57 protein-coding genes and 1 tRNA gene (1 of these 58 only partly in view) are annotated in these 56,406 nt (G+C 66.9%); 25 read left to right on the forward strand and 33 right to left on the reverse strand.

What is annotated here, in order from left to right:
• A partial coding sequence (locus HZI36_RS22455; RefSeq protein ID WP_179404937.1) for a transposase occupies positions 1-379 on the reverse strand: 379 nt, incomplete at its 3' end.
• Between the two features lie 499 nt (positions 380-878).
• On the opposite strand from HZI36_RS22455, the gene HZI36_RS22460 reads away from it, so the two are divergent.
• A complete protein-coding gene (locus HZI36_RS22460) occupies positions 879-1,733 on the forward strand; it encodes a class I SAM-dependent methyltransferase (RefSeq protein WP_179404874.1) in 855 nt (284 codons plus the stop codon).
• A 52-nt stretch (positions 1,734-1,785) separates the two neighbouring features.
• Here HZI36_RS22460 and mtgA read toward each other — a convergent pair whose 3' ends face one another.
• The 5 genes from mtgA to mpl form a co-directional block, all read right to left on the reverse strand.
• The gene (gene mtgA / locus HZI36_RS22465) at positions 1,786-2,538 is read right to left on the reverse strand and encodes a monofunctional biosynthetic peptidoglycan transglycosylase (protein WP_425485286.1); all 753 of its coding nucleotides are present in this window, start codon (positions 2,536-2,538) and stop codon (positions 1,786-1,788) included.
• 2 nt (positions 2,539-2,540) lie between these two features.
• Positions 2,541-3,410, reverse strand: a complete 870-nt coding sequence (gene aroE, locus HZI36_RS22470) for a shikimate dehydrogenase (RefSeq protein ID WP_179404876.1) — start codon at positions 3,408-3,410, stop codon at positions 2,541-2,543.
• Positions 3,407-5,533 carry an RNB domain-containing ribonuclease gene (locus tag HZI36_RS22475; protein WP_179404877.1) on the reverse strand — a complete coding sequence of 709 codons (2,127 nt, stop codon included), beginning with the start codon at positions 5,531-5,533 and terminating at the stop codon, positions 3,407-3,409. Before HZI36_RS22475 ends, aroE begins: the two co-directional genes overlap by 4 nt.
• A gap of 82 nt (positions 5,534-5,615) precedes the next feature.
• Entirely contained in the window at positions 5,616-6,185 is a 570-nt protein-coding gene (locus tag HZI36_RS22480; protein ID WP_179404878.1) for a YqiA/YcfP family alpha/beta fold hydrolase, read from the reverse strand.
• A complete protein-coding gene (mpl, locus tag HZI36_RS22485) occupies positions 6,182-7,612 on the reverse strand; it encodes a UDP-N-acetylmuramate:L-alanyl-gamma-D-glutamyl-meso-diaminopimelate ligase (RefSeq protein WP_425485287.1) in 1,431 nt (476 codons plus the stop codon). Before mpl ends, HZI36_RS22480 begins: the two co-directional genes overlap by 4 nt.
• Positions 7,613-7,800: 188 nt before the next feature.
• Between mpl and HZI36_RS22490 the strand changes: the two genes are divergently transcribed.
• The 10 genes from HZI36_RS22490 to HZI36_RS22535 all read left to right on the forward strand — a co-directional run bounded on the left by HZI36_RS22490 (position 7,801) and on the right by HZI36_RS22535 (position 15,773).
• Positions 7,801-8,454, forward strand: a complete 654-nt coding sequence (locus HZI36_RS22490; protein WP_179404880.1) for a UDP-N-acetylmuramate--alanine ligase — start codon at positions 7,801-7,803, stop codon at positions 8,452-8,454.
• A gap of 7 nt (positions 8,455-8,461) precedes the next feature.
• Positions 8,462-9,019 carry a TlpA family protein disulfide reductase gene (locus HZI36_RS22495; protein ID WP_179404881.1) on the forward strand — a complete coding sequence of 186 codons (558 nt, stop codon included), beginning with the start codon at positions 8,462-8,464 and terminating at the stop codon, positions 9,017-9,019.
• A 194-nt stretch (positions 9,020-9,213) separates the two neighbouring features.
• Positions 9,214-9,666: a type II 3-dehydroquinate dehydratase gene (aroQ, locus tag HZI36_RS22500; RefSeq protein ID WP_179404882.1), complete on the forward strand. Its 453-nt coding sequence runs from the start codon at positions 9,214-9,216 to the stop codon at positions 9,664-9,666.
• Positions 9,667-9,720: 54 nt separating this feature from the next.
• Positions 9,721-10,200 carry an acetyl-CoA carboxylase biotin carboxyl carrier protein gene (gene accB, locus HZI36_RS22505; RefSeq protein WP_179404883.1) on the forward strand — a complete coding sequence of 160 codons (480 nt, stop codon included), beginning with the start codon at positions 9,721-9,723 and terminating at the stop codon, positions 10,198-10,200.
• Between the two features lie 82 nt (positions 10,201-10,282).
• Positions 10,283-11,650 carry an acetyl-CoA carboxylase biotin carboxylase subunit gene (accC, locus tag HZI36_RS22510; RefSeq protein WP_179404884.1) on the forward strand — a complete coding sequence of 456 codons (1,368 nt, stop codon included), beginning with the start codon at positions 10,283-10,285 and terminating at the stop codon, positions 11,648-11,650.
• Positions 11,651-11,653: 3 nt separating this feature from the next.
• Positions 11,654-12,556, forward strand: a complete 903-nt coding sequence (gene prmA / locus HZI36_RS22515; protein ID WP_179404885.1) for a 50S ribosomal protein L11 methyltransferase — start codon at positions 11,654-11,656, stop codon at positions 12,554-12,556.
• A 44-nt stretch (positions 12,557-12,600) separates the two neighbouring features.
• Positions 12,601-13,680, forward strand: coding sequence for a DUF3426 domain-containing protein (locus HZI36_RS22520; protein ID WP_179404886.1), 1,080 nt, complete (start codon positions 12,601-12,603; stop codon positions 13,678-13,680).
• Positions 13,681-13,744: 64 nt separating this feature from the next.
• Entirely contained in the window at positions 13,745-14,248 is a 504-nt protein-coding gene (tpx, locus tag HZI36_RS22525) for a thiol peroxidase (protein WP_179404887.1), read from the forward strand.
• 92 nt (positions 14,249-14,340) lie between these two features.
• Positions 14,341-15,279: a carbohydrate kinase family protein gene (locus HZI36_RS22530; protein ID WP_179404888.1), complete on the forward strand. Its 939-nt coding sequence runs from the start codon at positions 14,341-14,343 to the stop codon at positions 15,277-15,279.
• A 20-nt stretch (positions 15,280-15,299) separates the two neighbouring features.
• Positions 15,300-15,773, forward strand: coding sequence for an outer membrane lipoprotein (locus HZI36_RS22535; protein WP_179404889.1), 474 nt, complete (start codon positions 15,300-15,302; stop codon positions 15,771-15,773).
• Between the two features lie 193 nt (positions 15,774-15,966).
• Here HZI36_RS22535 and HZI36_RS22540 read toward each other — a convergent pair whose 3' ends face one another.
• The 7 genes from HZI36_RS22540 to HZI36_RS22565 all read right to left on the reverse strand — a co-directional run bounded on the left by HZI36_RS22540 (position 15,967) and on the right by HZI36_RS22565 (position 23,922).
• Positions 15,967-16,629: a histone H1-like DNA-binding protein gene (locus tag HZI36_RS22540; RefSeq protein WP_179404890.1), complete on the reverse strand. Its 663-nt coding sequence runs from the start codon at positions 16,627-16,629 to the stop codon at positions 15,967-15,969.
• Between the two features lie 33 nt (positions 16,630-16,662).
• Positions 16,663-16,983 carry a hypothetical protein gene (locus HZI36_RS27070; RefSeq protein WP_246327182.1) on the reverse strand — a complete coding sequence of 107 codons (321 nt, stop codon included), beginning with the start codon at positions 16,981-16,983 and terminating at the stop codon, positions 16,663-16,665.
• Between the two features lie 110 nt (positions 16,984-17,093).
• A complete protein-coding gene (locus tag HZI36_RS22545; RefSeq protein ID WP_179404891.1) occupies positions 17,094-18,302 on the reverse strand; it encodes a ribonucleotide-diphosphate reductase subunit beta in 1,209 nt (402 codons plus the stop codon).
• 365 nt (positions 18,303-18,667) lie between these two features.
• Complete coding sequence (locus HZI36_RS22550; RefSeq protein ID WP_179404892.1) at positions 18,668-21,640, reverse strand: ribonucleoside-diphosphate reductase subunit alpha; 2,973 nt, start codon at positions 21,638-21,640, stop codon at positions 18,668-18,670.
• A 452-nt stretch (positions 21,641-22,092) separates the two neighbouring features.
• Positions 22,093-22,680, reverse strand: coding sequence for a 1,6-anhydro-N-acetylmuramyl-L-alanine amidase AmpD (gene ampD, locus HZI36_RS22555; RefSeq protein WP_179404893.1), 588 nt, complete (start codon positions 22,678-22,680; stop codon positions 22,093-22,095).
• Positions 22,677-22,985 carry a PP0621 family protein gene (locus HZI36_RS22560; protein ID WP_179404894.1) on the reverse strand — a complete coding sequence of 103 codons (309 nt, stop codon included), beginning with the start codon at positions 22,983-22,985 and terminating at the stop codon, positions 22,677-22,679. The genes ampD and HZI36_RS22560 overlap by 4 nt, the downstream gene beginning before the upstream one ends.
• Before the next feature lie 13 nt (positions 22,986-22,998).
• Positions 22,999-23,922 carry a cytochrome C assembly family protein gene (locus HZI36_RS22565; protein ID WP_179404895.1) on the reverse strand — a complete coding sequence of 308 codons (924 nt, stop codon included), beginning with the start codon at positions 23,920-23,922 and terminating at the stop codon, positions 22,999-23,001.
• A gap of 87 nt (positions 23,923-24,009) precedes the next feature.
• On the opposite strand from HZI36_RS22565, the gene ffh reads away from it, so the two are divergent.
• Positions 24,010-25,377, forward strand: coding sequence for a signal recognition particle protein (gene ffh, locus HZI36_RS22570; protein WP_179404896.1), 1,368 nt, complete (start codon positions 24,010-24,012; stop codon positions 25,375-25,377).
• Positions 25,378-25,469: 92 nt separating this feature from the next.
• On the forward strand, positions 25,470-26,021 hold the full coding sequence (locus HZI36_RS22575; RefSeq protein ID WP_179404897.1) for a hypoxanthine-guanine phosphoribosyltransferase: 552 nt from the start codon (positions 25,470-25,472) through the stop codon (positions 26,019-26,021).
• 131 nt (positions 26,022-26,152) lie between these two features.
• Here HZI36_RS22575 and HZI36_RS22580 read toward each other — a convergent pair whose 3' ends face one another.
• Positions 26,153-26,755: a MarC family protein gene (locus tag HZI36_RS22580; RefSeq protein ID WP_179404898.1), complete on the reverse strand. Its 603-nt coding sequence runs from the start codon at positions 26,753-26,755 to the stop codon at positions 26,153-26,155.
• 13 nt (positions 26,756-26,768) lie between these two features.
• Positions 26,769-28,505, reverse strand: a complete 1,737-nt coding sequence (locus HZI36_RS22585) for a proline--tRNA ligase (RefSeq protein ID WP_179404899.1) — start codon at positions 28,503-28,505, stop codon at positions 26,769-26,771.
• A gap of 219 nt (positions 28,506-28,724) precedes the next feature.
• On the opposite strand from HZI36_RS22585, the gene HZI36_RS22590 reads away from it, so the two are divergent.
• A complete protein-coding gene (locus HZI36_RS22590; protein WP_179404900.1) occupies positions 28,725-29,375 on the forward strand; it encodes an RNA pyrophosphohydrolase in 651 nt (216 codons plus the stop codon).
• Positions 29,376-29,438: 63 nt separating this feature from the next.
• Positions 29,439-29,996, forward strand: coding sequence for a CNP1-like family protein (locus tag HZI36_RS22595; RefSeq protein WP_179404901.1), 558 nt, complete (start codon positions 29,439-29,441; stop codon positions 29,994-29,996).
• A 98-nt stretch (positions 29,997-30,094) separates the two neighbouring features.
• On the opposite strand, the gene proB is transcribed toward HZI36_RS22595, so the two are convergent.
• From proB to HZI36_RS22620, 5 genes are all read right to left on the reverse strand, one after another.
• Positions 30,095-31,213, reverse strand: a complete 1,119-nt coding sequence (gene proB / locus HZI36_RS22600; protein ID WP_179404902.1) for a glutamate 5-kinase — start codon at positions 31,211-31,213, stop codon at positions 30,095-30,097.
• A gap of 117 nt (positions 31,214-31,330) precedes the next feature.
• Complete coding sequence (obgE, locus tag HZI36_RS22605) at positions 31,331-32,434, reverse strand: GTPase ObgE (RefSeq protein WP_179404903.1); 1,104 nt, start codon at positions 32,432-32,434, stop codon at positions 31,331-31,333.
• Positions 32,435-32,588: 154 nt separating this feature from the next.
• The gene (gene rpmA / locus HZI36_RS22610) at positions 32,589-32,852 is read right to left on the reverse strand and encodes a 50S ribosomal protein L27 (RefSeq protein ID WP_059479568.1); all 264 of its coding nucleotides are present in this window, start codon (positions 32,850-32,852) and stop codon (positions 32,589-32,591) included.
• A 24-nt stretch (positions 32,853-32,876) separates the two neighbouring features.
• Positions 32,877-33,188, reverse strand: a complete 312-nt coding sequence (rplU, locus tag HZI36_RS22615) for a 50S ribosomal protein L21 (RefSeq protein ID WP_004194344.1) — start codon at positions 33,186-33,188, stop codon at positions 32,877-32,879.
• 8 nt (positions 33,189-33,196) lie between these two features.
• Positions 33,197-33,484 carry a hypothetical protein gene (locus tag HZI36_RS22620; protein ID WP_218884227.1) on the reverse strand — a complete coding sequence of 96 codons (288 nt, stop codon included), beginning with the start codon at positions 33,482-33,484 and terminating at the stop codon, positions 33,197-33,199.
• Here HZI36_RS22620 and HZI36_RS22625 point away from each other — a divergent pair.
• The 9 genes from HZI36_RS22625 (at position 33,399) to HZI36_RS22665 (ending at position 41,392) form a co-directional block, all read left to right on the forward strand.
• Positions 33,399-34,391, forward strand: a complete 993-nt coding sequence (locus HZI36_RS22625; protein ID WP_179404904.1) for a polyprenyl synthetase family protein — start codon at positions 33,399-33,401, stop codon at positions 34,389-34,391. The two genes, HZI36_RS22620 and HZI36_RS22625, sit on opposite strands and share 86 nt — an antisense overlap.
• Before the next feature lie 170 nt (positions 34,392-34,561).
• Positions 34,562-34,638, forward strand: a tRNA-Pro gene (locus HZI36_RS22630).
• 147 nt (positions 34,639-34,785) lie between these two features.
• Positions 34,786-36,069: a CNNM domain-containing protein gene (locus tag HZI36_RS22635; RefSeq protein WP_179404905.1), complete on the forward strand. Its 1,284-nt coding sequence runs from the start codon at positions 34,786-34,788 to the stop codon at positions 36,067-36,069.
• A gap of 82 nt (positions 36,070-36,151) precedes the next feature.
• Positions 36,152-37,396 carry a GspE/PulE family protein gene (locus HZI36_RS22640; protein ID WP_179404906.1) on the forward strand — a complete coding sequence of 415 codons (1,245 nt, stop codon included), beginning with the start codon at positions 36,152-36,154 and terminating at the stop codon, positions 37,394-37,396.
• A complete protein-coding gene (locus tag HZI36_RS22645; RefSeq protein WP_179404907.1) occupies positions 37,393-38,604 on the forward strand; it encodes a type II secretion system F family protein in 1,212 nt (403 codons plus the stop codon). Before HZI36_RS22640 ends, HZI36_RS22645 begins: the two co-directional genes overlap by 4 nt.
• A 52-nt stretch (positions 38,605-38,656) precedes the next feature.
• Entirely contained in the window at positions 38,657-39,565 is a 909-nt protein-coding gene (locus HZI36_RS22650) for a prepilin peptidase (protein WP_179404908.1), read from the forward strand.
• 122 nt (positions 39,566-39,687) lie between these two features.
• Positions 39,688-40,296 (forward strand): dephospho-CoA kinase, encoded by a 609-nt coding sequence (gene coaE, locus HZI36_RS22655; RefSeq protein ID WP_179404909.1) that lies wholly within the window; start codon positions 39,688-39,690, stop codon positions 40,294-40,296.
• A gap of 117 nt (positions 40,297-40,413) precedes the next feature.
• Positions 40,414-41,169, forward strand: a complete 756-nt coding sequence (gene zapD / locus HZI36_RS22660; protein WP_179404910.1) for a cell division protein ZapD — start codon at positions 40,414-40,416, stop codon at positions 41,167-41,169.
• A 25-nt stretch (positions 41,170-41,194) separates the two neighbouring features.
• Entirely contained in the window at positions 41,195-41,392 is a 198-nt protein-coding gene (locus HZI36_RS22665) for a DNA gyrase inhibitor YacG (protein WP_179404911.1), read from the forward strand.
• Between the two features lie 15 nt (positions 41,393-41,407).
• Here HZI36_RS22665 and HZI36_RS22670 read toward each other — a convergent pair whose 3' ends face one another.
• The 4 genes from HZI36_RS22670 to secA all read right to left on the reverse strand — a co-directional run bounded on the left by HZI36_RS22670 (position 41,408) and on the right by secA (position 46,925).
• Complete coding sequence (locus tag HZI36_RS22670; RefSeq protein WP_179404912.1) at positions 41,408-41,833, reverse strand: NUDIX domain-containing protein; 426 nt, start codon at positions 41,831-41,833, stop codon at positions 41,408-41,410.
• The gene (locus HZI36_RS22675) at positions 41,830-42,699 is read right to left on the reverse strand and encodes an ATP-binding protein (protein WP_179404913.1); all 870 of its coding nucleotides are present in this window, start codon (positions 42,697-42,699) and stop codon (positions 41,830-41,832) included. The genes HZI36_RS22670 and HZI36_RS22675 overlap by 4 nt, the downstream gene beginning before the upstream one ends.
• Before the next feature lie 23 nt (positions 42,700-42,722).
• The gene (argJ, locus tag HZI36_RS22680) at positions 42,723-43,964 is read right to left on the reverse strand and encodes a bifunctional glutamate N-acetyltransferase/amino-acid acetyltransferase ArgJ (protein ID WP_179404914.1); all 1,242 of its coding nucleotides are present in this window, start codon (positions 43,962-43,964) and stop codon (positions 42,723-42,725) included.
• A 156-nt stretch (positions 43,965-44,120) separates the two neighbouring features.
• Positions 44,121-46,925, reverse strand: a complete 2,805-nt coding sequence (gene secA / locus HZI36_RS22685) for a preprotein translocase subunit SecA (RefSeq protein WP_179404915.1) — start codon at positions 46,923-46,925, stop codon at positions 44,121-44,123.
• 236 nt (positions 46,926-47,161) lie between these two features.
• Here secA and HZI36_RS22690 point away from each other — a divergent pair, with 236 nt between their 5' ends.
• Entirely contained in the window at positions 47,162-47,632 is a 471-nt protein-coding gene (locus HZI36_RS22690) for a DciA family protein (RefSeq protein WP_179404916.1), read from the forward strand.
• A 74-nt stretch (positions 47,633-47,706) separates the two neighbouring features.
• Here the strand turns inward: HZI36_RS22690 and lpxC are convergent, their stop codons facing one another.
• The 9 genes from lpxC to ftsW form a co-directional block, all read right to left on the reverse strand.
• Entirely contained in the window at positions 47,707-48,624 is a 918-nt protein-coding gene (gene lpxC / locus HZI36_RS22695) for a UDP-3-O-acyl-N-acetylglucosamine deacetylase (protein ID WP_179404917.1), read from the reverse strand.
• A gap of 241 nt (positions 48,625-48,865) precedes the next feature.
• Complete coding sequence (locus HZI36_RS22700; RefSeq protein WP_179404918.1) at positions 48,866-49,372, reverse strand: peroxiredoxin; 507 nt, start codon at positions 49,370-49,372, stop codon at positions 48,866-48,868.
• A 200-nt stretch (positions 49,373-49,572) separates the two neighbouring features.
• Positions 49,573-50,769 carry a cell division protein FtsZ gene (gene ftsZ / locus HZI36_RS22705; RefSeq protein WP_179404919.1) on the reverse strand — a complete coding sequence of 399 codons (1,197 nt, stop codon included), beginning with the start codon at positions 50,767-50,769 and terminating at the stop codon, positions 49,573-49,575.
• 115 nt (positions 50,770-50,884) lie between these two features.
• Positions 50,885-52,117, reverse strand: a complete 1,233-nt coding sequence (gene ftsA / locus HZI36_RS22710; RefSeq protein WP_179404920.1) for a cell division protein FtsA — start codon at positions 52,115-52,117, stop codon at positions 50,885-50,887.
• Positions 52,118-52,143: 26 nt separating this feature from the next.
• Positions 52,144-52,896: a cell division protein FtsQ/DivIB gene (locus HZI36_RS22715; RefSeq protein WP_179404921.1), complete on the reverse strand. Its 753-nt coding sequence runs from the start codon at positions 52,894-52,896 to the stop codon at positions 52,144-52,146.
• A 19-nt stretch (positions 52,897-52,915) separates the two neighbouring features.
• A complete protein-coding gene (locus HZI36_RS22720) occupies positions 52,916-53,857 on the reverse strand; it encodes a D-alanine--D-alanine ligase (protein ID WP_179404922.1) in 942 nt (313 codons plus the stop codon).
• 1 nt (position 53,858) lies between these two features.
• Positions 53,859-55,256, reverse strand: a complete 1,398-nt coding sequence (murC, locus tag HZI36_RS22725) for a UDP-N-acetylmuramate--L-alanine ligase (RefSeq protein ID WP_179404923.1) — start codon at positions 55,254-55,256, stop codon at positions 53,859-53,861.
• Entirely contained in the window at positions 55,253-56,362 is a 1,110-nt protein-coding gene (gene murG / locus HZI36_RS22730; RefSeq protein ID WP_179404924.1) for an undecaprenyldiphospho-muramoylpentapeptide beta-N-acetylglucosaminyltransferase, read from the reverse strand. Before murG ends, murC begins: the two co-directional genes overlap by 4 nt.
• Positions 56,359-56,406: the end of a putative lipid II flippase FtsW gene (gene ftsW / locus HZI36_RS22735; RefSeq protein WP_179404925.1), read on the reverse strand. Its footprint extends 1,236 nt past the window's final position; 48 of the gene's 1,284 nt are visible here — the last part of the coding sequence; its start codon lies beyond the right edge, outside the window; the stop codon is at positions 56,359-56,361. Before ftsW ends, murG begins: the two co-directional genes overlap by 4 nt.

A 56,406-nucleotide genomic window follows, 5' to 3' on the forward strand; every position in this document is an offset into this window, starting at 1 on the left:
CCCGCACGCTCATGCCGCGCGCGTACATCGCGATGATCTTGTCGTCGAACCCGGTGAAGCGCCGCTCGCCTTTGGCAATCAGCACCGGATCGAACGTCCCTTCGCGGTCGCGGGGAATCTCGACGTCGAGCAGGTCGTCGCCGGTCGCAACGCGCTTGCGGCTCGTGCCGTTGCGGTGGTTTGTACTGCCAGCCGGCTTGGCTTCGCCCTTCTCGTAGCCCAGGTGGTGGGCCAACTCGCCGCCCAGTGCGCGCTCGAAGATCGCCTTCTTGAGCGCGGCAAGCTGCTCGTTGATCGTCGCCCGGTCCAGCGTCCCGGGCACCAGTTGCTTGATCAGCTCCGGGTCAAGGTTCAAGCCCTTGCCCGGTTCAATCGTCACTTCTTCCTTGCGTTTGCGTGGCATAAAGTGGCTCCTTGGCCATCAGTTTATGCCTCACACACAAGGTTCCGGATAGGCTCTGCGGATGTGAGCGTCCACCCGCCATCGCCGACCTCCAACTTGATGACTGTCCGGCTGCCGTCGACTCGAGGAACGGCGTCATGGGCGAAGTCGACCGCCCTTCAATTTTCAGACAAGTCTGATAGAAATTTGAAAGATTTCCCTCTACATTGGACTACGCCGTTCCTCAGTCAAATCGCACGCGCTATATCCACCGATTCTTGCAACGGAGAACTGGCATGACCGCGCCACTAAACAACATCATCTCCGCATCGAGTATCGAGAAATTCAACATTTCTTGCGATGCAAATATTCCTTGTCATCCTCGAGATCTTCCTTCCCGAGATCGCTTCGGCACTATCCGGCCCGCAATCATGACCATTAAGAATTCGGTTATGTCGCTAGTGACGTGCTACTCGCAAGCGCAATGCGTACGGCAATGAAAGAAACATCGCCCCCGCCCCATTCACATCAATATCTCGATGACAACCGGTACGGCTGGTGGCGCGCCGACTCCATTCGCCTGCTTCTGGAGCGTGCCGGCGCCACGCGGCCCAGCGCCATTGCGGACATCGGTACCGGGCAGGGTCATTGGTTGGACGCGATTGCCAGTCAACTGGATCACGCAGCGATGCTGTATGGCATCGACAGGGAAGCTTGTTGGCTCGAAGACGCCGAACAGCGCTTCCGACGACACCCCGGCGCAAAAACCTTCACCCCCATCCGCGCTGACGCCGCCTCCATTCCGCTGGAGAACGATTCGATCGACATAGTGACCTGCCAGACGTTGCTGATGCATTGCGAAGATCCGGCAGCGGTCGCCCGCGAAATGGTGCGTGTCGTTCGCCCCGGCGGCACGCTATTGATCGTCGAACCTGTCAATCTCCTCAATAGAACGCAGGTATTCGAAATGGCGCGGCTAGGTTTCGACAAATCGCATATCGATGTCATCCGCTTCTGGTCTCACTATCACGCTTACTTACGCCGGGAGAAATGCGTTGACCACGATATTGGCGCCCGTCTGCCCGATCTGTTCATTGGCACCGGCGCCCGCGACATCGCACTGTTTCAGAACGACACGATCATGATCGGCGCAGCCACCGACAGGCCGACATCCGACGATTACGAATATGCGAGCCCGGAGGTCCGGGCAGCATTCGCCGACAACGAGCATGAACAAGCGCTCTACGCCCGGGGCCGAGCCGCCTTCGACAAACTCGATCGAGCGATCGGCACCGTCGCGCAGACGTACCCGATGCGGCAAAACCTGGTCGTGATGCTGGCATCGAAGTAATGCAGGCTGTGCCGGATCAGGCTGTCATGAAAAACGCGCACTGGACGGCCAATCACTGCGACGCCGGCAACTCCGCCGCGCCCATCCGGTGCGCGATGATCGCCGCGCGCTGCGCCTGATACGCGGTGCCGCGATGCGCGTCGAAATAGCGGGGTTTCGGCAGCATCACCGCCAGACGCGCGGACTGCCACGCGCCGAGCCGGCTCGCCGGAATCCGGTAGTAGTAACGCGCGGCGGCCTCGGCACCGTACACGCCCCGCCCCCACTCGACCGAGTTCAGATAAATCTCGAAGATCCGTTCCTTGTCGAGCAGCGTCTCGAGCATCCACGTGATGATCAGTTCCTGCCCCTTGCGGATATAGCTCTTCTCGCGCGACAGGAACAGGTTGCGCGCGAGTTGCTGCGTGATCGTCGAGCCGCCCGCGACGATGCGCCCTTTCGCCTTGTTCTTCTCCCAGGCCTGCAGGATCGCGTCGACTTCGTAGCCGTTGTTCGTCACGAAGTTCGCGTCTTCCGACGCGATGATCGCGCGCTTCAGATTGCGCGAGATCTGGTCGTACGGCATCCATTGATGCTGAATCGGTGCGGTCGGCGTTTCGCGCGCGAGGCGCCAGGCGTCGGCGCGCATGAACGCGGTCGAGCCGGGATTCACGACCGACCAGATGCCGATCTGCACGAAATAGAAGAGCTGCGTCGCGAGCCACGCGCCCGCGAACACGAGCGACGCATAGACGATCCACCGCACAGCGCCAACCTCGCGCGCGCGGCGCTCGCCGCCCGCGACCGTCTGCTGGCGCGTCGACACGCTCAATGCGACGCCAGCGCCTGTCGCAGCGCGGCCAGCACCGGCGCGCCGTCGGGCCGCACGCCGCGCCATACGAAGAACGACTCGGCCGCCTGCTCGACGAGCATCCCGAGCCCGTCCGCGGCGCGCGCGCCGAGCGATGCCGCGTGCTGCATGAAGACGGTCGGCTGCGCGCCGTACATCATGTCGTACGCGAGCGTGCTCGCGCCGAACGCGGCCGGATCGCAGTCGGGCAGCGCGGCATCGAGGCTGCCGGCGGTCGCGTTGACGATCACGTCGTACGGCTCGGCGCGCACCACTTCCGCGCCGCCACCCGCCAGCGCACAGCCCGCGTCGTGCGCGGCCTGCATGAACTGGCCGACGAGTTCCTCGGCCTTGCTCGCGGTGCGGTTCGCGATCGTGATCGACAGCGGCGCGCGATCGAGAATCGGCAGCACGACACCGCGCGCGGCACCGCCCGCGCCGAGCAGCAGGATCCGCGTGCCCGCGAGCGGCACGCCGAGATTCGTTTCGATGTCGCGCACGAGGCCGACGCCGTCGGTGTTGTCGCCATGGATCCGGCCGTCAGCGTCGAAGCGCAGCGTGTTCACCGCGCCCGCGGCCGCCGCGCGCGGCGACAGCGTGTCGGCGAGCGCGTGCGCGTCGAGCTTGAACGGCACCGTCACGTTCGCGCCGCGCCCGCCCTCGGCGATGAATGCGCGCACGGCAGGCGCGAAGCCGTCGAGCGGCGCGAGCCGGTGGTCGTAGACGATCCGCTCGCCCGTCTGCGCGGCAAACCGCGCGTGAATGAACGGCGACTTGCTGTGCGCAATCGGATTGCCGAACACGACGTAGCGGTCCGGCCCCTGCACCGGCGTGGCCGGGTTCGTCATGATGCGCGCTCCTCCTCGTTGTCCTCGTTATTCTGCGCGGCGGGGGCCCCATCGCCACTCTCGCCACTCTCGCCGCCCGGCGTCGTGTCGCCCGACGCGGCTTCGTCGGGCGCCTCCGCCAGCGCCTCGGCCTCCGACTCCGCGGATGCGTCGTCCGCGTCGATCAGCACGTCGTCGGCGCCTTCGTCGTCATCGGCTTCCGCTTCGCCGCCAGCCACGACCGGCGCATCGAGCACATGCAGCAGCCGCACCGACGCCTCGACCGTCAATTCGTCGATCGACATCACGTCGAGCAGCACGCGCGTGCCGCGCGCATGGACGCCGAGCGCCGGCACGTGCAGCAGCAGCGGCACTTCCTCGAGGCGCACGAGATCGGCCTTCACGACCGTCGCGGCCACCTGCTTCCTACCCTCCTGACGCAGCCAGCGCAGACACCAGAAGTATTCCATCCGCCGCTGGTGATCCGCATAGGCCGAATAGGTATCGTCGAAGCCCTGCACGACCGCGTACAGATCCGCGTCCTTCGGCTTGAACGGCGCCGCGAGCTTCGCGGTCACGCCGTGCTGCACGCACGCGAGCAACTGCCACTGGTTCACGAGGTCGACGTAGCGGCGCAGCGGCGACGTGCTCCACGCATACTGCGGAACGCCCAGGCCCTCGTGCGGCGCGGCGCTCGTCTGCATCCGCGTGCGCTTCGGGCCGTTCGGCACGCCGAAGCCGCGCTGCGTGCGGTAGATGCCCGGCACCGTGTGGTCGTGCAGGAACGCGCCCCACGTCGAGTTCGCGAGGATCGCGAGTTCCGACACGATCAGGTCGAGCGGCGAGCCGCGCCGGCGCGGCGTGATCGTCACGTGCTCGCCGTCGACGTAGAAATTGAAGTCGGTGTTGCGCTGCACTTCGCGCCTGAGCCCATAACCGGCGCGCGCCTGCTGGCGCTTCTCGAACAGCGCCTGCGCGAGCGGCCACAGCACCGCGATGTCGGCCTTGTGCGGATAGTCGCCGCTGCCGTTCGCGAGCGTTTCCTCGGTCACGAGCTCGTCGAGCGTGTTGTGCCGCAGGTTGCTCTTCACGAACACGTGCTCGGCGCGCGTCTCGTTCGCGACGATCTCCTGTGTTTCGCGATTAACGATGATGTAGAGCGACAATGCCGGACGATAATCGCCTTCGCCGAGCGTGAACACGTCGACGACGTTGTCGGGCAGCATCGTGATCTTGTCGCCGGGCATGTAGACCGTCGACAGCCGCTCGCGCGCGATCGCGTCGACCGCGTCGCCGCGTACGATGCCGAGCGCCGGCGCCGCGATGTGGATGCCGATCCGCACACGGCCGTCCGGCAGATGCTCGACCGAGAACGCATCGTCGATTTCGGTCGTCGTGATGTCGTCGATCGAGAACGCATTGACGTCCGCGCGCGGCAGATCATCGGGCAACGCCCCGACTTCGACCGCCGGAAAGCCGGTGCCGTGCGGGAAAAATTCGGCGAGGAAACGCGCCTCGTGCAGCGCGCGAGCGGACGCGATGCCGCCGCAGTCGAGCATCAGCCGCGCGGGCGACACGCCGCGCGCGGCGGCGGCCGCCTCGAGCGCCTTGTATTCGATCGATTGCTTGTCGGGCTTCGTCAGGAGGCCGAGCGCCTTGCCGGCGAACGCGTCGGGCAGCTTGCCCGCCTTCAGCTCCTCTTCGTACTGCGCCTGCACGAGCGCCTGCTGGCGCTTGCGCTCGAGCGACGCAAGCGCCATCTTGAGCTGCTCCTCGGGCGCGCGCTGGTACTGCCCGCGGCCCTTCCGGCGGAAGTAGACCGGCGAGCCGTGCAGACGGAGCACGAGCGCCGCACGCTCGACCGGGCCGTACGATGCGCCGAAATACTCGTCGGCGAGCGTCGCATACGCGAACTCGTCGGTGGGCGCGCATTCCCACAGGAATTCGAGATCGATCTGCTGCGCGGCCTCGTCGGCCCGCTGCATCAGTTCACCCGCGGCGGGCGAGTCGAATTCGATCAGCACATCCTTCGCGCGCACCTTCGCGCGCCGCCCGCCGGGCAACTCGACCTGGAACGCGTCGCCCTGGCGCGACAGCACGCTGCCCGCCTTGAAACTGCCTGATTCCTCGAAGAAAACGTTCACTCAATACTCTCGTTCAGGCTGCGCGGCGCCATCGCCGGACGGCAGCGCGCGTTGATGTTGTTCGATGATTCCCGTGACCGGCTCACATCGCCTTTTCGTCGCAAAAAGCGAGAACGTCGTCGATGTAGTCGGCAAATTCACTGATGCCGTGATCGCTACCGGCGATCACGCGCGTCCTCGCGCCCGGGTAATGCGCGAGCATCTCGCGGTAGTCGAGCACTTCGTCGCCCGTCGCCGCGAGCAGATAGTAGCGCTGCGGCCGCGAGATCGCCGGCACGCGCAACGCGTTCAACTCGTCGAGATGATGCGGCTCGACGGTGATCGAACCGCCTCCATGCCACAGCGGCTGCTCGCCGAGATACTGCTTCAGGTCGCGCTGCGGCGCGGTCGCCGGATTCAGCAGCACTGCCCGCCAGCCGTGCTTCTCCGCGAGCCAGGTCGCGTAATAGCCACCGAGCGAGCTGCCGACGACGGTCACGTCGCGCGCGCCCCCGACGATGGCTTCGGCCGCGGCGATCGCGTCGAGCGGCGACACCGACAGCGTCGGGCAGCGCCATTCGCCGGTCCGGCCGAGCTCAGCAAGCCGCGCCGCGAGCAATCGCGACTTGAACGACTGCGGCGACGACCGGAAGCCGTGCAGATAGAGGATCACGCGCGGCTCCCGCCGTCGGCGCCAAGCGCGTCGAGCAGCTTCTGGTGCACGCCGCCGAAGCCACCGTTGCTCATCACGAGCACGTGGTCGCCCGGCCGCGCGGCGGCCGACACCGCCTTCACGAGCAGATGCAGGTCGTCGTACGCATGCGCCTTGCCGCCGAGCGGCGCGAGCGCATCGGCGAGGCTCCAGCCGAGTGCGTCGCGGCCCGAAGGCGCGCCGTAGCCGAACACGAGATCGGCGTCCGCGACGCTGGCGGGCAATTGCGCCTTCATCGTGCCGAGCTTCATCGTGTTCGAGCGCGGCTCGAGAACTGCGAGGATGCGGGTATTTTGACGGCCGATGCGCGCGCGAAGGCCCGCAATTGTGGTTTCGATCGCGGTCGGATGGTGCGCGAAGTCGTCGTAGACGGTCACGCCGCGCACGCTGCCGCGCACTTCCATTCGCCGCTTCACGTTGCGGAACGATGCGAGCGACGCGGCCGCCTGCGCGGGCGGCACGCCGACGTGGCGCGCGGCCGCGATCGCGGCGAGCGCGTTCATCCGGTTGTGCTCGCCCTGCACCTGCCACGCGACTTCGCCGACGCGCTCGCCGCGCCAGTACACCGCGAAGCGCTCGTCGACCGGCACGCCGTCCTCGGCGGGCAGCGCCTGCCAGCCGCCGTCGACGCCGAAGCGCTCGACCTCGCTCCAGCAGCCGCGCGACAGCACGCGCTCGAGCGAATCTTCGCGGCCGTTCGACACGAGCCGCCCGACGCCGGGCACGGTGCGCACGAGATGATGGAATTGCGTCTCGATCGCGGCAAGATCCGGGAAAATGTCCGCGTGATCGTATTCGAGGTTGTTCAGCACCGCGGTGCGCGGCCGGTAATGGACGAACTTCGAGCGCTTGTCGAAGAACGCGGTGTCGTATTCGTCGGCCTCGATCACGAAGAAGCTCGAATCGGTGAGCCGCGCGGACACGCCGAAATTGAGCGGCACGCCGCCGATCAGGAAGCCGGGATTCAGGTCGGCGTCCTCGAGCAGCCACGTGAGCATCGACGACGTCGTCGTCTTGCCATGGGTGCCCGCGACCGCGAGCACCCACTTGCCGGCGAGCACGTGCTCGCCGAGCCACTGCGGACCCGACACGTACGGCAGGCCGCGATCGAGGATCGCCTCCATCAGCGGATTGCCGCGCGACACGACGTTGCCGATCACGAACAGGTCCGGCTTCAGGTCGACCTGCTCGGCGCCGTAGCCTTCGATCAGCCGGATGCCCTGCGCCTCGAGCTGCGTGCTCATCGGCGGATAGACGCCCGCGTCGCAGCCGGTGACCGTATGCCCCGCCGCGCGCGCGAGAACGGCCAGACCGCCCATGAAGGTGCCGCAGATGCCAAGAATGTGGATGTGCATAAGATGCTTTCGCGCCGCCGGGCGCCGTCGAATCGGGTGGAGGAAAGCCCGGGGCCGCCGACGCGGGACATGCGCGCGCCCGGCCCCGTCCGCGGCGCGCCGGGCAACCCGCGCGGCCGGCGCTCGTCGCCGCGGCACAAAGGCGTCATTGTAACTGACGGCCCGCCGCAGCCGGGGCTGAAGCGAGCCGCCGCGCGCCGATCGAGTATGATTGCCGCACCATGTCCCGCAAACCCTTATTCGATCCGCGGCGCGTCCGCGAGGAAATCGCGCTGACCGCCGCCCGCCTCATCGCCGAGGACGGCCTGGACTACGCCGGCGCGAAGCGCAAGGCGGCGCGCCAGGTGCTCGGCGACACGCGCGTTGCCGGCGAATGGCTGCCGGATAACGATCAGATCGAAGAAGAACTGCGCGAATACCTCGCGCTGTTCCAGAGCGACACGCAGCCCGCCGAGCTGCGCCGGCTGCGCGAAGTCGCGCTCGACTGGATGGAGCGCCTCGCCGAGTTCAATCCGTACGTGACGGGCGCGGTGCTGAACGGCACCGCGAACGCGCATTCGGACGTCCATCTGCAGATGTTCACCGACAATCAGAAGGACGTCGCGATCTATCTGCTGAACCAGAACGTCCAGTACGACGTGTCGGAAACCCGGCACTTCGCGGGCCGCGACGACGTCGAAACGCTGAGCTTCCTGTGGCGCGGCCGGCGAGATGCCGAGCCGGTCGGCATCCACGTCGCGCTGTACGCGCGCGACGACCTGCGCGGCGCCGTGAAGGCCGATGCGCGCGGGCGCCTCGCGCGCGCCGATGCGGCCGCGCTGCGCGCGCTCGTGGCCACGGCGACGGCGGCGGCCCCCTCTTCCGAACAGACCTGATTCAATGATGAACACGAAACATTGGCTGGCGTTCGCCGCGGTCGCGGCGGCCGCCGTGATCGGCGGCCTCGCCACTGGACACTGGATGCACGGCGATGCCGGCGCGCCGACCGCCGACACCGAAACCGCCGCCGCCACCCGCGTCGACGCGGTCGACGCGCTGTGGTCCGCGGACGTGACCGACGTCGACGGCAAGCCGCAGACACTCGCGTCGTTCAAGGGACAGAAAATCGTCGTGAACTTCTGGGCGTCGTGGTGCGGCCCGTGCGTGAAGGAAATGCCGGAGCTCGTCGCGCTGTCGCACGAGTACGCGAAGAAAGGCATCCGCTTCGTCGGGCTCGGCGTCGACTCCGACCAGAACGTGAAGACGTTCCTGCAGAAGGTGAAGGTCGACTATCCGATCTTCGTCAGCGGCTACGCGGGCGCGGATCTGGCCCGTAATTTCGGAAATACGGCCGGCGCGCTGCCTTTTACGGTCGTGATCGACGAGAATGGCAAAATTCGCGAGACAAAATTGGGAGAAATCGAGCCGGCCGAGCTGAAAAAGACGCTCGACGCGCTCTGAAACGCGGGTTGCGCACACCGCACGTTGCCGGTAACTTGAACCGCGATCGCCGCAATTTCGCGTGAATTCGCGGATACTTTGCGAACGGGCATGCAATTCTTACCGGCCGCGCGACGTTAGCCGTTTGGCAAAACTAGACAAAATTCTCTAAATAGCGCTAAAGTGCGCGCAATTCCGCAGAAATAGAAGCGACCATGACACGATTGCTGGTGCTGCACGGCCCCAACCTGAACCTTCTCGGCACCCGGGAACCGGAAGTCTACGGCCGCGTGACGCTCGCGCAGATCGATCAGGCGCTCGCCGCGCGCGCGCAGGAAGCGGGCGCCGAGCTGACGTCGTTCCAGAGCAACCATGAAGGTGCGCTCGTCGATCGCATCCAGGCCGCGCGGGACGAAAAAACCGACTTCGTCCTGATCAATCCCGCCGCGTACACGCACACGAGTGTCGCGATCCGGGACGCACTCGCCGGCGTCGGCATCCCGTTCGTCGAAATCCATCTGTCGAACGTGCATCGCCGCGAATCGTTCAGGCACCACTCCTACTTTTCCGATCAGGCCGACGGCGTCATCTGCGGACTCGGCTGGAAAGGCTATCTCTACGCGCTCGATTACGCGCTCGACAAGCTGCAGGGCGCGTCCCGCGGCTGATCACGTCCAGAATTTGGCGCTCGGCGCCTTCACGCATTGAAAGGGGAACTCCCGATGGATCTTCGCAAGCTCAAAACTCTGATCGACCTCGTCTCCGAATCGGGCATTTCCGAACTCGAAGTCACGGAAGGCGAAGGCAAGGTACGCATCGTCAAGAACGCGCCGCCCGTGTACGTTCAGTCGGCGCCCGGTTACGCGCCGCAGATGAGCATGCCCGCGCAGACCGTCGCGCTGCCGACCGAAGCCTCGGCGTCCGCGCCGGCGGCAGGCGGCGCAGCACCCGCACCGGCCGCGCCGCAAGGCCATGTCGTCACGTCGCCGATGGTCGGCACGTTCTATCGCGCGCCGTCGCCGGGTGCGGACCCGTTCGTCCAGGTCGGCGACACGGTCAAGGAAGGCCAGACGCTCTGCATCATCGAGGCGATGAAGCTGTTGAACGAGATCGAATCGGACAAGGCCGGCGTGATCAAGGAAATCCTCGTCGAGAACGGCCAGGCCGTCGAATACGGCCAGCCGCTGTACGTGATCGGCTAAAGCCCGCCGCTCGGCTCCCCGGCCGCGCGCCGCTTCTCCGCAGGCGCGCCGCGCGTGCCCCTCGAAGAGACGAATACTCGCTATGTTTGAAAAAATCCTCATTGCCAATCGCGGTGAAATCGCGCTGCGCATTCAGCGCGCGTGCCGCGAGCTCGGCGTCAAGACGGTGGTCGTCTACTCGGAAGCCGACAAGGAAGCCAAGTACGTGAAGCTCGCGGACGAAGCGGTCTGCATCGGACCCGCGCCGTCGAACCTCAGCTACCTGAACATGCCCGCGCTGATCAGCGCGGCGGAAGTCACCGACGCCGAGGCGATCCACCCCGGCTACGGCTTCCTGTCCGAAAACGCGGACTTTGCGGAGCGCGTCGAGCAATCGGGCTTCACGTTCATCGGCCCGCGCCCGGAGACGATCCGCCTGATGGGCGACAAAGTCACAGCGAAGCAGACGATGATCAAGACCGGCGTGCCGTGCGTGCCGGGCTCGGACGGTGCGTTGCCGGACGATCCGAAGGAGATCGTGAAGATTGCGCGCGCAATCGGCTATCCGGTGATCATCAAGGCAGCGGGCGGCGGCGGCGGGCGCGGGATGCGCGTCGTGCACACCGAGGCGGCGCTCGTGAACGCGGTCAACATGACCCGCGAGGAAGCGGGCCGCGCGTTCGGCAACCCGCAGGTCTACATGGAGAAGTTTCTCGAGAACCCGCGCCACATCGAGATCCAGGTGCTGTCGGACGCGTTCAAGAACGCGATCTGGCTCGGCGAGCGCGACTGCTCGATGCAGCGCCGCCACCAGAAGGTGATCGAGGAAGCACCGGCGCCGGGCATCGCGCGCCGCCTGATCGACCGGATCGGCGACCGTTGCGCGGACGCGTGCAAGAAGTTCGGCTATCTCGGCGCGGGCACGTTCGAGTTCCTGTACGAGAACGGCGAGTTCTACTTCATCGAAATGAACACGCGCGTGCAGGTCGAGCACCCGGTGTCCGAGCTGATCACCGGCATCGACATCGTGCAGGAACAGATCCGCATCGCGGCCGGCGAACGGATCACGCTGCGCCAGCGCGACATCCAGTTCCGCGGACACGCGATCGAGTGCCGGATCAACGCGGAAGATCCGTTCAAGTTCACGCCGTCGCCGGGCCGGATCACGTCGTGGCACACGCCCGGCGGCCCGGGCGTGCGCGTCGATTCGCACGCGTACAACGGCTATTTCGTGCCGCCGAACTATGATTCGATGATCGGCAAGCTGATCACGTACGGCGCGACGCGCGAACAGGCGATCAGCCGGATGCGCATCGCGCTGTCGGAGATGGTCGTCGAAGGAATCCAGACCAACATCCCGCTGCACCGCGAGTTGATGATCGACGCGAATTTCGTCGAAGGCGGCACGAGCATCCACTATCTCGAGAACCGTCTCGAGCAGCGCAAACAGGTCGCATCGGAAGAAGCGTAACGCATGAGCTATCGCGAACTCATCGTCGAGCTGGCCCGCGAACACGCGGAAAGCCTGTCCGACGCACTGCTCGAGCTGGGCGCGCTGTCGGTATCCGTCGAGGACGCCGACGCGGACACGCCGGACGAGCAGCCGCTCTTCGGCGAACCGGGCCTCACGCCGGAACGCACCGCGTGGCAGCATTCGCGCGTGATCGCGCTGCTGTCGCCGGACGCGGAGCCCGCGGTGCTGCTCGCGGCGGCCGCGAACGAAATCGGACTCGCCGACGCGCCCGCGTTCGACGTCCGCGAGGTCGAGGAGCAGGATTGGGTGCGGCTCACGCAGTCGCAGTTCGAACCGATCCCGATCGGCGAACGCATCTGGGTCGTGCCGTCGTGGCACGATGCGCCCGATCCGAATGCGCTCGTGCTCGAGCTCGACCCGGGCCTGGCGTTCGGCACCGGCAGCCACCCGACGACGCGCCTCTGCATGGAATGGCTCGAGCAGTCGGTCAAGCCCGGCCAGTCGGTGCTCGATTACGGCTGCGGCTCCGGCATCCTCGCGATCCTCGCGAAGAAGTGCGGCGCGAACCCGGTCATCGGCATCGACATCGATCCGCAGGCGGTCGAATCGGCGCGGCAGAACAGCGCGCGCAACCACGCCGACGTCACCTACGGCCTGCCGGACGATTGCCCGGACCGCGAATTCGACATCGTCGTCGCGAACATCCTGTCGAACCCGCTGAAGCTGATGGCTTCGATGCTCGCGTCGAAGGTGAAACCGGGCGGGCGCATCGCGCTGTCGGGCGTGCTCGCGCGGCAGGCGGACGAAGTCGCGGCCGTCTATGCGCAGTACGTCGACATCTCGGTCTGGCGCGAGCACGAAGGCTGGGTCTGCCTCGCGGGTACCCGGCGCGAAAGCCTTTAGAATAGCGCTGTCCATCACTCAGGCCCGCTGGCTGTCCGGCTACCATGCTCCTCGCGACGCGCTGCCCCCATTGCAAAACCGTGTTCCGACTGCAGCAGGCGCAGCTCGAGGCGCACGGCGGGCTCGTGCGGTGCGGGCACTGCCAGCAGGTATTCAATGCGGCCGAGTCGCGCATCGGCGAGCCGGAGTCGACCGGGAATGCGGGATCCGACCCGGCCCCCGACGAAGGCACCAGCCGGCCGGCGCAGGCGGCGAGCGTGTTCGTCGGCGAGCCGCCCGCCGGAAGCCCGGCGCACGCGAACTTCGGGGCCGGCGACTGGGAGGCATGGCAGCCGGCGCGCGGCGAGCACGATCCGGCGCCACGGCAGCCGGAACCGGCCGGATCCGCCAGGAAGACGGCGCCCGCGACCTTCTTCGTGCCGGCCGTCCCAAGATTGCCGACGCTCGACGCTCGGGAGCCCACGCTGCCCCGCTCCGCAGCCGCCACGCCCGCCCATGACGCCGACGACGCCCGCGAACCGCGCTTCTCCGCCGGCGCCGAACCGCTCGCAGCCACACCGCCCGATGTTCGTGCACCGTCCAACGACAGCGCGCCGTTCGCGGTGACGCGCGAAACGCGCATGCCGCCGAGCTCGCGACTGGGCAGCTTGCTCGGCAGCTTCGTCGGCGCGCTGGTCGCCGCGGCGCTCGCGATCCTGCTCGTCGCGCAACTCGCGTGGTGGCAGCGCGAGACGCTGATGATCTACTACCCGGTCACGCAGCGCTGGTTCGAGCTCGCGTGCGCGCCGCTCGGCTGCACGGTCGCGCCGCCGCGCGCGATCGACGGGCTGCGCGTCGAGCCGGCTTCGCTGCTTCAGATCGACGGCCCGCACGTGCTCGAGCTGAGGGTGCCGCTATCGAACCGCTACGGCGTCGCGCTCGCGTATCCGTGGATCGAGCTGACGCTGTACGACGCGACGAATCACATCATGGTGAAACGCGCGCTCGCGCCGAGCGACTACGTGCCGCCCGGCACGCCGATCGGCGCCGGCCTGCCCGCCGGCCAGACGCAGACGATGCGCGTTCGCATCGACAAGCGCGGCGAGCCCGCGTCGCATTTTCTGGTCAGGATTTTTTATCCGTGACGCGCGAGCCGCGCGTCCGTCACCAACCGCGCGCCCTTCCGGCGCGCCTCTTCGGAGCACGAACATGAGCAAAGTTACGCTGGGTGGCAACCCGATCGACATCGCCGGCACGTTCCCGGCCGTCGGCGCGCAAGCGCCCGACTTCACGCTGGTCGGCAAGGATCTCGCCGACGTCACGCTCGCCAGCTTCGCCGGCAAGCGCAAGGTGCTGAACATCGTGCCGAGCCTCGACACGCCGACGTGCGCGACGTCGACCCGCAAGTTCAACGAATCGGCATCGTCGCTCGCGAACACCGTCGTGGTCGTCGTGTCGGCCGACCTGCCGTTCGCGGCGACGCGCTTCTGCACGACCGAGGGCCTCGAGAACGTCGTCACCGTGTCGACGTTCCGCAGCGGCCGCGCGTTCGCGAACGCGTACGGTGTCGACGTGACGAGCGGCCCGCTCGACGGCCTGACCGCGCGCGCGGTCGTCGTGCTCGACGAGCAGAACAAGGTCGTGCACGCGCAGCTGGTCGGCGAGATCAAGGACGAGCCGAACTACGACGCCGCGCTGGCCGCCCTCAAGTAATTTCCGGCCGCCCGACGTGCCACGCGCCGCGCCTCGAGCGCGGCGCGCGCACTTCGGGGCCCCCCTTCACGCTCTCTACAGGAACGCACGCCTTGGCTACGCTGATCTGCGGCTCGCTCGCCTACGACAACATCATGACCTTCGAGGGCCGCTTTCGCGAGCACATCCTGCCCGACCAGGTCCACATGATCAACCTGAGCTTCCTCGTGCCGACGATGCGTCGCGAATTCGGCGGCTGCGCGGGCAACATCGCCTACGCGCTGCATCTGCTCGGCGGCGATGCGCGCATCATGGCGACGCTCGGCGCGCTCGACGCGGACCGCTACCTCGAGCGCCTCGACAGCCTCGGGATTTCGAAGGAATGCATCCGCGTACTGCCCGATACGCACAGCGCGCAGGCGATGATCACGACCGATCTCGACAACAACCAGATCACCGCGTTCCACCCGGGCGCGATGATGCAGTCGCACCTGAACCGCGCGGACGCGGTGCCGGGCGTGAAACTCGGCATCGTCGCACCGGACGGCTTCGACGGGATGGTGCAGCACGCGGAGCAGTTCGCGCACGCGGGCGTGCCGTTCGTGTTCGATCCGGGCCAGGGGCTGCCGCTGTTCGACGGCGCGACGCTGCGTCGCATCATTGAACTTGCCACCTACGTGGCGGTCAACGACTACGAAGGCAAGCTCGTCAGCGACAAGACGGGCTGGACCGAACAGGACATCGCCGGCCGGGTTCAGGCGTTCATCATCACGCGCGGCGAGCACGGTGCGACTATTCTTCATAGAAACGGCGAAGAACGGATTCCGGCCGTCCCGGCGGAGCGCATCGTCGATCCGACCGGCTGCGGCGACGCATTCCGCGGCGGCCTGCTGTACGGCATCGAGCACGGCCTGGACTGGGCCACCACGGGGCGCCTGGCGAGCCTGATGGGCTCGATCAAGATCGCCCACCAGGGTCCGCAAACCTACTCGCTGACCCGCGCCGACATCGACGCGCGCTTCGAGGCTGCATTCGGCTACAGTCTCAAATAAATATTTGCTGGAGAGCACACATGTTGACTAAAAAGACCCTCACGCTCGGCGCGATGCTCACCGCCACGCTGTCGCTCGCGGGCTGCTTCACGCCGCCCGGCGCGGCGGACGTCTATGGCGTCGGCCAGGTGCAGCGCGAACAAACGGTGCGGATGGGCACGGTCGAGAGCGTCCGCGCGGTCATGATCCAGTCCGACGGCGGCGGCAGCGCGCTCGGCACGCTCGGCGGCGGCGCACTCGGCGCGGTCGCTGGCAGCGCGATCGGCGGCGGCCGGGGCTCGGTGCTCACGGCGATCGCGGGCGGCCTCGTCGGCGCAGTCGCGGGCAACGCGGTCGGCCAGAACCTGAGCAACGCGAACGGCGTCGAAATCACCGTGCGCCTCGACAACGGCGATCTGCGCTCGATCACGCAGGCCGCGTCCGGCGAAATGTTCCGCGCCGGCGATCGCGTCCGTCTGCTGTCGAGCGGTGGCGTCACGCGCGTCACGCACTGATCCGGTATCCTCAGCGCGCGGCGCAAGCCGCGGTCGAACGCATGTGCGAAGCTGCACATGCGTTTTTTTTGTTCATCGCGGCAGCGCGCGCATAAAAAAATCCCGTCACCAGCCAATGGCGACGGGATCGAGCGAGCGATGCAGCGAACCTCGGACACGCGCGTGCGTGTCCGGGTCGAGCGTCCGTCCTGGATTACGGACGGCTGCCGGTCGGGAACGGCCAGGCCGCTGCCGGGTTGAGCGCGGTCTTCACGCCCGATGCGGGCGCAACCGATGCGGTCGACGTCGATGCGGTGGTCGCGGGCGCAGCCTTCTTCGCGGCGGCCTTCTTCGGCGCAGCCGCCTTCTTCTCGGGCGCAGCCTTCTTCGCCGCCGCCTTCTTCGCGGGCGCGGCCTTCGTCGCAGCAGCCTTCGGCGCAGCCGCCTTCGTCGCGGCAGCCTTCGGCGCAGCCGCCTTCTTGGCAGCCGCCTTCTTCGCGGGCGCCGCCTTCTTCGCGGCGGCCTTCTTCGCCGGTGCCGCCTTCTTCGCGGCGACCTTCTTCGCAGCAGCCTTCTTCGCCGGTGCCGCCTTCTTCGCGGCGACCTTCTTCGCAGCGGCCTTCTTCGCCGGTGCAGCCTTCTTCGCGGCGACCTTCTTCACCGCGACTTTCTTCGCGGCAACCTTCTTCGCGGCGACCTTCTTGGCAGCAACCTTCTTCGCGGCAACCTTCTTGGCCGGTGCGGCCTTCTTCGCGGCGACCTTCTTCACCGCGACTTTCTTCGCGGCAACCTTCTTCGCAGCGACCTTCTTCGCCGGAGCAGCGGCTTTCTTCGCGGCGGCCTTCTTCGCAGCCGGTTTCTTCTTGGCAAGTGCCATGTCGTTCTCCTTCAGGTTCAGATGGGAGTCAGTTCAAACTACCCCTTCGTCAAAACCCGCTTCCCGCTGACGCCCGTCAGGACGCGCGCTTCGAAGCGGGCTATTCATCGGCGTACGCGGATACCGCGCGCTTACGCTAATGAATACGGTATGGCGCGCGTGGCCATCGGGCCTCGCACGCCAAATCAAGTCGGCAGCCGGCGCGCATCGCGCCGCCGCCACCCAACGCTTGACCAAGCGCACGCTCACATGAGCGCGCGCTTTTTCCGGAGGGAAGTTTGCCCATCCCACTGAAGGGTTCGCAAAGTGCCTGTCATAGTGTTGCGCCGCCACGGCGCCGGGCATGCTTTGCATCAGGCGTTCTTGCTCCTAAACCATGTGCCGGGGCCTCCCGGCCGCCGGCTTCTCCATCTTCTTCACGGGGCGCAGCCGCAGGCTACGCACCCCGGGCTACGCGCCCCCGGTCATTCCCAGGACAGCGCGCCACCCGTCTGATACTCGATCACTCGCGTCTCGAAGAAGTTGCGTTCCTTCTTCAGGTCGATCATCTCGCTCATCCACGGGAACGGGTTTTCCTCGTTCGGGAACAGCGGATCGAGGCCGATCTGCTGGCAACGGCGGTTGCAGATGAAGCGCAGATAGCTCTTGAACATCGACGCGTTCAAACCCAGCACACCGCGCGGCATCGTGTCCTCCGCGTAGCGGTATTCGAGATCGACAGCCTGCTTGAACAGCTCGCGAATCTCCGCGCGGAACTCGGCGGTCCACAGGTGCGGATTCTCGAGCTTGATCTGGTTGATCAGGTCGATGCCGAAGTTGCAGTGCATCGACTCGTCGCGCAGGATGTACTGATATTGCTCCGCAGCACCCGTCATCTTGTTCTGCCGGCCGAGCGCGAGAATCTGCGTGAAGCCGACGTAGAAGAACAGGCCTTCCATCACGCATGCGAACACGATCAGCGACTTCAGCAGCTTCTGGTCCGCTTCGAGCGTGCCGGTCTTGAACGCCGGATCGGTCAGCGTGTGGATGAACGGGATCAGGAATTCGTCCTTCGCGCGGATCGACGCCACCTCGTGGTACGCGTTGAAGATCTCGCCTTCGTCGAGGCCGAGCGATTCGACGATGTATTGATACGCGTGCGTGTGGATCGCCTCTTCGAACGCCTGGCGCAGCAGGAACTGCCGACACTCGGGCGCCGTGATGTGGCGGTACGTGCCGAGCACGATGTTGTTCGCGGCGAGCGAGTCGGCCGTCACGAAGAAGCCGAGGTTGCGCTTCACGATGCGCCGCTCGTCTTCGGTCAGCCCGTTCGGATCCTTCCACAGCGCGATGTCGCGGGACATGTTGATTTCCTGCGGCATCCAGTGGTTCGCGCAACCGGCCAGATACTTCTCCCACGCCCACTTGTACTTGAACGGCACGAGCTGATTGACGTCAGTCTGGCCGTTGATGATGCGTTTGTCGGCGACGTTGACCCGCGCTTCCGAAGCGGCGGGCGCGATCGATGCCTGCGGTGCCACCGCAAGATCGCCTTCGAAAATGTCGCGCGCCTGATGAGAGACAGGCGCTGCGGCCTGCATTCCGACAACCGTTCCTGCGGAGGGGCGCATCGCGTTCTGCTGCGCTCCGCTCGCGGGAGTTACGGCGGTCATCTCGTCATCCCAGTTGAGCATAAATTCTCACCATCAATTTAGATCGGTTTGTACCATCTTTTCATGAGCGATAAAAGGGTCCGCTCACGAAAATTCCTGTTTTCGATTCGCGCTGCGACCTCGATACAACACTTTGAGCAACGCATCGTCGTTCATGCCGTGCGCGACGTGTGTCGCGCGTGTATCGCGAGGTGCGCTCGACGCATCGAACGCCGATCGAAACGCGACGTCGTCGCGGATGTTTCGATCGCTTCGTCACTGCCTGCAACGCGCATGCGGCGTTACAGATTCCTTATCATTTTTTTAGTAGAGAGCGGCGCGCACTTCAACCTTTATCGGTCTTCATGCGCGCCGCGTTCGAGTCTCGCGAACTCAGACGCGCCCGCTTACTGGCACGCTTCGCACTCGTCGAAGCCCGGATCGCCCGGACGCATCGTGCACACCGGGCCGTCCGCCTCGATCGGCGCCGCGCTCATCGCGCCCGACGACGATGCTTCGCCGCCCGCCGCGCCGAAACCGCCCGCCGCGCCCTGCGCGCCGCCGCTGCCCGCGCCGCCCGTCGGCACCGCGTTCAGCGCACCGTGCGCAACCGTCGACTTCTCGACGTGCGTCGCCGCCATCGTGCGCAGGTAATACGTCGTCTTCAGGCCGCGCAGCCACGCGAGCTTGTACACCTCGTCGAGCTTCTTGCCCGACGCGCCGCCCATGTAGATGTTCAGCGACTGCGCCTGATCGATCCACTTCTGGCGGCGCGACGCAGCCTCGACGAGCCACGTCGGATCGACTTCGAACGCGGTCGCGTAGATCGCGCGCAGATCGGCCGGGATCCGGTCGATGCGCGACAGCATCCCGTCGAAGTACTTCAGGTCGGCGACCATCACTTCGTCCCACAGGCCGCGCTCCTTCAGGTCGCGCACCAGGAACTCGTTGACGACCGTGAACTCGCCCGACAGGTTCGACTTCACGTACAGGTTCTGGAACGTCGGCTCGATGCACGCGGACACGCCGATGATGTTCGAGATCGTCGCGGTCGGCGCGATCGCGACGCAGTTCGAGTTGCGCATCCCGTGCGTGCCGATCCGCGCGCGCAGCGACGTCCAGTCGAGCGACTCGCTCGAATCGACTTCGACATAGCCGCCGCGGGCGTCGGCGAGCAGCTTCAGCGTGTCCTGCGGAAGGATGCCGCGATCCCACAGCGAGCCGCGGTAGCTCGAGTAGCGGCCGCGCTCCTCGGCAAGCTCGGTCGACGCGTAGTACGCGTAGTAGCAGACCGCTTCCATCGAGCGATCGGCGAACTCGACCGCGCCTTCGGACGCGTACGGCGTGCGCAACAGGTGCAGGCAGTCCTGGAAGCCCATGATGCCCATGCCGACCGGGCGGTGCTTCAGGTTCGAGTTACGCGCCTTCGGCACCGCGTAGTAGTTGATGTCGATCACGTTGTCGAGCATCCGCATCGCGACGCTGATCGTGCGCTTCAGCTTGTCGTGGTCGAGCGCGTAGCTGCCGTCGGCCTGCTTCGCGAGGTGCGCGACGAGGTTCACCGAGCCGAGGTTGCAGACGGCGATCTCGGTGTCGCTCGTGTTCAGCGTGATTTCGGTGCACAGGTTCGACGAGTGGACGACGCCGACGTGCTGCTGCGGCGAGCGCACGTTGCACGGATCCTTGAACGTGATCCACGGGTGGCCGGTCTCGAACAGCATCCCGAGCATCTTGCGCCAGAGCTGCTGCGCCGGAATCTTCTTGAACAGCTTCAGCTCGCCGCGCGCGACCTTCTCCTCGTAGCCGACGTACGCGGCCTCGAACTCGGCGCCGAACTTGTCGTGCAGGTCCGGGCAGGTCGACGGCGAGAACAGCGTCCAGTCGGCGCCTTCCATCACGCGCTTCATGAACAGATCGGGAATCCAGTTCGCGGTGTTCATGTCGTGCGTGCGGCGGCGGTCGTCGCCGGTGTTCTTGCGCAGCTCGAGGAATTCCTCGATGTCGAGGTGCCACGACTCCAGGTACGCGCAGACCGCGCCCTTGCGCTTGCCGCCCTGGTTCACCGCGACCGCGGTGTCGTTGACGACCTTCAGGAACGGCACGACGCCCTGCGACTTGCCGTTCGTGCCCTTGATGTGCGAGCCGAGCGCACGCACGCGGGTCCAGTCGTTACCGAGGCCGCCCGCGAACTTCGACAGCAGCGCGTTTTCCTTCAGCGCTTCATAGATGCCGTCGAGATCGTCGGCGACCGTCGTCAGGTAGCACGACGACAGCTGCGAACGGCGGGTGCCGGAGTTGAACAGCGTCGGCGTCGAGCTCATGAAGTCGAAGCTCGACAGCACCTGGTAGAACTCGATCGCGCGCGCTTCGCGGTCGATCTCGTTCAGCGCGAGGCCCATCGCGACGCGCATGAAGAACGCCTGCGGCATCTCGATCCGGGCGCCGCCGATGTGCAGGAAGTAGCGGTCGTACAGCGTCTGCAGGCCGAGGTAGCCGAACTGCAGGTCGCGGCTCGCGTCGAGCGCGTCGCCGAGGCGCTTCAGGTCGAACTGCAGCAGCTTGTCGTCGAGCAACTCGGCTTCGACGCCGCGCTTCAGGAACTGCGGGAAGTATTCCGCGTAGCGCGCCGACATTTCCGTCTGCGTGACTTCCTCGCCGAGGATCTCGCGGCGGATCGTGTGCAGCAGGATGCGGGCGGTGACCTGGCTGTACGCCGGATCCTTCTCGATCATCGTGCGCGCGGCGAGGATCGACGAGTCGTACACCTGGCTCATCGGCACGCCGTCGTACAGGTTCTTCACCGTCTCGGCGACGATCGGCTCAGGGTTAACCGCAGCGCCGAGGCCGTCGCACGCGGACACGATCAGCCCGCGCAGCGCGTTCAGGTCGAGCGGACGGGTGACGCCGCCGTCGACGACGTTGATGCCGCCGGCCGTGCCGGCAGCCGCCGCTTCGCCCGTGGTCTGACGCTCGAGGTGACGCTTCTCGCGATAGAGCACGTACGCGCGCGCGACGTTGTGCTCGCCGCCGCGCATCAGCGCGAGTTCGACCTGATCCTGGATGTCTTCGATGTGGAACGTGCCGCCGTTCGGGCGGCTGCGCACGAGCGCGCGCACGACGCTCTGCGTGAGCTGCTCGACGAGTTCGCGCACGCGCGCCGACGCCGCGCCCTGCCCGCCGTTGACGGCCAGGAACGCCTTCGTCACTGCAATCGCGATCTTCGACGGCTCGAACGACACGACGCTGCCGTTGCGGCGGATCACCTTGTAGTCAGCGAACGTCGCCTGCGGCGCGAGCGCCTGCGAGCCTTGTGCGGCCCCGCCGAGAGGGCGGCCGGATGCGCTCTCGAATTGGGACGTCACGTTGTCGGTGGTTTGCATGTGCAAAGCTCCTGGGTGTGGATGGTGCGGAGAGAACCGCGGATTAAGACGAACGCCGCGCCGCGCGGGGCGCGAGCGGTAAGACGCGAGCTGCACGCCGGACAGGTCGGCTCGACCCTTGCGACACACCCGATTCGATATCGATCTTCGTCATGTGTACCGCGCCCCGGCAGATTGGCTGCGCTGATCGTGACGCCCCGGACCGCTCTGCCGGATGCGTCGCACTGGGAACCCCGTGTGCCCGGCGTCGCCCGCCGGACCTGGCGCCGCTCGGTTTTCCCGGCGGCACACTATATCTAGTGCAAAACTGCTGAATCGGCACCAAGTATAGTGGAGCGCCTCCACGTGTCCAACAAAAAAATTTGCCGTCACGCTCTTGACATCGCGCACGCTCAGACGCGACAAGGCATTGGTCGGATAAAAATTTTTTGCGGGCCGAATAGCCCTCTCGTTCAGTGCTGCCGGTACGGAAAGTATCCGGCGGAAAAACCAGCATCGCATGCAAGGCGTTGCCAATCGAAGTGCGGACCGGGGTCGGTCTTGCGGCCGGGCGCGATGTCCGAATGGCCGGCGAACGCGTCGACCGGATAGCGGTTCGCGAGCGCGCGCGAGAGCGCGGCGAGCGTCGCGTACTGCGCGGACTCGAACGGCACGTCGTCGGCGCCTTCGAGCTCGATGCCGATCGAGAAGTCGTTGCAGCGCGGCCGGCCGAAGAACTCGGACGCGCCCGCGTGCCACGCGCGCGCGTCGCACGACACGAACTGCACGAGCTCGCCGTCGCGGCGGATCAGGAAGTGCGCGGACACGCGCACGCCGCGCAGGTGCGCGTCGTAATAGGGATGCGCGTCGCAGTCGAGACGGTTCTGGAACAGCGCCTCGATCGCATCGCCACCGAACTCGCCGGGCGGCAGGCTGATGTTGTGCACGACGACGAGCGTCGGCACCGCGCCAGCGGGCCGCGCCTCGTAGTTCGGCGACAGCGCGCGGCGTGCGCCGCGCACCCAGCCGTCGGCGTCGAGCGTCAGCGTCGGGCCGCTCATCGCGGGTCGCGGTCGGCCGCGTGCGCGGCGTGCCGCGCCGCATGCTCGGCGCTGCAGAAGTATTCGCCGCCGACGATGACCGCGTCGCCCTTCGGCGCATGCACGCCGCACTCCGCGCAGCGCACCATCGGCTCGGGCAGCGACTGCATGCCGCCGCGCGCGGGGCCGCCGCGGCCGCCGCTGCCGGGTACGCCGCCCGTCGCGCCGTCGCGCGGCGCGCGCGGGCCGGACTGCATCTGGCGCAGCTTGCGCGCGATCCACGAGCTCGCGAAGAAGATCAGGATCAGGAGAAGAATCTGTCGCATCGGAATCGGACAATCAAACCACGGAACGGTGCAGCAGCACCTCGAAAACGAACCGGCTGCCGACGTAAGCGAGCAGCAGCGCGCCGAATGACGCGAGCACCCAGCGCGCGGCGCCGCGGCCGCGCCAGCCCGACGCCCTGCGCGCGATCAGCAGGCCGCCGAACATCAGCCACGACAGGATCGCGAACACGGTCTTGTGATCGAGCCGCAGCGCGCGCGCATCGATCTGCTCGCTGAACAGGATGCCCGACGCGAGCGTCAGCGTGAGCAGCACGAAGCCCGCGCCGATCAGCCGGAACAGCAGCTTCTCGAGCGTGAGCAGCGGCGGCAGCGTTTCGAGCCAGCGTGCGATCCAGCCGCTTGAGCCGCTTGAGCCGCTCGAGCCACCCCGGCCGCCGTTCCTCAGCGACTGCAACCGCCGCTCGACCATCAGCATCAGCACCGCATGCAGCGCCGCGATCGCGAAGAGCCCGTACGCGACGTTCGCGATCAGGAAGTGCAGCTTGAACAGCGGCGCGGCCGCGTACGGCAGCACGCGCACGCCGCCGAACACGAGCGGCATCAGTGACGCGACGCACGCGAGCGGCAGCACGAGCAGCCGCAGCCCGTCGAGCGGGAAGAAGAAGCTCTCGATCCAGTAGATGCCCGCACCGAGCCAGAACATCGCCGACAGCGCGAACGCGAAGCCGAACACCATCGCGTTCTGCGGGAAGATCGTCGTGTGGAGCAGCACGCCATGCGCGACGAGCGCGGCGCACAGCAGCGCGCGGCCCGCGCCGCCCGCGCCACTCATGCCCGACGCAGCGGACGCCGGCACGGGCACGGCCGGCACGCTCGCGACGAGCGGCGAACTCGCGTCCTGGCGATGAGCGCGCCAGCCGGCGACGGCGAGGCCGCCGTAAAGGAGCGCGGTGAGGGCATACAGTACAATATCCATGTTCGAAGTTTACACTAGGCCCCCTCCTCGCGACCGATGCCGTTTTTGCCCGGTCGCGCCTTCGGGCCCCACTGTCCATCGCTCCCCATGCTCGACAATCTCACTCAACGGATGGCGCGCGTCGTCAAGACGCTGCGCGGCGAGGCCCGCCTCACCGAGGCGAACACCCAGGAGATGCTTCGCGAGGTGCGTCTCGCGCTGCTCGAGGCCGACGTCGCGCTGCCCGTCGTCCGCGATTTCATCTCGAAGGTCAAGGAAAAGGCGCTCGGCGAGGACGTGGTCGGCAGCCTGTCGCCGGGGCAGGCACTCGTCGGCGTCGTCCAGAAGGAGCTGACCGCCGTGATCGGCGGCGACTACGAAGGCAAGGCCGCCGAGCTGAACCTCGCGGTCGCGCCGCCCGCGGTGATCCTGATGGCCGGCCTGCAGGGCGCCGGCAAGACGACGACCGTCGGCAAGCTCGCGAAGCTGTTGCGCGAGAAGTACAAGAAGAAGGTGCTGACGGTGTCGTGCGACGTGTATCGCCCGGCCGCGATCATGCAGTTGAAGACGGTCAGCGAGCAGGTCGGCGCGGACTTCTTCCCGTCGACGCCCGACCAGAAGCCGGTCGACATCGCGCTCGCCGCGGTCGACTGGGCGAAGCGCCACTATCACGACGTGCTGCTCGTCGACACGGCCGGCCGCCTCGGCATCGACGAGGCGATGATGAACGAGATCACCGCGCTGCACGGCGTGCTGAAGCCGGCCGAGACGCTGTTCGTCGTCGACGCGATGCTCGGCCAGGACGCGGTGAACACCGCGAAGGCGTTCAACGACGCGCTGCCGCTGACCGGCGTCGTGCTGACGAAGCTCGACGGCGACTCGCGCGGCGGCGCCGCGCTGTCGGTGCGGCACATCACCGGCAAGCCGATCAAGTTCGTCGGCGTCGCCGAAAAGCTCGACGGCCTCGAAGTGTTCCATCCGGACCGGATGGCGAACCGGATCCTCGGGATGGGCGACATCCTCGCGCTCGTCGAGGAGGCGCAGCGCGGCGTCGACGTGAAGGCCGCGCAGAAGCTCGCCGACAAGGTGAAGAAAGGCGGCGACTTCGATCTCAACGATTTCCGCGCGCAGATCTCGCAGATGAAGAACATGGGCGGGCTGTCGTCGCTGATGGACAAGCTGCCCGCGCAGTTCCAGCAGGCGGCCGCCGGCGCCGACATGGGCCAGGCCGAGAAGCAGATCCGACGGATGGAAGGGATCATCAGCTCGATGACGCCCGCCGAGCGCGCGAAGCCCGACATCATCAAGGCGACGCGCAAGCGCCGCATCGCGGCCGGCGCGGGCGTGCCGGTGCAGGAAGTCAACCGGATGCTGAACCAGTACGACCAGATGCGTACGATGATGAAGAAGCTGAAGGGCGGCAACATGCAGAAGATGATGCGCGGCCTGAAGGGCATGATGCCGGGCATGCGCTGATCCCGCGCCCGGCGCGCGGGTTTTTGCCGTAGCGCGCGCCGGCCTTCTGCTTCATCCTCTATTTGTATACAGACGACCGCTCGCCAGAACTCATGAACCGCGAAGAAGCCCTCCACATTTTCCAGCACTCGGAAGAGATCGTTTCGGCGGATGCCGTCACCTCGTCGATCGGCAGCATGGCCGAAGCGATCCGCGCCGAGATCGGCGACGCGTTCCCGCTCGTCCTGTCGGTGATGGGCGGCGCCGCGGTGTTCACCGGGATGCTGCTGCCGCACCTCGACTTCCCGCTCGAGTTCGACTACATCCACCTGACCCGCTACCGCAACTCGACGCAGGGCAGCCCGGAGATGCACTGGCGCGTCGCGCCGCGCGAGTCGGTGAAGGACCGGATCGTGCTCGTGCTCGACGACATCCTCGACGAAGGCGAGACGATGGCCGCGATCCGCGACCGGATCCTCGACATGGGCGCGAAGCGCTTCCTGTCGGCGGTGCTCTGCGAGAAGACGCTCGCGAAGGCGAAGCCGCTGCATCCGGACTTCTGCGGCTTCACCGTGCCGGACCGCTACGTGTTCGGCTGCGGGATGGACGCGAAGGGTTACTGGCGCAACCTGCCGACGATCCGCGCGCTGACCGCGCAGGTCTGACGCGCGTCGCGGGCGCGCCGCGCGCCTTCGCGTCCCCGCGTCCCCGCGTCCCCGCGTCCCCGCGTCGCACCCAAGAAAAAGCCCGCGTCACTTTCAGGCGCGGGCTTTTTTTCGTCTCGGAGAAAACCGCGCTAGAGCTGATGCACGAACGCGCGAATGCCGCCGAGCATCATTTCGACCGAGATCGCGACGAGCACGAGCCCCATCAGCCGCTCGAACGCCGCGACCGTCCGCTCGCCGAGCCACTGCTGGATCCGCTCCGCGAGCACGAGCGCGACCGCGCAGACGATCATCGTGACGGTCAGCGCACCCGCCCACTCGAGCATCCTGCCGGGCGCCTGCGACGTCAGCAGCATCACGGTCGCGAGCGCGGACGGCCCGGCGAGCGCCGGGATCGCGAGCGGCACGATGAACGGCTCGCCGCCCGCGCGCGGATCGTTGCCGAGCGCGCCGTCCGGATGCGGGAAGATCATCCGCAGCGCGATCAGGAACAGCACGATTCCGCCGCCGATCCGCAGCGACAGGTCGGTCAGGTTCATCATCCGCAGGAAGCGGTCGCCGACCGCCATGAAGAACAGCAGGATCACGAACGCGATCGCGACCTCGCGCAGAATCAGCCGCACGCGCCGCTCGCGCGGCACATCCCGCAGCGCCGAGATGAACAGCGGGATGTTGCCGAGCGGATCCGTGATCAGGATGAGCAGGATCGTTGCCGACAGAAACGTGTATTGCACGTTCGGACGCCGCTCAGTGCGCGAGCGCCGCGCGGATCTTCTCCGCGACCGTCGACGCGGCGGCCTCGGCCGGCAGCAGCGTCGCTTCGGTGTCGCGGCGGCCCTGGTACTCGATCTTGCCGTCCTTCAGCCCGCGCTCGCCGATCACGAGCCGGTGCGGCACGCCGATCAGCTCCCAGTCCGCGAACATCACGCCCGGGCGCTCGCCGCGATCGTCGAGGATCACGTCGATGCCGGCCGCGACGAGCTCGTCGTACAGCTTGTCGGCCGCCGCGCGCACCGCGTCGCTGCGGTCATAGCCCATCGGGCACAGCACGACCTGGAACGGCGCGATCGACTCCGGCCAGATGATCCCCTTGTCGTCGAAGTTCTGCTCGATCGCGGCGCCGAGAATGCGCGTGACGCCGACCCCGTAGCAGCCCATCAGCATCGGCTGCGGCTTGCCCGACTCGTCGAGGAACGTCGCGCCCATCGCTTCCGAGTACTTGGTGCCGAGCTGGAAGACGTGGCCGACTTCGATCCCGCGGCAGATGTCGATCACGCCGTTGCCGTCCGGCGACGGATCGCCCTTCTGCACGTTGCGCAGATCGGCGACTTCCGGCTCCGGCAGATCGCGGCCCCAGTTCACGCCGGCGATGTGGTAATCGACCTCGTTCGCGCCGACGACGAAATCGCTCATGTTCGCCACCGTGCGATCGGCGATCACCTTGACCGGCTTCTTCGTGCCGACCGGGCCGAGATACCCCGGCGGCGTGCCGAACCACTCGACGATTTCCTGCTCGGTCGCGAAGCGATGGTTCTTGAGGCCGGGCAGCTTCGACGCCTTGATCTCGTTCAGGTCGTGGTCGCCGCGCAGCATCAGCAGCCAGATCGTCGGCTCGGCGCCTTCGTTGTCGGTGGCGAGCACGATCGACTTGATCGTGCGCTGGAGCGGGATGTTCATCAGCTCGGCGACGGCCTCGCACTTCGCCTTGCCCGGCGTCGCGACCTTTTCCATCGGCTCGGCCGGCGCCGCGCGCTCGGCGACGAGCGGCAGCGCCTCGGCCGCCTCGACGTTCGCCGCGAACTCGGACGTCGGGCAGTAGGCGATCGCGTCCTCGCCGGTGTCGGCGATCACGTGGAACTCGTGCGAGAAGTTGCCGCCGATCGAACCGCTATCGGCCGCCACCGCGCGGAACTCGAGGCCGAGGCGCGTGAAGATGCGCACGTACGCGGCGTACATCTTGCGATACGACTCGTGCAGGCCTTCGGCGTCCTTGTCGAACGAGTACGCGTCCTTCATGATGAATTCGCGGCCGCGCATCACGCCGAAGCGCGGACGGATTTCGTCGCGGAACTTCGTCTGGATCTGGTAGAAATTCACCGGCATCTGCCGGTAGCTCTTGATCTGCGCGCGCGCGATGTCGGTGACGACTTCCTCGTGCGTCGGCCCGATCACGAAGTCGTTGTCCTTGCGATCCTTGAAGCGCAGCAGCTCGGGGCCGTACTGCTCCCAGCGGCCCGACTCCTGCCACAGCTCGGCCGGCTGCACGGCCGGCATCAGCAGCTCGATCGCGCCCGCCCGGTTCATTTCCTCGCGCACGATCGCTTCGACCTTGCGAATCGAGCGCAGGCCGATCGGCAGATAGTTGTAGATGCCGCCGGCGACGCGGCGGATCATGCCGGCGCGCACCATCAGCTTGTGGCTGACGATCTCGGCGTCGGCGGGTGCTTCTTTCAGAGTGCCGATAAAGAAACGGGAAGCTTTCATGCGGACGGTTCCAAAAACGGCCACCCAACGCGGGCGGCCCGAAAAAGGTTCAAGGTGATAAAGGCGGCGCGCCGCGAACGTCGATGGCGCTGATGACGTAGCAGACAATTCAGGGACAGTTCCGCTCGCGCGCGTGGCCGGGATTCGCTCCGTCACGGTGCGCGGCGCCCGTTATCTGTTTATAATCAAAGCAATTTTAAAGGATTCGAAGGTGGTTGTATGCTGGATCGTGAAGGCTTTCGCCCGAACGTCGGCATCATCCTCTTGAACGCGCGCAACGAGGTGTTTTGGGGCAAGCGGCTTCGCGAGCATTCTTGGCAGTTTCCTCAAGGGGGCATCAAATACGGTGAGACCCCCGTGCAGGCGATGTACCGGGAATTGCACGAAGAAACCGGCCTGCGGCCGGAACACGTCAAGGTGGTCGGTCGCACGCGCGACTGGTTGCGTTACGAGGTGCCAGACAAGTTCATCAAGCGAGAAGTACGCGGTCATTACCGCGGCCAGAAACAAATCTGGTTCCTGCTACGGATGGTCGGACGCGATTGCGACATTTGCCTGCGCGCGACCGATCACCCGGAGTTCGATGCATGGCGCTGGAACGAGTACTGGGTGCCGCTCGATGCGGTCATCGAGTTCAAGCGGGATGTTTATCAGTTGGCGCTGACGGAACTGTCGCGTTTTCTGCGCCGCCCGGCGCAGCGGCCCGACAAACCGCGCAGCCCGCGCACGATGCGCTATCCGCGCATTGCAGTGGGCATGCAGGTTCATCAGACGCTGACGATTGTCGACACATCGGTGGTGTGTTCCGAGGTCGAGACGGGAGCGAGTACGCTCGACGAAACGACGCCTCGTCTGGTCCTCGGCGATTGACGAGTTCTACTGCATGACGGGCGCGACCTCGGTGTCGCGCCCTTTTTTTACGAGGAATGCATATTGAAAGCGATTGCTCTCGCGATGACGTCGATGGCCGCGGCCGCCGTGCTGGCCGGCTGCGCGCATTCGAACACGCCATCCAACAAGGATGACAGCGCGTTCGTCTATCTGCTCGACCGCAAGCCGAACTGGAAAGAGAACGCGGTCGACACGCTCCCGCCGCTGCCGCAGTCCGACACGCTGGTGCCGTTCGACGTGTCGCAGAACACGCCGCTCAAGTTCTTCGTCGACGCGAAATCGCTGTCGGTCGGCACGGACGGCATCGTGCGCTACACGGTCGTCATCACGAGCCCGGCCGGCGCGCGCAACATGAACTACGAAGGTGTTCGCTGCGATACGTACGAATGGCGACAGTACGCGGGCCTCAACGCCGATCACGACGGTTGGGACCGCACCGTCGAAAGCGACTGGCGACGCATCGAGAACGGCGAGCTGAACGCGTATCACGCGGCGCTCTATCAGGACTACTTCTGCGAGAACAAGCTTCCGGTCGGCACCGCGAAGGCGATCGTCGACAACCTCATGCATCACCGCACCGCGCTGAACCAGATCCACTGATCTCGCGCCGCGCGCTTTCGAGCGGCGATGGAAAACGCCCGCGCGGAGTTGACTCCGCGCGGGCGTTTTTCATGAACGCACGTCGAACGACCCGCCGCTCAGACGAGCACCAGGTTGTCGCGATGAATCAGTTCCGGCTCGAGCATGTAGCCGAGCACGTTCTCGATCTCGCCGCTCGGCTTGCGCTGAATCAGCTTCGTTTCCGCGCTGCTGTAATTGGTGAGGCCGCGCGCCACTTCGCGTCCGTCCGGACCGACGCACGCGATCACCTCGCCGCGCGCGAACACGCCCTGCACGCCGACGACGCCGATCGGCAGCAGGCTCTTCCCGCCGCCCGTCAGCTTCTCGACCGCGCCCGCATCGATCACGACGTGGCCACGCACCTGCAGGTGATCGGCCATCCACTGCTTGCGCGCCGCCATCCGCGCGGTGCGCGCGATCAGTTGCGTGCCGATCGCCTCGCCACTCGAGAGCCGCACGAGCACGTCGGGCTCGCGGCCGCTCGCGATCACGGTGTTCGCGCCGCTGTGCGCCGCGCGCTTCGCCGCGAGAATCTTCGTCAGCATGCCGCCGCGGCCGAGGCTCGAGCCCGCGCCGCCCGCCATTGCCTCGAGCTCCGGCGCGCCCGCGTTCGCTTCCGCAACGAGCGTCGCGGACGGATCCTTGCGCGGATCGGCGGTGAAGAGGCCCATCTGGTCGGTGAGGATGATCAGCGCGTCGCCTTCGATCAGGTTCGCGACGAGCGCGCCGAGCGTGTCGTTGTCGCCGAACTTGATTTCGTCGGTGACGACCGTGTCGTTCTCGTTGATGATCGGCACGACGCCGAGCCGCAGCAGCGTGAGCAGCGTCGAGCGCGCGTTCAGGTAGCGCTCGCGGTCCGCGAGGTCCGCATGCGTGAGCAGGATCTGCGCGGTCTGGATGCCGTGCTCGGAGAAGCGGCTCTCGTATACCTGCGCGAGCCCCATCTGCCCGACCGCCGCGGCGGCCTGCAGCTCGTCGATCTCGCGCGGCCGCTTGCTCCAGCCGAGCCGCTGCATCCCTTCGGCGATCGCGCCCGAGCTCACGAGCACCACTTCCTTGCCCTGATCGCGCAGCGCGGCGATCTGGGTGACCCAGCGGCCAATTGCGGTGTGATCGAGGCCCTTGCCGTCGTTCGTCACGAGGCTGGATCCCACCTTCACCACCAATCGCTTCGAATCCGCGATGACCGAACGCATCGTGCGTCCTCTCCTGTATGTGATGCCTGGCCTGGCCGGGCCTAACCTGGCCTGATCTGGCCGGGCGCGATTGAATGCCGTGCCGCGCGGCGAAGCGCGCGGCGCAATCCGAACCCGTCAGGCGTCCGGCGCCGGCTGCTCGCCCGGCGGCGCATCGCGGAACCGCACGTCAGCGGCCAGATCTTCCGCCTCGGCCGCGCGATGGGCGTCCGAATGCGCGGCGAGATAGTCGTAGATCGCGTAGCAGAGCGCCTCGCAGCCCTGGCCGGTCAGCGCCGAGATCTCGAACACCGGCCCGCCCCACTCGAAGCGCGCGAGAAAATCGGCGACACGCGCTTCGCGCTCGTCGTCCGGCACCATGTCGAGCTTGTTCAGCACGAGCCAGCGCGGCTTCTCGAACAGCGCCTCGTCGTACTTGCGCAGCTCGCCGACGATCGCCTTCGCTTCCGCAACCGGATCGACGTTCTCGTCGAACGGCGCCAGATCGACGAGATGCAGCAGCAGGCCAGTGCGCTGCAGATGCCGAAGGAACTGATGACCGAGACCCGCGCCTTCGGCCGCGCCTTCGATCAACCCCGGAATGTCCGCGATCACGAAACTCTTGCTCGGCCCGACGCGCACGACGCCAAGGTTCGGCGCGAGCGTCGTGAACGGATAGTCGGCGATCTTCGGCCTCGCGTTCGACACCGACGAGATGAACGTCGACTTGCCCGCGTTCGGCATCCCGAGCAGACCGACGTCGGCGAGCACCTTCAGCTCGAGGCGCAGCATCCGGCGCTCGCCGGGCTTGCCTTCCGTCTTCTGGCGCGGCGCGCGGTTCGTGCTCGACTTGAAATGCAGGTTACCGAGGCCGCCCGTGCCGCCCGCCGCGAGCATCACCTTCTGGTCGTGCTCGGTCAGATCGGCGATCAGCTCGCCGGTATCCATGTCGTTGATGACCGTGCCGACCGGCATGCGCAGCGTGATGTCGTCGCCGCCCTTGCCGTAGCAGTCGGCGCCGCGGCCGTTCTCGCCGTTGCGCGCCAGGTGCTTCTTCGCGTAGCGGTAGTCGATCAGCGTGTTGATGTTGCGGTCGGCGACCGCATAGACGCTGCCGCCACGGCCGCCGTCGCCGCCGTCCGGCCCGCCGAACGGAACGAATTTCTCGCGGCGCATCGACGCGCTGCCATCGCCTCCGTCGCCGGCGATGACTTCGATTCGCGCTTCGTCAATGAACTTCATTCGTTACTCCGCCCAGTATTTCCCGCTATTGTGCCGCGCGCCATCGCGCTTGAACAATCGGCCGTTCGGCCAACGCCGCCCATGAGGCGACAAATAAAAAAGGCCCCGCGGCTGCCGCGGGGCCTTTCGGCTACGAAGCCCGTGGTGCCTGAACTCAGGCAGCCGCCGGAACGACGATGACCATATGCTTCTTGTCCGCGCCCTTCGTTGCGAACTTCACGTGGCCGTCGACCAGCGCGAACAGCGTGTGGTCCTTGCCCATGCCGACGTTGTCGCCAGCATGCATGCGGGTGCCGCGCTGACGCACGATGATGCCGCCGGCGTTGATCGCCTGGCCGCCGTACACCTTCACGCCGAGGCGTTTCGACTCGGAGTCGCGGCCGTTCCGGGACGATCCGCCTGCCTTTTTGTGTGCCATCTGATTGCTCCTTTACCGAGGCGCTTACGCGTTGATCGCGTCGATGCGCAGCTCAGTGTAGTTCTGGCGGTGGCCGCCGTGCTTTTGGTAGTGCTTCCGGCGACGCATCTTGAAGATGGTGACCTTGGCATGACGACCGTGGGAAACGACGGTTGCCTTGACGGAAGCCCCACTGACCAGCGGCGTACCGAACTGAATCGATTCGCCTTCGCCCACTGCGAGAACCTGGTCGAGCGTGATTTCAGCGTCAATGTCAGCCGGTATCTGTTCTACTTTCAGTTTTTCGCCAACGGCAACCTTGTACTGCTTGCCGCCGGTTTTTATGACCGCGTACATTGAAAACCTCACTCTGGATCTATTTCCCCGCGCACCACGCACGGAAAAGGCGTGATTATACAGAGAGTTAGCTCCGCAGTCAAAGCCGATTGACGATTGCCGCCCGCCGGGGTCGTCCGGATGGCCAAAAAACGCGCCCTCGGCGCGCGCGGCGGCCCGGTGCGCGGCGGATTCGCCTTATAATCCGCCGCATCACCCAATGTCATGATCATGTCGTCGACCGCCTCCCCCTCCCTCAGCGCCGCCCAGCTGCTTGCTCCGATCGCCAGCGATATGGAGCAGGTGAACCGCGTCATCCGGCAAAGCCTCGCGTCCGACGTGCTGCTGATCAACCAGATCGCCGAGTACATCATCGGCGCGGGCGGCAAGCGGCTGCGTCCGGCGTTGCTGTTGCTCGTCGCGGGCGCGCTCGGCGATCCGTCGAACCAGCGGCACGTGCTCGCGGCCGTCGTCGAGTTTATCCATACGGCGACGCTGCTGCACGACGACGTCGTCGATGAATCCGAGCTGCGCCGCGGCCGGCAAACCGCGAATGCGCTGTTCGGCAACGCGGCGAGCGTGCTGGTCGGCGACTACCTGTATTCGCGCTCGTTCGAGATGATGGTCGGTGTCGGCAAGATGCGCGTGATGGAGATTCTGTCCGAAGCGACGACGATCATCTCCGAAGGCGAAGTGCTGCAACTGCTGAACATGCACGACCCGGACGTCGACGAAGCGCGCTACATGCGCGTGATCCGCTACAAGACCGCGAAGCTGTTCGAGGCGTCCGCGCGCCTGGGTGCGGTGCTCGCGGGCGCCGACGCGCCGACCGAGGCCGCCGCGGCCGAGTATGGGCGGCGCATCGGCACCGCGTTCCAGATCATGGACGACTGGCTCGACTACGCGGGCACTGCGGAGGCGATGGGCAAGAACGCCGGCGACGACCTGCGCGAGGGCAAGCCGACGCTGCCGCTGATCCATCTGATCGAGAACGGCACGCCCGAGCAGGCCGCGCTCGCGCGCGAGGCGATCGAACAGGGCGGCACCGACCGCTTCGACACGATTTTCGACGCGATCACGCGCTCGGGCGCGCTCGACCACACGCTCGAATGCGCGCGCCAGGAAGCGATGGCCGCCGCAGCCGCGATCGCGTCGTTCCCCGACTCCGTGTTCAAGGAGAGTCTGATCGAGCTGTGCTCGTACTCGACGTCGCGGCAGTCGTGAGCGGCAACAGCGATGCCGCAGCAATTGCCGCGCAGCAATTGCCGAATACGCGCCGCGACAAATTTCTTCGTTCCGGGCTTCCAATTCGGAAAAATCGCTGTTATAGTTATGTTCTTGCTCGACGATGCAGGCAGTCTTGAAAGAGACTGAAGCATCGGAAGAGTCCAAATCGGGGTGTAGCTTAGCCTGGTAGAGCGCTACGTTCGGGACGTAGAGGCCGGAGGTTCGAATCCTCTCACCCCGACCAGATTTGAAAAAACCGTGCACTCCGTGCACGGTTTTTTTTCGCCCGCAGCCAACGTTGCCCGTTCGGCCGACGCATGCACGCGACGGTCCGGCCACCGCCCTCTGCTATAGTCCCCCCATCCCTGTCCCTCACAGCTCCTTCCGACGCGTGGACCACCTTCCGCTTTGGGCGCAGATCGCCGCCATCTTTCTGCTTCTCCTCTGCTCCAGCTTTTTTTCGATCTCTGAAACCGCGATGATGGCGCTCAACCGCCATCGGCTGAAACATCTCGTCGGCCAGGGCTCGCTCGGCGCGAAGACGACGCAGGGCCTCCTCGCACGCACCGATCAACTCCTCAGCGTGATCCTGATCGGCAACAACCTGTTCAACACGATCATCCCGGTGCTCACGACGTCGATCGCGCTGCGCACGTTCGGCCACGACAACTTCGTGCTGTCGATCGCGACCGGCATCGTCGCGTTCCTGATCATCGTGTTCGCCGAGATCACGCCGAAGATCGTCGGCGCGACGTTCCCCGAGCGGATCGCGCTGCCCGCGAGTCTGCTGATCGCACCGTTGATGCGCGCACTCAGGCCGGTCGTCTGGTTCGTGAACACGCTCGCGGGCGGCGTGCTCCGGATGCTGCGGATCAATACGAAGAACGGCCGCGACCAGCGGCTGACGGCCGAGGAACTGCGCACGATCGTCGTCGAGTCGGCCAGCTTCATGCCAACCAAGCACCGCAGCATCCTGCTGAACCTGTTCGACCTCGAGAACATCAGCGTTGACGATGTGATGGTGCCGCGCCGCCAGATCGAATCGCTGAATCTCGTTTCGCCGCTCGACGACATCCTGCATCAGCTCGAGACCTGCTATCACAACCGGCTCGTCGTCTACGAAGGCGACATCGACAACGTGCTCGGCATTTTGCACGTGCGCAAGACGCTGACCGGGCTGCACAACCAGGACTTCGATCGCGACACGCTGCGCACGCTGCTCGCCGAGCCGTATTACGTGCCGTCCGGCACGCCGGTGGTCCAGCAGCTCCAGTATTTCCAGGAGAGCCGGCAGCGCACCGCGCTCATCGTCAACGAGTACGGCGAACTCGAAGGCCTCGTGACGCCCGAGGACATCATCGAGGAACTGATCGGCGAATTCACGACGTCGATGCCGCGCAGCGAGCACACGGGCGGCTGGAACGCGGACGGCGAACGCATCGTCGCGGGCAGCATGCCGCTGCGCGAGCTGAATCGCTGGCTGCACCTGAAACTGCCGACCGACGGGCCAAAAACGCTCAATGGCCTGATCCTCGAAGAGCTCGAGGAAATTCCGGAAGGCGACGTCTGCGTGAAGATCGCGGGCGTGATGCTCGAAGTGATGCGCAGCGACGATCAGGCGGTGCGCACCGTGAAGGTCTTCAAGCCGCGCGCCGCGCGCGGCGGTTCGCGTTAGCCGAACGGCCGACTGCCGGCGCCGCCGCGTCCGGGCGATCATCGGGTCGTCACGTTCGAAGGCGGCCCGCGAGCCGGCACGCATGCTGTTCACTCCTCCCGCGGGCGCACCCGCGATTCCCGATCCGAAACGCCCGCTCGACGCGGCCGAACTCGACGACGCGCCGGCCGTGCGGCTGTTGACCGACACGCTGCGCGCGTCGCGTGCGCGCCAGGCATCCGATATCCACGTCGAGCCGTTCGAGGCCGGCTGGCGGATCCGGTTGCGCATCGACGGTGTGCTGCACGAATACGCGCGCCCGCCCGCGCATCTGCGCGACGCGCTGATCACGCGCACGAAAGTGCTCGCGCGCATGGACATCGCCGAACGGCGCGTGCCGCAGGACGGCCGGCTGCGGATCGCGCTCGGCGAGCACGAACGCGCGGACTACCGCGTGAGTTCGCTGCCGACACTGTTCGGCGAAAAGCTCGTGCTGCGCCGTCTCGAAACGCTGCCGCCCGACCTCACGCTCGCGAGCCTCGGGTTCGATGCCGAGCAGGCGCGCATCGTCGAATCGGCGACACGCGCGCCGCACGGCCTCGTGCTCGTCACGGGCCCGACAGGCAGCGGCAAGACGCTGTCGCTGTACTGCGTGCTGCAGATGCTCGATCGCGATGCGCACAACATCTGCACCGTCGAGGATCCGGCCGAGATTCAGCTCGAAGGGATCAACCAGGTCGGCGTCTCCGACAAGGCGGGGCTGACGTTCGCGACCGCGCTGCGTGCGCTGCTGAGGCAGGATCCCGACATCATCATGGTCGGCGAGATTCGCGATGCCGAGACGGCGGACGTCGCGATCAAGGCCGCGCAGACCGGCCATCTGGTGCTGTCGACGCTGCACACGAACGACGCGCCCGCCGCGATCGCGCGGCTGCTCGACATCGGCATCGCGCCGTACAACCTCGCGGCCGCGCTGCGGCTCGTCACCGCGCAGCGGCTCGTGCGGCGCCTCTGCACCGCGTGCAGGATGCCGTCGGATGCCCCCGCGCGCGTGCTGAGCGAAGCGGGATGCGATCCCGCCGCGCTCGCATCGGGCTGGCGGCCGTTCGTCGCGCGCGGCTGCGCCGTATGCCACGGGATCGGTTATCGCGGACGCATCGGCATCCACCAGACGATGCCGGTCTCGCCGAGCCTGCGGGAACGTGTCGTCGCACGCGCGAGCGTCGGCGAACTCACGCGGCAGGCCGAGCGTGAACGCGTCGGCAGCCTGCGCGATGCGGCGCTCGCGCGCGTGCGCGACGGCACGACGAGCGTCGCGGAAGCGCTGGCCGCGACGCCCGACGCATGACACCGCACACGCCACCGCGCGAAACCCGCTTTCGCTGGCGCGGCCGTCGGGCGGACGGCGCGCTGCGCCGCGGCGTCGCGATCGCGTTCGACACAGCGGGCGCGCGTGCCGCGCTCAAGCGCGCGGGCATCGCCGTGCTCGCGCTGGAGCCGCTCGGCCACGCGCGGCCGCCGGCCGCCCGAGCACGTGACGTCACCCGCTTCACGCGACAGCTCGCGAGCCTGCTGCAGGCCGGCCTGCCGCTCGCGGCGTCGCTCGACATGCTGGCGCAAGCGGACGAGCACGACGGCATGCGCCGCATCGCAGCCGGTCTCGCACGCGAGATCGTCGCGGGCCACAGCTTCGCAACCGCCGTCGCCCGCTATCCGGCGCAGTTCGGCTCGCTTTACGGCCAGCTCGTCGAGGTCGGCGAGATGTCCGGTGCGCTCTCGACGGTATTGACGCGCGTCGCGCAAACGCGCGAGCGCGCGGAGACGCTGCGTCGCAAGCTGCGCGCGGCGCTCGCGTACCCGGTGGCGGTCGTGCTGTTCGCGCTCGCGATCACGTTCGCATTGATGATCTGGGTCGTGCCGACGTTCCGGCAGATCTTCGACAGCTTCGGCGCGGCGCTGCCTGCGCCGACACGCGCGCTGCTCGCGCTGGCTTCGGCCGCATCGGCGTGGGGCGGCCCGGCGATCGCGTGCGCCGTCGGGGCGAGCGCGATCGCGCGTCACGCGATCCGCCGCTCGCCGACGTTGAGCTTCGCGCTCGCGCGGCACGGGCTGCGCGTGCCGCTCGCCGGTGCGGCACTGCGCCGGCTCTCGACCGCGCGCTGGTGCCGGGCGCTCGCGACGCTGCTCGCATCCGGCGTGCCGCTCGCCGACGCATTCTCGACACTCGAGCACACCGCCGGCCATCCGGTATTCGAACGGGCCACCGCACGCATCGCCGCTCGTGTGCTGCACGGCGAACGGCTCGCCGATGCGATGCGCGCCGCCGGCTGCTTCCCGGACGATGTCGTGCAGCCGGTCGCCGTCGCCGAGGAAACGGGCGCGCTCGACACGATGCTCGCCGACATCGCCGCGCTCTGCGAACGCCAGCTCGACGCGCAGCTCGACGTGCTCGCCGCGCTCGGCGAGCCGCTGATCGTGATCGTGCTCGGCGCACTCGTCGGCAGCCTCGTCGTCGCGATGTATCTGCCCATCCTCCAGCTCGGCAACGTGGTGTAGCATCGCAACCGAATCTGTCGCCTTTTAGCCCGCCCGTAGCCACTATGTCCCTATGATTCACGCTTTTCCGTATGCCGCCTCCGACTCGCCCGCAGCCGCGTTGCCCGTGCTGGCGATGCTGCCGCCGGCCGCGCAATATGTGTTCGCGATCGCGATCGGGCTCTGCATCGGCAGCTTCCTCAACGTCGTGATCCATCGTCTGCCGGTGATGATGCAGCGCGCGTGGGAAGCGGAGATCGCCGAGGCCGCCGGCACCGATGCAACGCCCGGCGACGGCTATCCGCCGCGCTACGATCTCTGGCGTCCGCGCAGCGCATGCCCGCATTGCGGCCACGTGCTGCGCGCGTGGGAAAACATTCCGCTCGTCAGCTACGCGCTGCTGCGCGGGCGCTGTGGCCAGTGCGGACATCCGATCGGCCTGCGCTATCCGTTCGTCGAGCTCGCAAGCGGGCTGCTCGCCGCCGCGTCGCTCGCGACGTTCGGGCCGACCGTCCCGGCGCTCGCCGCGTTCTGCCTGTGCGCGGTGCTGCTCGCGATGAGCGCGATCGACATCCGGACCGGCTATCTGCCCGATTCGATGACGCTGCCGCTTCTCTGGGCCGGACTCGCGTTCAATCTCGGCGGCACGTTCGCGTCGCTGCGCGCGGCCGTGATCGGCGCGATGGCCGGGTATCTGTTTCTATGGTCGATCTACTGGCTGTTCAGGTGGCTGCGCGGCATCGAAGGCATCGGCTTCGGCGATCTGAAGCTGCTCGCCGCGATCGGCGCGTGGCTCGGCTGGGCCGCGCTGCCGCAGGTCGTGCTGTTCGCGGCCGTCACCGGCGCGATCGTCGGGATCGTCGCAACCTGGCGCGGCCGCATGCGATTCGAGGAGCCGCTCCCGTTCGGCCCGTTTCTCGCGGCGGGCGCCGCCGCGACGCTGTTTTTCGGAACACCGTTCTATTCCGCGCTCGGAGGCTGAGATGAAACGACCCCCACGCTCACTACGTTCGCTGCCCCCCGAGGGGGCGCTCAGCCTCCTTGGGGCGGCCCGGCGGAGGCTGAGATGAATCGACTGAGTGAAGCGACCTGCCGGAGGCTCGCATGTTCGCAGTAGGACTCACCGGCGGGATCGGCAGCGGCAAGACGACCGTCGCCGATCTGTTCGCGGCGCGCGGCGCGTCGATCGTCGACACGGATCTGATCGCCCACCGAATTACCGCGCCGGGCGGGCTCGCGATGCCCGCGATCGCACAGGCGTTCGGCCCCGACTACGTCGCCGCCGACGGCTCGCTCGATCGCGCGAAGATGCGCGTGCTGGTCTTCAGCGACGACGACGCGAAGCGGCGCCTCGAAGCGATCACGCATCCGCTGATCCGTGCCGAAACGGAACGCGAGACCCGCGATGCTCGCGGCGCGTACGTGATGCACGTCGTGCCGCTCCTCGTCGAGTCAGGCAACTGGAAAGGACGCGTCAACCGCGTGCTCGTCGTCGATTGCGCGGTCGCCACGCAGATCGAACGCGTGATGCGCCGCAACGGCTTCGCGCGCGAGCAAGTCGAAGCGATCATCGCGCGGCAGGCGTCGCGCGACGCGCGTCTTGCCGCGGCGGACGACGTGATCGTCAACGATCACGTGCCGCGCGACGCGCTCGCCGCGCACGTCGATGCGCTGCACCAGCGCTATCTCGCATACGCGGCCGCAGCGAAATGAGCGCCGCCCGGTTGCTTGCGCCCAGGCGGGCCCCAAAAAATCGCGCGTTGCTCGGGTAGACCATGAGCATTAGAATGTCCTGCATTCTGTCATTCCCCACGCGAGAGGCGAGCGCGCTTGATTCTTTACGAGTACCCGTTCAATGAGCGAATTCGCACGCTGTTGCGTCTCGAAGACCTGTTCGAGCGCTTCACGTTCTTTTTGGCTCAAGAGGACGCACGGGAACATCACGTCGCGCTGACGACGCTGTTCGAAATCGCCGAGGTCACGGGTCGCGCGGATCTGAAATCGGATCTGATGAAGGAGCTCGAGCGTCAGCGCCAGACGCTCGCGCCGTTCCGCGGCAATCCTGGCATCGAGCAGAACGCGCTCGAAGCGGTGCTCGGCGAAATCGAGCAGACGCTCGCGAATCTCGCGCAGATGCAGGGCCGCACCGGCCAGCATCTGGTCGACAACGAATGGCTCGCGAGCATCCGCAGCCGCGCGGTCATTCCGGGCGGCACCTGCAAGTTCGATCTGCCGTCGTATTACGCATGGCAGCAGTGGCCCGCCGAGCAGCGGCGCCAGGACATCGCGAAATGGATCATGCCGCTGCTGCCGCTGCGCGACGCGGCCGCGATCGTGCTGCGGCTCGCGCGCGAATCGGGGCAGTCGTCGAAGGTGATGGCGATGCAGGGCAGCTATCAGCAAATGCTGTCCGGCCGCACGTACCAGCTGATGCAGGTGCGCGTCGCGCCGGAGCTGCGTGTGATCCCCGAAGCGAGCGCGAACAAGTACATGCTGTGGGTACGCTTCACGATGCAGGACGGCGACGTGCGGCCGCGCGCGGTCGATACCGACGTGCCGTTCCATCTCACGCTCTGCAATCTGTAACGGCCCCGAGCCGATTCGATCCCGTATGACTACCGTCGTGAAATGCCCATCCTGCGGCAAGGAAGTGCGCTGGGCCCCGGAAAATCGCTTCCGGCCCTTCTGCTCCGCGCGCTGCAAGCAACTCGATCTCGGCGCATGGGCCGCCGAAAAGTACCGGATCGGCAGCACCGGCGACGAGCCTTCGTCGGAAGAAAGCGATTCGAACGAACGCGGCGATCGCTGAACAAGCGCGCAGCGCCTAGCGCTGCGCTTCGTCCTTCGCGAGCAGTTCGAGCACCGGCAGCGCCGCCGGCAGCAGCGGCGCGACGTCGACCGGCAGATGCTGCCACACGAACGCCTGCCCTTCCTTACCGTGCAGCTCGCCGGTCCAGCCGGTCACCTTGCAGAAGTAAAGCCGCACGTACGCATGCGGATAATCGTGCTCGAGCGTGTGCCAGCGATGGCACGCGGTGACGGCGATCCCGAGCTCCTCGTGCAGCTCGCGCGCGAGCGCGTCCTCGACGCTCTCGCCCGCCTCGAGCTTGCCGCCCGGGAACTCCCAATAGCCTTCATACGGCTTGCCCGCCAGCCGCTGCGCGAGCAGATACCGTCCATCCGGCGACACCATCACGCCGACCGCGACCTCGGTCACCTTCCGGCCGTCGGGCGCGTGCGCCGCCGTCATGCCGGCTCCTTGCGGCCCGACCAGTCGCGCGCGAACTGCCACGCGACGCGCCCCGACCGCGATCCGCGCTCGAGCGCCCAGACGAGCGCATCGCCGCGCGCCTGCCCGATTTCCGCGTCGTCGCAACCGAAATGGCGCAGCCAGTGCGCGACGATCCCGAGATAGTCGTCCTGCTTGAACGGATAGAAGCTGACCCAGAGCCCGAAACGCTCGGACAGCGAGATCTTCTCCTCGACGACCTCGCCCGGATGGATCTCGCCGTCCGGCAGATGCTTGTACGTCTCGTTGTCGCTCATGTACTCGGGCAGCAGATGGCGGCGGTTCGACGTCGCGTAGATCAGCACGTTGTCCGACTGCGCGGCGATCGAGCCGTCGAGCGCGACCTTCAGCGCCTTGTAGCCCGACTCGCCTTCCTCGAACGACAGATCGTCGCAGAACACGATGAAGCGCTCGGGGCGCTGCGCGATCAGGTCGACGATGTCGCCGAGATCGTGCAGGTCGTCCTTGTCGACTTCGATCAGGCGCAGCCCGTCCTGCGCGTGCGCGTTCAGGCACGCCTTGATCAGCGAAGACTTGCCGGTGCCGCGCGCGCCCGTCAGCAGCACGTTGTTCGCGGGCTTCTTCTGCACGAACTGCCGCGTGTTCTGCTCGATCAGCGCCTTCTGGCGGTCGATGTTGTGCAGGTCGGCGAGCGAGATCGGCGACAGCGCCGGCACCGGCTGCAGATAGCCGCGCCCCTGGCGCTTGCGCCAGCGGAACGCGTGCGCGGCGCTCCAGTCGACCGCCGCCGCAGCCGGCGGCAGCATCGATTCGAGCCGTTCGAGCAGCGTTTCCGCGCGTGTCAGGAATTGTTCGAGCTTGTCCATGTTCGGTGCCGGCCCCCGCCGGATCAGGAGCGGTAGTCCGCGTTGATGCTCACGTAATCGTGCGACAGGTCGCACGTCCAGATCGTCGCCTGCGCGTCGCCGCGGCCGAGCAGCACGCGGATCGCGATCTCGCTCTGCTTCATCACCCGCTGGCCGTCCTCTTCCTGGTACGCGGGATTGCGGCCGCCCGCCTTCGCGACGAGCACGTCGTCGAGATAGAGGTCGATCCTGCCGACGTCGAGATCGGTCACGCCCGCATAGCCGATCGCCGCGAGAATGCGGCCGAGATTCGGGTCGGATGCGTAGAACGCGGTCTTCACAAGCGGCGAGTGACCGATCGCGTACGCGATCTGGCGGCACTCGGCGACGTTCCGGCCGCCTTCGACCCGCACCGTGATGAACTTCGTCGCCCCTTCGCCGTCACGCACGATCAGCTGCGACAGCGTCTGCGCGACCGCGGTCACCGCGTCGCGCAGCGCCGCGTACGCGGGCGAATCGGTCGACGTGATCGCGGGCAGGCTGCTCTTGCCCGACGCGACCAGGATGAACGAGTCGTTCGTCGACGTGTCGCCGTCGATCGTGATGCAGTTGAACGAGCGATCGGCGACTTCCTTCACGAGCGTGTCGAGCACCGGCTGCGCGAGCGTCGCGTCGAACGCGAGGAAGCCGAGCATCGTCGCCATGTTCGGCTTGATCATGCCCGCGCCCTTGCTGATGCCGGTCAGCGTGACCGTATGGCCGTCGATCGTCACCTGGCGCGACGTCGCCTTCGGCAGCGTGTCGGTCGTCATGATCGCCTGCGCGGCGTCGTACCAGTGCGCGGCCTGACGGTTCGCAAGCGCGGCCGGCAGCGCGGCCTTCAGGCGGTCGACCGGCAGCGGCTCGAGGATCACGCCGGTCGAGAACGGCAGCACCTGCTCGGGCGCGATGCCGGCAAGGCGCGCGAGCTCTTCGCACGTCTCGCGCGCGTGCGCGAGGCCCGGCTCGCCGGTGCCCGCGTTCGCGTTGCCGGTGTTCACGACGAGCGCGCGAATCCCCGCACCGCCCGCGCGCACCTTCGCGAGATGCTCGCGGCAGACGGTCACCGGCGCCGCGCAGAAGCGGTTCTCGGTGAACACGCCGGCCACCGTCGCGCCTTCGTCGACGGAGACGACGAGCACGTCCTTGCGATTCGGCTTGCGGATGTTCCCCTCGGCCCAGCCGAGCGTGACGCCGGCGACGGGGTGCAGTTGGGCGGGATCGATCGACGGAAAATTGACAGCCATGTGGCTCACCTGCCGGATGGAAAATGCCGGCACTCGCCGGCATCGATTGAACGAACTGGCGGCCGCCCGTGGAAGGCCGCCGCCGCTGACGTGGCACTGCGCGCGGATGACGCCGCGCGCGACCGAAGCGGCGCGCTCAATGTGCGCCGCGTTCGATCATGACAACTTGCCGTGACAGTGTTTGTACTTCTTGCCGCTGCCGCACGGGCACGGATCGTTGCGGCCGACGCGCGGTACTTCGCCGCCGGGGCCGCTGTGGATCATCGCGTCGCCGACCATCTCGGCGGTCGCCGCTGCCGTCGCGAACGCGGCGCCGCTCGCGACCGGCGCCGCCGCGGCCGCTTCCGCGAATTCGGCATGCTGGTACTCGACGTTCTCGAGATGGCCGCCGCGCTCCTCGATCTGCTCGGCCACGTCCTCGAGCTGCTCGGGCGACTGGATCTGCACGTTCATCACGATCTTCGTGACTTCCTGCTTGACAGCCTCGAGCATCGCCGCGAACAGTTCGAACGCCTCGCGCTTGTATTCCTGCTTCGGGTTCTGCTGCGCATAGCCGCGCAGATGGATGCCCTGGCGCAGATGGTCGAGCGCCGCGAGATGCTCGCGCCACAGGCGGTCGAGCGTCTGCAGCATGATCGAGCGTTCGAACGCGCTGAACGATTCGCGGCCGACCAGCGCGACCTTCGCCTCGTACTGCTCGTCGGCGGCGGTCGTCACCGCTTCGAGGATTTCCTCGGCGCTGATCGACGACGACTCGTTCACCATTTCCTGGATCGCGAGATCGAGCTGCCAGTCGTTGCGCAGCGCTTCCTCGAGCTCGGGGACGTCCCACTGCTCCTCGATGCTGCCGGCCGGCACGAACTGGCGGACGACGTCGCCGATCACGCTCTTGCGCATCGCGCCGATCGTCTCGGTGATGTCGTGCGCTTCGAGCAGTTCGTTGCGCTGCTGGTAGATGACCTTGCGCTGATCGTTCGACACGTCGTCGTATTCGAGCAGCTGCTTGCGGATGTCGAAGTTGCGCGCCTCGACCTTGCGCTGCGCGGATTCGATCGAGCGCGTGACGATGCCCGCCTCGATCGCCTCGCCTTCCGGCATCTTCAGGCGATCCATGATCGAGCGCACGCGGTCGCCGGCGAAGATGCGCAGCAGCGGATCGTCGAGCGACAGATAGAAGCGCGACGAGCCCGGATCGCCCTGACGGCCCGCGCGGCCGCGCAGCTGGTTGTCGATCCGGCGCGATTCGTGACGCTCGGTGCCGATGATGTGCAGGCCGCCCGCGGCCTTCACCTGCTCGTGCAGCGTCTCCCACTCGTCGTGGAGCTTCTGGATGCGGCGCGCCTTCTCGTCGGCCGGAATCGCTTCGTCGGCCTCGATGAACGTGGCCTGCTTCTCGGCGTTGCCGCCGAGCACGATGTCGGTGCCGCGGCCGGCCATGTTCGTCGCGATCGTGATCCGCTGCGGACGGCCCGCCTCGGCGACGATCTCCGCTTCGCGCGCGTGCTGCTTCGCGTTCAGCACCTCGTGCGGCAGCCCGGCCTGCTTCAGCAGATGCGACAGCAGCTCGGAGTTCTCGATCGACGTCGTGCCGACGAGCACCGGCTGGCCGCGCTCGTAGCATTCGCCGATGTCGCGGATCACCGCGTCGTAGCGTTCCTTCGCGGTCTTGTAGATCTGATCCTGCTTGTCGATGCGCTTCGGCGGGCGGTTGGTCGGGATCACGACCGTCTCGAGGCCGTAGATCTCGTTGAATTCGTACGCTTCGGTGTCCGCGGTGCCGGTCATGCCGGACAGCTTCGCGTACATCCGGAAGTAGTTCTGGAACGTGATCGACGCGAGCGTCTGGTTCTCGCTCTGGATCTTCACGTGCTCCTTCGCCTCGACCGCCTGGTGCAGGCCGTCGGACCAGCGGCGGCCGGCCATCAGGCGGCCCGTGAATTCGTCGACGATCACGACTTCGCCGTTCTGCACGACGTAGTGCTGATCGCGATGGAACAGCGTGTGCGCGCGCAGCGCCGCGTACACGTGGTGCATCAGCGTGATGTTCTGCGCCGCGTACAGGCTCTCGCCGTCGCCGATCAGGCCCCACTCGGACAGCAGGCGCTCGGCCTTCTCGTGGCCCGATTCGGTCAGGAACACCTGGCGGGCCTTCTCGTCGAGCGTGTAGTCGCCCGGCTTCTCGACGCCGGTGCCGTCGGCCTTTTCCTCGCCGATCTGGCGCTCGAGCAGCGGCGGCAGCGCGTTCATCCGCACGTACAGCTCGGTGTGATCCTCGGCCTGGCCCGAGATGATGAGCGGCGTGCGCGCCTCGTCGATCAGGATCGAGTCCACTTCGTCGACGACCGCGAAGTTCAGCGCGCGCTGCACGCGCGAGTCGGTCTCGTAGACCATGTTGTCGCGCAGGTAGTCGAAGCCGTACTCGTTGTTCGTGCCGTACGTGATGTCGGCCGCGTACGCCTGCTGCTTCTGCTCGTGCTCCATCCCCGACAGGTTGATGCCAACCGACAGCCCGAGGAAGTTGTAGAGGCGCGCCATCCATTCGGCGTCGCGCTGCGCGAGGTAGTCGTTGACGGTCACGACGTGCACGCCGCGGCCCGACAGCGCATTCAGGTAGACGGGCAGCGTCGCGACGAGCGTCTTGCCTTCGCCGGTGCGCATTTCGGCGATCTTGCCGTAATGGAGCACCATGCCGCCGATCAGCTGCACGTCGAAGTGGCGCATTTTCAGCACGCGGCGGCTCGCTTCGCGGCAGACCGCGAACGCTTCGGGCAGCAGCTTGTCGAGCGATTCACCGGCCGCGACGCGCTGGCGGAACTCATCCGTCTTGCCGCGCAACTGGTCGTCCGTCAGCTTCTCGATCTGCGGTTCGAGCGCATTGATCGTCGCGACGGTCTTTTGATATTGCTTGACGAGCCGCTGGTTGCGGCTGCCAAAAATTTTCTGGAGAAAACCGGTTGTCATCGGATCGGATCCTGCGTCGCTGCACCGGCGCCCGACGCGGGATGCGTACTCGGCGCCCGAGCCACGGCGGCTTGGCCTGTTAATGAATTCAAACGACGAATTTTAGCACGCGGGCCAGCACGCGCCGGTGTCGTCGGCCGGAAGGCCAGCGGCCCGGCCCGCGCGCCGCCGCGCGGTACAATCGCGTCAGATCACCCTGCAACGCGCGCGCACCGCCGCGCCTTCGGAATGCGTCGATGAACCGATTCAACCAGCGTCATGCGCCGTCCGGCCCGTCGCGGCCGCAAGCCGCGTCCGACGTGCTCAAGCGCACCGACGCGTTCGCCGCGCTGCGCGCCGGCGTCGAGCAGGTCGCCGCGCTGCAGCGCGACCTCGCGACGCTGCTGCCCGATTACCTCGCGAATCACGTCGAACCGGGCTTCATCAAGGACGGCACGCTGACCCTCTTTGCCGCGCACAACGCGCTCGCCGCGCGGCTGCGGCAGGTCGAGCCGCGACTGCTCGCCGACCTGCAGCGGCGCGGCTGGCCGCTGACGACGCTGAAGGTCCGCGTGCGGCCTCAGGACGCACCGGAACCGCCGCGCGCGAAAGAAGCGCGGATGACGCCCGCCGGCGCGAGCGCGCTGCGCGAGCTGGCCGACAGCCTCGCGCCGTCGCCGCTGCAGACGGCGCTTGCGCGCATGGCCGAGCGGCACGGGAAGAAATAGCGCGAATCGCGCCCCAAAAACAAGAGCGGCCCGTGGGCCGCTCTTGTTTTTTTACCGTGGAACGCCCGCCGAAATCAGGCGAACGCCGTCTGCGTATCGAACGCGAAGCCGCTCGGCGCGGCCTGCGGATCGTCGAACGTGACGATCTCGTACGCATCTTCGTGCGCGAGCAGCTCGCGCAGCAGCGCGTTGTTCAGCCCGTGCCCCGACTTGTACGCGGTGTACGACGCGAGCAGCGGGTGGCCGACCACGTACAGATCGCCGATCGCGTCGAGCATCTTGTGCTTCACGAACTCGTCGTCGTAGCGCAGGCCGTCGTTGTTCAGGATCCGGTACTCGTCGAGCACGATCGCGTTGTCCATGCTGCCGCCGCGCGCGAGGCCCAGCTCGCGCATCATCTCGACCTCGTGCGCGAAGCCGAACGTGCGCGCGCGCGCGATCTCGCGCACGTACGACGTGCTCGCGAAATCGACCTCGAGCGCCTGGCCCGTCTTGTCGACCGCCGGATGGCGGAAATCGATCGTGAACTTGAGCTTGAAACCGAAATACGGGTCGAGGCGCGCGAACTTGTCGCCGTCGCGGATCTCGACGGGCTTCGTCACCTTGATGAAGCGCTTCAGCGCGTTCTGCTCCTCGATGCCGGCCGACTGGATCAGGAACACGAACGACGCCGCGCTGCCGTCCATGATCGGGATTTCCTCGGCGGTGACGTCGACGTACAGGTTGTCGATCCCGAGGCCCGCGCACGCGGACATCAGGTGCTCGACCGTCGACACGCGCGCGCCGTCCTTCTGCAGGACCGACGCGAGCCGCGTATCGCCGATCGACATCGCGGACGCCGGAATGTCGACCGGCGTCGGCAGATCGACGCGCGAGAACACGATGCCCGTGCCCGCTGCTGCCGGACGGAGCGTCAGTTCGACCTTGCGGCCGGAATGAAGACCGATACCCACGGTCTTCACGATCGACTTGATAGTGCGCTGCTTCAGCATGGTGATCGCCGTCTTGATTGAAAAATTCAATCAGGAGTTATATTCAGATAGGCGTGATTATAGCGTAAATCCCTATTCGCCGCTGTTTGAAACTGCGTATCAAACTGTTTCGGTCGTTTACCCGCGCCGATACGGGACGGGCCGATGCCCGGAACGGAGGCGTTTCCGGTCATCGGCCCGTGTTACAAGCGTCCTGCGGCCGATGCGAGCCGTTGCCGGCGAGCAACGGCGCATCGCACGATCAGGACGTCAGCGTGGCCAGCACGCTCGCCGCATCGCTCACTTCGAATTTGCCCGGCGCTTCGACGGCCAGCGTCTTGACCACACCGTCGTCGACCACCATCGCGTAGCGCAGGGAGCGAATCCCCATGCCGCGCGCGGACAAATCCTGCGTCAGCCCCAGCGCATGAGTGAAAGCCGCGCTGCCGTCCGCCATCATGCGCACCTTGCCCGCGGTGTGCAGATCACGTCCCCAAGCGCCCATCACGAATGCGTCGTTGACGGACACGCACCAGATCTCGTCGATGCCCGCCGAGCGCAGTTGCTCGGCGTGCGCGACGTAGCCCGGCACATGCTGCGCCGAACAGGTCGGCGTGAAAGCGCCCGGCAATCCGAAGATCACCACGCGCTTGCCCGCGACCTGATCGCGCACGCCGCGGGCGTTCGGCCCCAGCGTACAGCCGTCCCGCGCGTCGTCGATGAACTCGAACAGTTGCGCGTCGGGCAGCGCGTCGCCCACTTGAATCATGGCTGGTCCCTCATAGCGATACGGTTTTCCACTGCGTTACAGATGAATGACTGGACGACACGCTCCCCTTCCGCTTCGCCGATACGAAGAGGGCAAGTGTCCCGGCCCGGCGTCGCGAGCGACGCGGCCTTTCCCGGTCCGTTCATCCGTCACGCCGGCTTCACCGCGGCGACCTCGCCGCGGCTTCGCCCGTTCGTGCGTCAGTCCGCCTGCTTGCGCAGGAAAGCCGGAATGTCGTACGTGTCGACACCCTTCTCCTGCAGCGCCTGCACGTGCGATGCCGCGGTCTCGCGCGAGTTGCGCCACACGGCCGGCGTGTCGAGCGCGCCGTAGTCGGCCGTGCTGACGTGATGCGCCGGCGCGTAGCCGTGCGAGATCGCGTTGATCGGCTGGTTGTCCGTGCCGGTGCGCAGCAGCGTCATCGGCGCCGACTGCTGCTTCTTCGCCGCGCGGCCGAGGCCCGTCGCGACGACCGTCACGCGCAGCGCATCGCCCATCGCGTCGTCGTACACCGCACCGAAGATCACCGTCGCATCTTCCGCCGCGTAGCTCTTGATCGTGTTCATCACTTCGCGCGTTTCCGACAGACGCAGCGAACGGCTCGACGTGATGTTCACGAGCACGCCGCGCGCGCCCGACAGATCGACGCCTTCGAGCAGCGGGCTCGCGACCGCCTGCTCGGCCGCGAGGCGCGCGCGATCGACGCCGGCAACCGTCGCCGTGCCCATCATCGCCTTGCCCTGCTCGCCCATCACCGTCTTCACGTCCTCGAAGTCGACGTTCACGAGGCCATCGACGTTGATGATCTCGGCGATGCCCGCGACCGCGTTGTTCAGCACGTCGTCCGCGCACTGGAAGCACTTGTCCATCTCGGCGTCGTCGCCCATCACGTCGAACAGCTTGTCGTTCAGCACGACGATCAGCGAGTCGACGTGATCCTCCAGTTGCTGCGAGCCGGCTTCCGCGACGCGCATCCGCTTGCCGCCTTCGAACTCGAACGGCTTGCTGACGACGCCGACCGTCAGAATGCCCATCTCCTTCGCGATTTGCGCGACGACGGGCGCGGCGCCCGTGCCGGTGCCGCCGCCCATGCCGGCGGTGATGAACACCATGTGCGCGCCGCGCAGCGCGTCGGCGATCCGCTCGCGCGCTTCCTCGGCCGCCGCGCGGCCCATTTCCGGCTTCGCACCGGCGCCGAGGCCGGTGTTGCCGAGCTGGATCACGTTCGGCGCACGCGAGCGCTGCAGCGCCTGTGCGTCGGTGTTCATCACGATGAAATCGACGCCCTGCACGCCGCGGTTGATCATGTGCTGCACGGCGTTGCCGCCAGCGCCGCCAACGCCGACCACCTTGATGATGGTGCCGTTGGTCTCGGTTTCCAGCATTTCAAATTCCATTGTTGCCTCCGTCAAGAAAAGTACCGCCACTCGGCCGTTATTCGGCGGGAGATCGGGCAACCTCCCGTCGCGCGCTGGCCGCCGGCACCAGCGCGAATTTCGATCGTTCGTTGCGTCAGAAGTTGCTCAGGAACCAGTCGCGCATCCGCGTGAAAATCTGTCCCGCCGAACCGGACTGCACCGCGACCTTGCGGCCGCGCATCCGCTGAGCGCTCCCTTCCACCAGCAGCCCCATCGCCGTCGAATAGCGCGGATTGCGCACGACGTCCGCGAGGCCGCCCGCATACTCCGGCGCGCCGATGCGCACCGGCTTCAGGAAAATGTCTTCGCCGAGCTCGACCATCCCCGGCATCATCGCGGCGCCGCCGGTGATCACGACGCCGGAGCTCAACAGCTCCTCGTAGCCGGACTCGCGCACGACCTGCTGCACGAGCGAGAACAGCTCCTCGACGCGCGGCTCGATCACCGCCGCGAGCGCCTGCCGCGACAGCGTGCGCGGCCCGCGCTCGCCGAGGCCCGGCACCTCGACCATCTCGTCCGGATCGGCGAGCGCCTGCTTCGCGATCCCGTAACCGACCTTGATGTCTTCCGCATCCGGCGTCGGCGTGCGCAGCGCCATCGCGATGTCGCTCGTGATCTGGTCGCCGGCGATCGGAATCACCGCCGTGTGACGGATCGCGCCTTCCGCGAAGATCGCGATGTCGGTCGTGCCGCCGCCGACGTCGACGAGCACGACGCCGAGATCCTTCTCGTCCTCGGTCAGCACCGCGAGCGACGACGCGAGCGGCTGCAGGATCAGGTCGTTCACCTCGAGCCCGCAGCGGCGCACGCACTTCACGATGTTCTGCGCGGCGCTCACCGCGCCCGTCACGATGTGCACCTTCACCTCGAGGCGGATGCCGCTCATCCCGATCGGCTCGCGCACGTCTTCCTGGCCGTCGATGATGAATTCCTGCGTCAGGATGTGCAGCACCTGCTGGTCGGTCGGGATGTTGATCGCCTTCGCCGTTTCGATCACGCGCGCGACGTCCGTCTGCGTGACCTCCTTCTCCTTGATCGCGACCATCCCGCTCGAGTTGAAGCTGCGGATGTGGCTGCCGGCGATCCCCGTAAACACGTTGGTGATCTTGCAGTCGGCCATCAGCTCCGCTTCCTCGAGCGCGCGCTGGATCGACTGCACGGTGGCCTCGATGTTCACCACCACGCCTTTTTTCAGACCCTTCGACTCGCTCTGGCCGAGGCCGATCACCTCGTAGTGACCTTCGCCCTTCAGCTCGGCGACGATGGCCACCACCTTCGACGTCCCGATGTCGAGGGAAACCAGCAGATCCTTATAGTCTTTGCTCATAAAGTGCTCTTGCGTGTGATGTCGTGTTACTTCTTGCCCGTGTCGGTGTCGCTCAGGAACCGCATGTTTGCCGCGCGAATCGCGAATCCGTTCGGATAGCGCAGGTCCGCATACTCGATGTCGCTGCCCCAGCGCTGCGTGACGGCCGGCCACGCGGCGACGAGACGCTGGACGCGGTCGGACAGCGATTGCGCGGTCCGCTCCTTGCCCAGCTCCACCTGCATGCCGTTCGACAGCTTCACCGTCCACGCATAGCGCGCCGACAGCGTCACTTCGTCCGGCTTCGCTTTCAGCGGCGCGAACCACTTCGTGAAGTCGCGGTAGCGCGTGACGACGTCCTTCGCGCTGCCGTCCGGCCCGTCGAACGCGGGCAGCGTGCCTTCGAGTTCGCCCTGGTTCGCGGTGAACAGCTCGCCGTCGACGCTGACGAGCTGGTCATTGCCCCACGTGCCGAGCGGCTTGTACTCCTCGAGCGTGACCGCGAGCGCGTTCGGCCACACGCGGCGCACGCTCGCATGACGCACCCACGGCATCTGCTCGAACGCGACCCGCGCGGAATCGAGATCGACCGTGAAGAAATTGCCCTTCAGCTTGCCGACCACGCCCGCGCGGACCGTCTGCGCGTAGATGTGATCGGTGTCGCCGTCGATCTGGATCGCGCGCAGTGTGAACGCCGGGCGCTGGATCAGCCAGATGCCGCCGGCCGCCGCCAACGCGAGCACGAGCAGCGCGTACAGCGCGCTGGCGGCTAGGTTGAGCTGGCGAACGTTGTTCCACATGAGGTCTTTCTTCCCTGCTTCAGTCGTTGAGCGTGAGCGACAGCACCTTGACCACGAGGTCCTGGTAGCTGATGCCGACCGCGCGCGCCGCCTTCGGCGGCAGCGAGTGATCGGTCATGCCCGGCGCGGTGTTCACTTCGAGGAAATACGCGTTGCCGGCGGCGTCGAGCATGAAGTCCGCACGGCCCCAGTCGGTGCAGCCGAGCACGTCGAACGCGCGGCGCGCGAGGCGCTTGAGTTCCATTTCCTTGTCCGCCGGCAGCCCGCACGGAATCAGATACTGCGTGTCGTTCGCGATGTACTTCGCGTGATAGTCGTAGAACTCGCCGGCCGGCACGATCTTGATCAGCGGCAGATCGAGATCCGCGGCGATGCACGCGGTGTATTCGCCGCCGCCCTCGATGCTCTTCTCGACGATCACGATCCGGTCGTGCTTCGCGGCTTCTTCGAGCGCGGCCGGCAGCGCGTCGGCCGACTTCACCTTCAGCACCGCGACGCTCGAGCCTTCGCTCGCCGGTTTCACGAACAGCGGCAGGCCGAGCTTCGCGACGATCTGCGGCGCGCGCGCCGCGAAATCGTCGCCGCGCATCACGGTTTCGAACGGCGGCGTCGGCACGCCGGTCTGCTGCCACACGAGCTTCGTGCGGAACTTGTCGAGGCCGAGCGCCGAGCCGAGCACGCCGCTGCCCGTGTAGCGGATTCCGTAGAAATCGAGCGCGCCCTGGATCTGGCCGTTCTCGCCGTAGCCGCCGTGCAGCGCGTTGAACGCGCGCACGAAGCCCTCGTCCTTCAGTGCCGACAGCGGCCGCTCGGCCGGGTCGAACGCATGCGCGTCGATGCCCGCGCCGCGCAGCCCTTCGACCACGAGCCGGCCCGAATTGAGCGACACCTCGCGCTCCGCGGACGCGCCGCCGAGCAATACCGCCACTTTGCCGAAACGTTTCGGATCGATCCCGCTCATATCATCCCTTGTGTTGCGTGTTCTGCGCGAGCTTCGCCGGCACACCGCCGATCGAGCCCGCACCCATCGTGATCACCACGTCGCCGTTTTGCGCGAGCGTCGAGATCGCGTCCGGCACCTCGTCGACCGACGCGACGAACACCGGCGCCACGTTGCCCGCCGCGCGCAGCGCGCGCGACAGCGCTTCGCCGTTCGCGGTCGAAATCGCCGCCTCGCCGGCTGCATAGACTTCCGTCAGCACGAGCGCGTCGACGGTCGACAGCACGTTGACGAAATCGTCGAAGCAGTCGCGCGTGCGCGTATAGCGGTGCGGCTGGAACGCGAGCACGAGGCGGCGCCCCGGGAACGCGCCGCGCGCGGCCGCGATCGTCGCCGCCATCTCGACCGGGTGATGGCCGTAATCGTCGATCAGCGTGTAATGCCCGCCGTCCGCGGTCGGCACGTCGCCGTAGCGCTGGAAGCGCCGGCCGACACCGTTGAATTCCGCGAGCGCGTGCTGGATCGCGTCGTCGGCCACGCCGAGATCGGTCGCGATCGCGATCGCCGCGAGCGCGTTCTGCACGTTGTGCAGCCCCGGCAGGTTCAGCACGACCGGCAGCGGCACGCGCCCTTCGCGGATCACCGTGAAATGCATGCGGCCGTCGCGCGCGGCGATGTTCTCCGCGCGCACCTGCGCATCGGGCGCGAGCCCGTAGCGGACGACCGGCTTCGAGATGAACGGGATGATCTGCCGCACGTTCGGATCATCGACGCAGACGACCGCGCTGCCGTAGAACGGCAGCCGCTGCGTGAATTCGATGAACGCCTGCTTGAGCCGCGCGAAGTCGTGCCCGTAGGTGTCCATGTGATCGGCGTCGATGTTCGTGATCACCTCGATCACCGGATACAGGTTCAGGAACGACGCGTCCGACTCGTCCGCTTCCGCGACGATGAAGTCGCCGGTGCCGAGCCGCGCGTTCGCGCCGGCGCTGATCAGCCGCCCGCCGATCACGAACGTCGGATCGAGCCCGCCCGCCGCGAGCACGCTCGCGACGAGGCTCGTCGTCGTGGTCTTGCCGTGCGTGCCCGCGATCGCGATCCCCTGCTTCAGGCGCATCAGCTCCGCAAGCATCACCGCGCGCGGCACGATCGGCACGCGCTTCGCGCGCGCGGCGAGCACTTCGGGATTGTCCGAGCGCACGGCCGTCGACACGACGACCGCGTTCGCACCCTCGATGTTCGCGGCGTCGTGGCCGATCGCGATCCGCGCGCCGAGTGCGGCGAGCCGATCCGTGACCGCGTTGCGCGCGATGTCGGAGCCGCTGACCTCGTAGCCGAGGTTCGCGAGCACCTCGGCGATGCCGCTCATCCCGGCGCCGCCGATCCCGACGAAATGAATGTGTTTGACGATGTGTTTCATTGCAATGTGTCCAGGTTCGCGCCGGCCACCGTCGCGCACACGCGCGCGACTTCGTCGGTGGCATCCGGCTTCGCTAGCGCGCGCGAACGCTCCGCCATCTCCGCGAGCGACGCCCGCGACTGGCCGCGCAGCCAGTCGGCAAGCAGCTCGGCCGACAGGTCGCGTTGTTGCACCAATACCGCCGCGCCCGCTTCCGCGAGAAACGCGGCGTTGGTCGTCTGATGATCGTCGACCGCGTACGGGAACGGCACGAACAGCGCCGCGACGCCGACCGCTGCGATCTCCGACACCGTCATCGCGCCCGAGCGGCAGATCACCAGATCCGCCTCCGCGTAGGCCGACGCCATATCGTCGATGAACGGCACGAGCCGCACACCACCGCCCGTCGGGTCCGTGAAGCCCGCCGCGTCGTAGTTCGATTTCAACGCCTCGATATGCTTCGCGCCGGCCTGATGCACGATGCGCGGCCGTTCATTCGGTGCGAGCATCGCAAGCGCGCGCGGCACGACTTCGTTCAACGCGGCCGCGCCGAGACTGCCGCCGACGACGAGCACCGAGAGCGGCCCGCTGCGCGCCGCATAGCGTGCTTTGGGTGGCGCGGTGCGCGCAAGTTCCGCACGAATCGGGTTGCCGGTCCATTCCGCGTGCGGCAGCGCGTTCGGGAACGCGACGAGCACGCGCTTCGCGAGCTTCGCGAGCACCTTGTTCGTGAGCCCGGCGATCGAATTCTGCTCGTGCAGCACGAGCGGGCGACCGGACAGCGCGGCCATCACGCCGGCCGGGAACGTGATGTAGCCGCCCATCCCGAGCACGACGTCGGGCTTCACGCGGCGCAGCACGCCGAGACTCTGCCAGCACGCGCGCAGCAGGTTCAGCGGCAGCGCGAGCTTCGTCGCGAGGCCCTTGCCGCGCAGCCCGCCGAACCGCACGTATTCCATCGGAATCCCGTGCTTCGGCACGAGCGTGGCTTCCATCCCGGCCGGATTGCCGAGCCACACGACGCGCCATCCCTGCGCTTCCATCCGGTGCGCGACCGCAAGCCCGGGGAACACGTGCCCCCCGGTGCCGCCGGCCATCACCATCAGCGTGCGCGCGGACGCGGTCATACCTTCCCTCCGCGCATCAGCACCCGGTTCTCGTAATCCACCCG

This window comes from Burkholderia guangdongensis, assembly GCF_013403875.1.
In the GTDB taxonomy this organism is placed as follows: Bacteria; Pseudomonadota; Gammaproteobacteria; order Burkholderiales; family Burkholderiaceae; genus Burkholderia; species Burkholderia guangdongensis.

Coding starts and splice junctions, on each gene's coding strand:
- HZI36_RS22460 (WP_179404874.1), top strand. CDS start 879: ATGAAAGAAACATCGCCCCCGCCCCATTCACATCAATATCTCGATGAC.
- aroE (WP_179404876.1), bottom strand. CDS start 3,410: ATGACGAACCCGGCCACGCCGGTGCAGGGGCCGGACCGCTACGTCGTG.
- HZI36_RS22490 (WP_179404880.1), top strand. CDS start 7,801: ATGTCCCGCAAACCCTTATTCGATCCGCGGCGCGTCCGCGAGGAAATC.
- HZI36_RS22495 (WP_179404881.1), top strand. CDS start 8,462: ATGAACACGAAACATTGGCTGGCGTTCGCCGCGGTCGCGGCGGCCGCC.
- aroQ (WP_179404882.1), top strand. CDS start 9,214: ATGACACGATTGCTGGTGCTGCACGGCCCCAACCTGAACCTTCTCGGC.
- accB (WP_179404883.1), top strand. CDS start 9,721: ATGGATCTTCGCAAGCTCAAAACTCTGATCGACCTCGTCTCCGAATCG.
- accC (WP_179404884.1), top strand. CDS start 10,283: ATGTTTGAAAAAATCCTCATTGCCAATCGCGGTGAAATCGCGCTGCGC.
- prmA (WP_179404885.1), top strand. CDS start 11,654: ATGAGCTATCGCGAACTCATCGTCGAGCTGGCCCGCGAACACGCGGAA.
- HZI36_RS22520 (WP_179404886.1), top strand. CDS start 12,601: ATGCTCCTCGCGACGCGCTGCCCCCATTGCAAAACCGTGTTCCGACTG.
- tpx (WP_179404887.1), top strand. CDS start 13,745: ATGAGCAAAGTTACGCTGGGTGGCAACCCGATCGACATCGCCGGCACG.
- HZI36_RS22535 (WP_179404889.1), top strand. CDS start 15,300: ATGTTGACTAAAAAGACCCTCACGCTCGGCGCGATGCTCACCGCCACG.
- HZI36_RS22540 (WP_179404890.1), bottom strand. CDS start 16,629: ATGGCACTTGCCAAGAAGAAACCGGCTGCGAAGAAGGCCGCCGCGAAG.
- HZI36_RS27070 (WP_246327182.1), bottom strand. CDS start 16,983: ATGCAAAGCATGCCCGGCGCCGTGGCGGCGCAACACTATGACAGGCAC.
- HZI36_RS22545 (WP_179404891.1), bottom strand. CDS start 18,302: ATGCTCAACTGGGATGACGAGATGACCGCCGTAACTCCCGCGAGCGGA.
- HZI36_RS22550 (WP_179404892.1), bottom strand. CDS start 21,640: ATGCAAACCACCGACAACGTGACGTCCCAATTCGAGAGCGCATCCGGC.
- ampD (WP_179404893.1), bottom strand. CDS start 22,680: ATGAGCGGCCCGACGCTGACGCTCGACGCCGACGGCTGGGTGCGCGGC.
- HZI36_RS22560 (WP_179404894.1), bottom strand. CDS start 22,985: ATGCGACAGATTCTTCTCCTGATCCTGATCTTCTTCGCGAGCTCGTGG.
- HZI36_RS22565 (WP_179404895.1), bottom strand. CDS start 23,922: ATGGATATTGTACTGTATGCCCTCACCGCGCTCCTTTACGGCGGCCTC.
- ffh (WP_179404896.1), top strand. CDS start 24,010: ATGCTCGACAATCTCACTCAACGGATGGCGCGCGTCGTCAAGACGCTG.
- HZI36_RS22575 (WP_179404897.1), top strand. CDS start 25,470: ATGAACCGCGAAGAAGCCCTCCACATTTTCCAGCACTCGGAAGAGATC.
- HZI36_RS22585 (WP_179404899.1), bottom strand. CDS start 28,505: ATGAAAGCTTCCCGTTTCTTTATCGGCACTCTGAAAGAAGCACCCGCC.
- HZI36_RS22590 (WP_179404900.1), top strand. CDS start 28,725: ATGCTGGATCGTGAAGGCTTTCGCCCGAACGTCGGCATCATCCTCTTG.
- proB (WP_179404902.1), bottom strand. CDS start 31,213: ATGCGTTCGGTCATCGCGGATTCGAAGCGATTGGTGGTGAAGGTGGGA.
- obgE (WP_179404903.1), bottom strand. CDS start 32,434: ATGAAGTTCATTGACGAAGCGCGAATCGAAGTCATCGCCGGCGACGGA.
- rpmA (WP_059479568.1), bottom strand. CDS start 32,852: ATGGCACACAAAAAGGCAGGCGGATCGTCCCGGAACGGCCGCGACTCC.
- rplU (WP_004194344.1), bottom strand. CDS start 33,188: ATGTACGCGGTCATAAAAACCGGCGGCAAGCAGTACAAGGTTGCCGTT.
- HZI36_RS22625 (WP_179404904.1), top strand. CDS start 33,399: ATGTCGTCGACCGCCTCCCCCTCCCTCAGCGCCGCCCAGCTGCTTGCT.
- HZI36_RS22620 (WP_218884227.1), bottom strand. CDS start 33,484: ATGACGCGGTTCACCTGCTCCATATCGCTGGCGATCGGAGCAAGCAGC.
- HZI36_RS22640 (WP_179404906.1), top strand. CDS start 36,152: ATGCTGTTCACTCCTCCCGCGGGCGCACCCGCGATTCCCGATCCGAAA.
- HZI36_RS22645 (WP_179404907.1), top strand. CDS start 37,393: ATGACACCGCACACGCCACCGCGCGAAACCCGCTTTCGCTGGCGCGGC.
- HZI36_RS22650 (WP_179404908.1), top strand. CDS start 38,657: ATGATTCACGCTTTTCCGTATGCCGCCTCCGACTCGCCCGCAGCCGCG.
- coaE (WP_179404909.1), top strand. CDS start 39,688: ATGTTCGCAGTAGGACTCACCGGCGGGATCGGCAGCGGCAAGACGACC.
- HZI36_RS22665 (WP_179404911.1), top strand. CDS start 41,195: ATGACTACCGTCGTGAAATGCCCATCCTGCGGCAAGGAAGTGCGCTGG.
- HZI36_RS22670 (WP_179404912.1), bottom strand. CDS start 41,833: ATGACGGCGGCGCACGCGCCCGACGGCCGGAAGGTGACCGAGGTCGCG.
- HZI36_RS22675 (WP_179404913.1), bottom strand. CDS start 42,699: ATGGACAAGCTCGAACAATTCCTGACACGCGCGGAAACGCTGCTCGAA.
- argJ (WP_179404914.1), bottom strand. CDS start 43,964: ATGGCTGTCAATTTTCCGTCGATCGATCCCGCCCAACTGCACCCCGTC.
- secA (WP_179404915.1), bottom strand. CDS start 46,925: ATGACAACCGGTTTTCTCCAGAAAATTTTTGGCAGCCGCAACCAGCGG.
- HZI36_RS22690 (WP_179404916.1), top strand. CDS start 47,162: ATGAACCGATTCAACCAGCGTCATGCGCCGTCCGGCCCGTCGCGGCCG.
- lpxC (WP_179404917.1), bottom strand. CDS start 48,624: ATGCTGAAGCAGCGCACTATCAAGTCGATCGTGAAGACCGTGGGTATC.
- HZI36_RS22700 (WP_179404918.1), bottom strand. CDS start 49,372: ATGATTCAAGTGGGCGACGCGCTGCCCGACGCGCAACTGTTCGAGTTC.
- ftsZ (WP_179404919.1), bottom strand. CDS start 50,769: ATGGAATTTGAAATGCTGGAAACCGAGACCAACGGCACCATCATCAAG.
- ftsA (WP_179404920.1), bottom strand. CDS start 52,117: ATGAGCAAAGACTATAAGGATCTGCTGGTTTCCCTCGACATCGGGACG.
- HZI36_RS22715 (WP_179404921.1), bottom strand. CDS start 52,896: ATGTGGAACAACGTTCGCCAGCTCAACCTAGCCGCCAGCGCGCTGTAC.
- HZI36_RS22720 (WP_179404922.1), bottom strand. CDS start 53,857: ATGAGCGGGATCGATCCGAAACGTTTCGGCAAAGTGGCGGTATTGCTC.
- murC (WP_179404923.1), bottom strand. CDS start 55,256: ATGAAACACATCGTCAAACACATTCATTTCGTCGGGATCGGCGGCGCC.
- murG (WP_179404924.1), bottom strand. CDS start 56,362: ATGACCGCGTCCGCGCGCACGCTGATGGTGATGGCCGGCGGCACCGGG.